The 50,908-nt window shown below is 66.6% G+C and carries 41 protein-coding genes and 1 tRNA gene; 37 read left to right on the top strand and 5 right to left on the bottom strand.

Annotated features, from left to right (window positions below; all coding sequences use genetic code 11):
* From BN423_RS11790 to BN423_RS06135, 8 genes are all read left to right on the top strand, one after another.
* Positions 1-188 (top strand): hypothetical protein (locus BN423_RS11790; RefSeq protein ID WP_222859240.1); only part of this gene is annotated, 188 nt, incomplete at its 5' end.
* A gap of 124 nt (positions 189-312) precedes the next feature.
* Positions 313-1,473, top strand: coding sequence for a linear amide C-N hydrolase (locus BN423_RS06165; protein ID WP_019239391.1), 1,161 nt, complete (start codon positions 313-315; stop codon positions 1,471-1,473).
* A 155-nt stretch (positions 1,474-1,628) separates the two neighbouring features.
* Positions 1,629-1,985 carry a ribbon-helix-helix domain-containing protein gene (locus tag BN423_RS06160; RefSeq protein WP_019239390.1) on the top strand — a complete coding sequence of 119 codons (357 nt, stop codon included), beginning with the start codon at positions 1,629-1,631 and terminating at the stop codon, positions 1,983-1,985.
* Positions 1,982-2,512 (top strand): type II toxin-antitoxin system VapC family toxin, encoded by a 531-nt coding sequence (locus BN423_RS06155; protein WP_019239389.1) that lies wholly within the window; start codon positions 1,982-1,984, stop codon positions 2,510-2,512. The genes BN423_RS06160 and BN423_RS06155 overlap by 4 nt, the downstream gene beginning before the upstream one ends.
* A 423-nt stretch (positions 2,513-2,935) precedes the next feature.
* Positions 2,936-4,012, top strand: a complete 1,077-nt coding sequence (gene pheS / locus BN423_RS06150; protein WP_019239388.1) for a phenylalanine--tRNA ligase subunit alpha — start codon at positions 2,936-2,938, stop codon at positions 4,010-4,012.
* A gap of 56 nt (positions 4,013-4,068) precedes the next feature.
* Positions 4,069-6,540 (top strand): phenylalanine--tRNA ligase subunit beta, encoded by a 2,472-nt coding sequence (gene pheT, locus BN423_RS06145; RefSeq protein ID WP_019239387.1) that lies wholly within the window; start codon positions 4,069-4,071, stop codon positions 6,538-6,540.
* A gap of 74 nt (positions 6,541-6,614) precedes the next feature.
* A complete protein-coding gene (locus tag BN423_RS06140; RefSeq protein WP_019239386.1) occupies positions 6,615-7,463 on the top strand; it encodes a hypothetical protein in 849 nt (282 codons plus the stop codon).
* 673 nt (positions 7,464-8,136) lie between these two features.
* Entirely contained in the window at positions 8,137-8,997 is an 861-nt protein-coding gene (locus BN423_RS06135; protein ID WP_232385521.1) for a DUF559 domain-containing protein, read from the top strand.
* A 294-nt stretch (positions 8,998-9,291) separates the two neighbouring features.
* On the opposite strand, the gene pyk is transcribed toward BN423_RS06135, so the two are convergent.
* Positions 9,292-10,764: a pyruvate kinase gene (gene pyk / locus BN423_RS06130; protein ID WP_019239384.1), complete on the bottom strand. Its 1,473-nt coding sequence runs from the start codon at positions 10,762-10,764 to the stop codon at positions 9,292-9,294.
* A gap of 404 nt (positions 10,765-11,168) precedes the next feature.
* Here pyk and BN423_RS06125 point away from each other — a divergent pair, with 404 nt between their 5' ends.
* From BN423_RS06125 to BN423_RS06055, 15 genes are all read left to right on the top strand, one after another.
* Positions 11,169-13,850 carry a cation-translocating P-type ATPase gene (locus tag BN423_RS06125; RefSeq protein WP_019239383.1) on the top strand — a complete coding sequence of 894 codons (2,682 nt, stop codon included), beginning with the start codon at positions 11,169-11,171 and terminating at the stop codon, positions 13,848-13,850.
* A gap of 374 nt (positions 13,851-14,224) precedes the next feature.
* Complete coding sequence (locus BN423_RS06120; RefSeq protein ID WP_026089023.1) at positions 14,225-14,806, top strand: zinc ribbon domain-containing protein; 582 nt, start codon at positions 14,225-14,227, stop codon at positions 14,804-14,806.
* Positions 14,807-14,836: 30 nt separating this feature from the next.
* Entirely contained in the window at positions 14,837-15,967 is a 1,131-nt protein-coding gene (rsgA, locus tag BN423_RS06115) for a ribosome small subunit-dependent GTPase A (RefSeq protein WP_019239382.1), read from the top strand.
* 340 nt (positions 15,968-16,307) lie between these two features.
* Entirely contained in the window at positions 16,308-17,081 is a 774-nt protein-coding gene (gene cpaB / locus BN423_RS06110; RefSeq protein WP_232385520.1) for a Flp pilus assembly protein CpaB, read from the top strand.
* Positions 17,078-18,502: an AAA family ATPase gene (locus BN423_RS06105; RefSeq protein ID WP_019239380.1), complete on the top strand. Its 1,425-nt coding sequence runs from the start codon at positions 17,078-17,080 to the stop codon at positions 18,500-18,502. Before cpaB ends, BN423_RS06105 begins: the two co-directional genes overlap by 4 nt.
* A complete protein-coding gene (locus tag BN423_RS06100; protein ID WP_019239379.1) occupies positions 18,499-19,830 on the top strand; it encodes a CpaF family protein in 1,332 nt (443 codons plus the stop codon). Before BN423_RS06105 ends, BN423_RS06100 begins: the two co-directional genes overlap by 4 nt.
* Positions 19,809-20,864: a type II secretion system F family protein gene (locus BN423_RS06095; RefSeq protein ID WP_019239378.1), complete on the top strand. Its 1,056-nt coding sequence runs from the start codon at positions 19,809-19,811 to the stop codon at positions 20,862-20,864. Before BN423_RS06100 ends, BN423_RS06095 begins: the two co-directional genes overlap by 22 nt.
* Positions 20,865-20,870: 6 nt before the next feature.
* Positions 20,871-21,503: a type II secretion system F family protein gene (locus BN423_RS06090; RefSeq protein WP_019239377.1), complete on the top strand. Its 633-nt coding sequence runs from the start codon at positions 20,871-20,873 to the stop codon at positions 21,501-21,503.
* A gap of 10 nt (positions 21,504-21,513) precedes the next feature.
* Positions 21,514-21,741, top strand: a complete 228-nt coding sequence (locus tag BN423_RS10775) for a Flp family type IVb pilin (protein WP_019239376.1) — start codon at positions 21,514-21,516, stop codon at positions 21,739-21,741.
* A complete protein-coding gene (locus tag BN423_RS06080) occupies positions 21,705-22,397 on the top strand; it encodes a hypothetical protein (protein WP_232385519.1) in 693 nt (230 codons plus the stop codon). The genes BN423_RS10775 and BN423_RS06080 overlap by 37 nt, the downstream gene beginning before the upstream one ends.
* A gap of 100 nt (positions 22,398-22,497) precedes the next feature.
* The gene (locus BN423_RS06075) at positions 22,498-22,704 is read left to right on the top strand and encodes a hypothetical protein (protein ID WP_232385518.1); all 207 of its coding nucleotides are present in this window, start codon (positions 22,498-22,500) and stop codon (positions 22,702-22,704) included.
* A 24-nt stretch (positions 22,705-22,728) separates the two neighbouring features.
* On the top strand, positions 22,729-23,226 hold the full coding sequence (locus BN423_RS06070; RefSeq protein ID WP_232385517.1) for a TadE/TadG family type IV pilus assembly protein: 498 nt from the start codon (positions 22,729-22,731) through the stop codon (positions 23,224-23,226).
* Positions 23,210-25,243: a hypothetical protein gene (locus tag BN423_RS06065; protein WP_019239372.1), complete on the top strand. Its 2,034-nt coding sequence runs from the start codon at positions 23,210-23,212 to the stop codon at positions 25,241-25,243. The genes BN423_RS06070 and BN423_RS06065 overlap by 17 nt, the downstream gene beginning before the upstream one ends.
* Positions 25,244-25,245: 2 nt before the next feature.
* Positions 25,246-25,755, top strand: a complete 510-nt coding sequence (locus tag BN423_RS06060) for a TadE/TadG family type IV pilus assembly protein (RefSeq protein WP_019239371.1) — start codon at positions 25,246-25,248, stop codon at positions 25,753-25,755.
* Between the two features lie 16 nt (positions 25,756-25,771).
* The gene (locus BN423_RS06055) at positions 25,772-26,119 is read left to right on the top strand and encodes a DUF192 domain-containing protein (protein ID WP_019239370.1); all 348 of its coding nucleotides are present in this window, start codon (positions 25,772-25,774) and stop codon (positions 26,117-26,119) included.
* Positions 26,120-26,187: 68 nt separating this feature from the next.
* Here the strand turns inward: BN423_RS06055 and BN423_RS06050 are convergent.
* Positions 26,188-26,263 (bottom strand) — tRNA-Phe (locus tag BN423_RS06050).
* A 163-nt stretch (positions 26,264-26,426) separates the two neighbouring features.
* Here BN423_RS06050 and BN423_RS06045 point away from each other — a divergent pair.
* The 6 genes from BN423_RS06045 (at position 26,427) to BN423_RS06020 (ending at position 33,506) form a co-directional block, all read left to right on the top strand.
* Complete coding sequence (locus tag BN423_RS06045; RefSeq protein WP_019239369.1) at positions 26,427-27,488, top strand: glycoside hydrolase family 5 protein; 1,062 nt, start codon at positions 26,427-26,429, stop codon at positions 27,486-27,488.
* 10 nt (positions 27,489-27,498) lie between these two features.
* Positions 27,499-28,407 carry a 16S rRNA (cytidine(1402)-2'-O)-methyltransferase gene (rsmI, locus tag BN423_RS06040; RefSeq protein ID WP_019239368.1) on the top strand — a complete coding sequence of 303 codons (909 nt, stop codon included), beginning with the start codon at positions 27,499-27,501 and terminating at the stop codon, positions 28,405-28,407.
* A gap of 162 nt (positions 28,408-28,569) precedes the next feature.
* A complete protein-coding gene (metG, locus tag BN423_RS06035) occupies positions 28,570-30,192 on the top strand; it encodes a methionine--tRNA ligase (protein WP_019239367.1) in 1,623 nt (540 codons plus the stop codon).
* A 95-nt stretch (positions 30,193-30,287) separates the two neighbouring features.
* On the top strand, positions 30,288-31,187 hold the full coding sequence (gene rsmA, locus BN423_RS06030; protein ID WP_019239366.1) for a 16S rRNA (adenine(1518)-N(6)/adenine(1519)-N(6))-dimethyltransferase RsmA: 900 nt from the start codon (positions 30,288-30,290) through the stop codon (positions 31,185-31,187).
* The gene (locus BN423_RS06025; RefSeq protein ID WP_019239365.1) at positions 31,184-32,167 is read left to right on the top strand and encodes a TatD family hydrolase; all 984 of its coding nucleotides are present in this window, start codon (positions 31,184-31,186) and stop codon (positions 32,165-32,167) included. Before rsmA ends, BN423_RS06025 begins: the two co-directional genes overlap by 4 nt.
* A gap of 97 nt (positions 32,168-32,264) precedes the next feature.
* Complete coding sequence (locus BN423_RS06020) at positions 32,265-33,506, top strand: PHP domain-containing protein (protein ID WP_019239364.1); 1,242 nt, start codon at positions 32,265-32,267, stop codon at positions 33,504-33,506.
* A gap of 78 nt (positions 33,507-33,584) precedes the next feature.
* Here the strand turns inward: BN423_RS06020 and BN423_RS06015 are convergent, their stop codons facing one another.
* Entirely contained in the window at positions 33,585-34,931 is a 1,347-nt protein-coding gene (locus BN423_RS06015) for a D-alanyl-D-alanine carboxypeptidase family protein (protein WP_019239363.1), read from the bottom strand.
* Between the two features lie 160 nt (positions 34,932-35,091).
* Between BN423_RS06015 and BN423_RS06010 the strand changes: the two genes are divergently transcribed.
* The 4 genes from BN423_RS06010 (at position 35,092) to BN423_RS05995 (ending at position 39,405) form a co-directional block, all read left to right on the top strand.
* Entirely contained in the window at positions 35,092-35,787 is a 696-nt protein-coding gene (locus BN423_RS06010) for a response regulator transcription factor (RefSeq protein WP_019239362.1), read from the top strand.
* Between the two features lie 9 nt (positions 35,788-35,796).
* On the top strand, positions 35,797-37,134 hold the full coding sequence (locus BN423_RS11950) for a sensor histidine kinase (RefSeq protein WP_456297512.1): 1,338 nt from the start codon (positions 35,797-35,799) through the stop codon (positions 37,132-37,134).
* A gap of 147 nt (positions 37,135-37,281) precedes the next feature.
* Positions 37,282-37,962, top strand: coding sequence for a response regulator transcription factor (locus BN423_RS06000; RefSeq protein ID WP_019239361.1), 681 nt, complete (start codon positions 37,282-37,284; stop codon positions 37,960-37,962).
* Positions 37,963-37,983: 21 nt separating this feature from the next.
* Positions 37,984-39,405, top strand: coding sequence for a sensor histidine kinase (locus BN423_RS05995; RefSeq protein WP_019239360.1), 1,422 nt, complete (start codon positions 37,984-37,986; stop codon positions 39,403-39,405).
* Between the two features lie 90 nt (positions 39,406-39,495).
* On the opposite strand, the gene BN423_RS05990 is transcribed toward BN423_RS05995, so the two are convergent.
* Positions 39,496-43,065 carry a leucine-rich repeat domain-containing protein gene (locus BN423_RS05990; protein ID WP_232385516.1) on the bottom strand — a complete coding sequence of 1,190 codons (3,570 nt, stop codon included), beginning with the start codon at positions 43,063-43,065 and terminating at the stop codon, positions 39,496-39,498.
* Between the two features lie 238 nt (positions 43,066-43,303).
* On the opposite strand from BN423_RS05990, the gene htpG reads away from it, so the two are divergent.
* Positions 43,304-45,355, top strand: a complete 2,052-nt coding sequence (htpG, locus tag BN423_RS05985) for a molecular chaperone HtpG (protein ID WP_019239358.1) — start codon at positions 43,304-43,306, stop codon at positions 45,353-45,355.
* A 675-nt stretch (positions 45,356-46,030) separates the two neighbouring features.
* Here htpG and vsr read toward each other — a convergent pair.
* The gene (gene vsr / locus BN423_RS05975; RefSeq protein ID WP_019239356.1) at positions 46,031-46,999 is read right to left on the bottom strand and encodes a DNA mismatch endonuclease Vsr; all 969 of its coding nucleotides are present in this window, start codon (positions 46,997-46,999) and stop codon (positions 46,031-46,033) included.
* Positions 47,000-47,127: 128 nt separating this feature from the next.
* Here vsr and BN423_RS05970 point away from each other — a divergent pair, with 128 nt between their 5' ends.
* The 3 genes from BN423_RS05970 to BN423_RS05960 all read left to right on the top strand — a co-directional run bounded on the left by BN423_RS05970 (position 47,128) and on the right by BN423_RS05960 (position 50,502).
* Positions 47,128-47,346 carry a hypothetical protein gene (locus tag BN423_RS05970; protein WP_019239355.1) on the top strand — a complete coding sequence of 73 codons (219 nt, stop codon included), beginning with the start codon at positions 47,128-47,130 and terminating at the stop codon, positions 47,344-47,346.
* 176 nt (positions 47,347-47,522) lie between these two features.
* Positions 47,523-48,311, top strand: coding sequence for an ABC transporter ATP-binding protein (locus BN423_RS05965; RefSeq protein ID WP_019239354.1), 789 nt, complete (start codon positions 47,523-47,525; stop codon positions 48,309-48,311).
* Positions 48,301-50,502: an FtsX-like permease family protein gene (locus BN423_RS05960; RefSeq protein WP_019239353.1), complete on the top strand. Its 2,202-nt coding sequence runs from the start codon at positions 48,301-48,303 to the stop codon at positions 50,500-50,502. The genes BN423_RS05965 and BN423_RS05960 overlap by 11 nt, the downstream gene beginning before the upstream one ends.
* Positions 50,503-50,908: the final 406 nt, after the last annotated feature.

The following is a 50,908-nucleotide window of genomic DNA, read 5'->3' as shown; positions in this document are numbered from 1 at the left end:
GAAACGAGCGTTTTATAGGCACCCCCGGAAGTATCAGGGCGGTGCGCGCCAACGAAAGTGCAGGTAACAGCGCCGCGACTTTGCCGGCTACTCTGCTACCCCCGCATAAACCGCTCGTTTCGCGCCATTTGGTATTCCGCTGGCGCGAGGAGGCCCATACCCCCTCCCTCAATTTGACGAAATTATAAATAACGTCAGCAAAATGACGAATCATGTTAGGATGATGCGCCGCTGCATCACGGCTGGCAGGCGCGCGGGCGCGTGTTCCGGCCACGAGCAGCGAAGGTGCACGTCGAATCTGAGGGGGAATCAATGTCCGAAGAGAATACGTCTGGAACGGGTGCCACTGGCGGCGCCAAGCGTCCCGGCCGCGCGCGGCGCATCGTCGTCCGCGTCATCATCGCGCTCGTGGCGCTCGTCGTGATCGCGGTTGCCGGCCTCGCGTTCATGTTCCGCAACGAGATCGCCACCGTCGCCTCGATCAAGAAGGTGAACGACTACCCGTTCTACACCATGACCTACCAGGGAGATTACGGCATCGATGAGTTCCTGGAGCAGGGCGGCGCCTCGAATGACGCCGAGCTCATCGACTTCGTGGTCCAGCACCTCATGAAGGGCCTGCCCGTCACCATCGAGTTGCCCGATCTCGCGTGCTCCACGTTCAACGCCGTGACGCCGGAGGGCGACGACATCTTCGGCCGCAACTTCGACCTCACGTATTCGCCGAGCATGCTCGTGCGCACCGATCCCGACAACGGCTACGCGAGCATCTCGATGGTGAACCTGGGCTTCCTCGGCTACGGCGAGGAGAAGCTGCCCGATTCGCCCACCTCGAGCATCACGGCGCTCGCCGCGCCCTACGCCCCGCTCGACGGAGTGAACGAGAAGGGGCTCGCCGTGGGCGTGCTGCTCATCGACACCGACCCCACGGATCAGCAGACCAACAAGGTTGACATCACCACCACGACGGCCATCCGCCTCATGCTCGACAAGTGCGCCACGGTGGACGAGGCGCTCGAGCTGCTCGGGCAGTATGACATGCACTCGAGTGCGAACAGCTGCTACCACTTCCAGATCGCCGACGCGAGCGGCCGTACCGTGGTGGTGGAGTACATCGACGACGAGCTCTCGGTGCTCGAGGCCGATGACGCTACGACCGCGGGCACCCCCGCCGAGGGCCAGACGTATATGGCGGCGACGAACTTCCTGCTCACGCCTGGCGACTACGACTTCGGCGGCGGCCAGGACCGCTACGAGATCGTGATGAGCGGCCTCACTGCGGCCGACGGCGTGCTCAGCGAGGAGGACGCCATGGGGCTGCTGGCCGCCTGCGCGCAGGAGCCGCACACCAACAGTCGCGGCGAGGAGAGCGCGACGCAGTGGTCCGTGGTGTATAACCTGGACGATTGCACGGCGACCATCGCCACCGGCATGGATTACGAGAACACGTATACGGTGAGCCTCGCCGAGTAGCGCGGCTGCCCGGTAGGTTTTTGGCATCGCATTGCTTGGAGGCGCCCGGCATTTGGTCGGGCGCCTTTTTACATCGCTGCGCCAGCCCACTGCTTGTTCCACGTTCGACGCACTGATATGATATATGCATGCAAAACGCATGCAAGGAGGAAGCTATGCCAGCGCTACAGGTGCGGGATTTCCCACCGGAGGTATACGAGGAGCTCAAGGCGTGTGCCGACGAGGAGCATCGCAGCATCTCGCAGCAGGCGCTCGTCGCGATCGAGGATTTCCTGGCGCGCCGCAAGCGCGAGAAGGAGGTGCAGGCGGTGGTCGATGCAGGGATTCCTCCCATCCCGCGCCCCTGGGAGCCGGGATATCGCGAGTGGTGTCGGAGCCGGGCGGCAGCCGAGGCGCGGCTCGAGCGTCGGCGCGAGGTGTTCGAGCGCATCGACGAGCGCGAGCCGTTTTCCGTCCCCGACGGCTTTCCGTCCGTGGTCGATATTGTGCGCGAGATGAGGGACGAGCGATGAAGATGGTGATCGATTGCAGCGCCGCCGTCGAGATGGCGCGTCATACCGAGAAGGGAGACGAGCTCAGGTCGCTTCTCGCAATGCACGGTTCTTCGCGCGTCGTCGCGCCCGATCTCATATTCGCCGAGGTGGGGAGCGCCATGACGAAATACGTTCGAGCTGAGCTTACCAATGAGGCTGAAGCTCGCGCGATCATTGCCGATGCGCTTGACCTCGTGGACGAGTTTACCGATGTGGAAGCCCTGTACGAGGAAGCGTTCTCGGAATCGCTGCGTCTCAACCACTCGATCTACGACATGTTTTATTTCGTGCTCGCCCGCCGGAACGGGGCGACGCTGCTCACGCTTGACAAGGGGCTGAACGCGCTCTGCGAGCGTGAGGGGGTCAGCTGCATCCATACGGTGCGCATACCCGATGGCTTGATCGAGGAAGTTGCCGAGGCCATGAGGGGCCAGACGGCATCTGCGGGCAAGGGCACCCGGGGCGACGAGTCCCAGAGCGAGGATGCCCGGGGCGGCAGCGTGTAGCGCGAGCACGGCGGAGCGGTGGCACCTGCGGCAAAGACATGCTGCGCGGAGGGGACGCCTGTGCTATCATTTCGACCAACGCGTTGACGGAGAGGGTTGCGCCCGCCGCGTCGCCGCACAGAGAGGGAGGGTCACCGGCTGAAAGCCTTCCTGCGGGGGCAAGGACGCAGCGTTCACTCCCGAGCAGCGACCTGAACGGCCGTGCACCAGCCGGTTTTCGGCAGCGCGCGCAAGCTGAGTAGGGAAGCCGCCAGCCCGAGCGAGAACGGGCAAAAGCGGGCATGCCGGGCAGACATCCGGCAGCCAATCAAGGTGGTACCGCGGTAACTATGCCGTCCTTGGGTTCGTCCCAGGGACGGTTTTTTGTTCTATCGGGAAACGCGCGTGCCCCTGGCGCGCGAAGCGATGAGGAAGAGGGAGTTCATGGGCTTGATAGAAGAGCTCGACGCGCTCGAGGCGCGTGCGAAAGACATGATCGCCGCGGCAAACGACGCGGCGGCGCTCGAGGCGGCGCGCGTGGCGCTGCTCGGCAAGAAGGGCGAGATCACGCAGGTCATGCACATGATGGGCAAGGTCGCGCCGGAGGAGCGCCCGGTGCTGGGCAAGCGCGCGAACGAGCTGCGCCGCATGGCGGAGTCGCTCATCGAGCACGCGCAGGGCGACCTCAAGCGCCAGGCCATGCAGCAGCTCATGGCCACCGAGGCCGTCGACGTGACGCTGCCCGGCGCGCACCCCACGATCGGCCACGCGCACCTCATCAACCAGATCAAGGAAGAGATCGAGGACGTGTTCTGCGGGATCGGCTACACCGTGGAGGCCGGCCCCGAGGTCGAGACCTCGTGGTACAACTTCACCGCGCTCAACGCCCCGATGGACCATCCGAGCCGCTCCGCGCGCGACACGTTCTACGTGGTGGACAACGCGCCCGGCAGCGTGCCGCACCCGGAGGAGCACGCGCACGGCGAGTCCGACGTGCTGCTGCGCACGCAGACCTCGGGCACGCAGATCCACATCATGGAGCACCAGAAGCCGCCCATCTACGCGATCGTCCCGGGCACGGTGTACCGCCCCGACACGGCCGACGCCTGCCACCTGCCGCAGTTCAACCAGGTCGAGGGCCTCGTGGTGGACGAGGGCATCACCTTCGGCGACCTCAAGGGCACGCTCGACTACTTCGCCAAGGCCATGTTCGGCCCGGAGCGCAAGACGCGTTACCGTCCGCACTTCTTCCCCTTCACCGAGCCGAGCTGCGAGCTCGACGTGTCGTGCCACGCGTGCGGCGGCAAGGGCTGCAGCTTCTGCAAGCACAGCGGCTGGATCGAGATCCTGGGCTGCGGCATGATCGACCCCAACGTCCTCGTGAACTGCGGCGTCGACCCGGAGCGCTACACCGGTTTCGCGTTCGGCATCGGCGTCGAGCGCGTCGCGGCGCTTCGCTACGACCTGCCCGACCTGCGCACGCTCATGACCGGCGACATGCGCTTCCTGAACCAGTTCTAATGTAGAAAAACCCCTGGGGTACTGTTGCATGCAGCATAGTTGAGAAGGACGATGAGATGAAAGTATCGTATAACTGGCTGAAGACGCTCATCGACGTGCCGGAGCCGCCGGAGGAGCTCTCCGCCGAGCTCATCCGCACCGGCACGGAGGTCGAGTCGATCGATACCGTGGGCGAGGCGTTCGACCACGTGGTCACGGCGCAGGTGGTCTCGAAGGAGCCGCACCCCGACTCCGACCACATGTGGGTGTGCAAGGTGGACGTGGGCCGCTGCAACCTGGGCGAGGACGGCGAGCCCGAGCCGCTCACCATCGTGTGCGGCGCGCAGAACTTCGAGCAGGGCGACCACATCGTCACGGCGCTCGTGGGCGCGGAGCTGCCCGGCGGCGTCAAGATCAAGAAGAGCAAGCTCCGCGGCGTCGTGAGCTGCGGCATGAACTGCTCGGCGCGCGAGCTGGGGCTCTCCGGCGACCACTCCGGCATCATGATCCTGCCCGAGGACGCTCCCGTGGGCGTGCCGTTCGCCGAGTACCACGGCAGCTCGGACACCGTGCTCGACTGCGAGATCACGCCGAACCGCCCGGATTGCCTGTCCATGGTGGGCATCGCGCGCGAGGTGGGCGCCATCTTCGACCGCGACACGCACATCGAGCTCCCGCAGATCCAGTGCGAGGACACCTCCGTACACGTGGACGACATCGTGGACGTGCGCATCGCCGACCCGGAGCTCTGCAGCCGCTACACCGCGCGCGTGGTGCGCGGCGTGAAGATCGGCCCCTCGCCCGCGTGGCTCGCCGAGCGCGTCACCGCGGCGGGCATGCGCCCCATCAACAACGTCGTGGACGTCACGAACTACGTCATGATGCTCACCGGCCAGCCGCTCCACGCCTTCGACCTCGGCAAGCTCACCGAGCGCGACGGCCGTCGGCACGTGGTGGTCCGCGCCGCGCGCGACGGCGAGCAGATCGTGACGCTCGACGGCCAGGAGCGCGAGCTCTCGTCCGACATGTGCGTCATCACGGACGACGGCAACCGCCCCGTGTGCCTCGCCGGCGTCATGGGCTCTCTCGACTCCGAGATCGACGAAACGACGCACGACGTGCTGCTCGAGGCCGCGTGCTTCGATTCGAGCCACATCTCGCGCACGAGCCGCGACCTCGCGCTCATCTCCGAGGCGTCCATCCGCTACGAGCGCCAGGTCGACCGCACGCGCTGCGACCAGGTCTCGGCCATCGCGGCGGCGCTCTTCGAGGAGTGCTGCGGCGCGACCGTCATCTCCGGCGCCATCGACGTGTACCCGTCGCCCATCGAGCCGCCCGAGCTCACGCTGCGCCAGAGCCGCGTCGAGCTCATCTGCGGCGCGCCGATCGAGCCGGAGTTCGTGGAGCGCTCGCTCACGCGCCTGGGCTGCGCGGTCGAGCGCGCGGAGGCGGACGGCGAGCCCGTGTTCCGCGTGGTGCCGCCCACGTTCCGCCCCGACCTCGAGCGCGAGATCGACCTCATCGAGGAGGTGCTGCGCCTGTGGGGCATGGGCCGCGTCGAGGCGACCATCCCCGCCGCGAAGAACCACATCGGCGGCCTCACGCACGACCAGCGGCTGCTTCGCCGCATCGGTTCGATCATGCGCTCCTGCGGCCTGAACGAGACCACGACGTACTCGTTCGCCGCCCCCGGCGACCTCGAGCGCACGCGCATGAGCGCCGAGGGCCGCGGCCTGCCCGTGGTGCTCATGAACCCGCTCGTGGCCGAGCAGACCGAGATGCGCCGCTCGCTGCTGCCCGGGCTTTTGCAGTCCGTGGCCTATAACGGCGCGCACGGCACGGCGAACGTGCACCTGTACGAGATGGGCACGCTGTTCTGCGGCCGCGAGCACGCGAGCCTGCCCAAGGAGCGCCATGCGCTCGCCGGCGTGCTGTCCGGCGCGTGGGGCGACGTGACGTGGAACCAGAAGTACAAGCCGCTGCGCTTCTTCGACGGCAAGGGCGTGGTGGAGGAGCTGCTCTCCCAGCTGCGCGTGGAGAAGGTGCGCTTCCGTCCCGCGGAGGGCGAGCGCTTCGCGTTCCTGCAGCCCGGGCGCGGCGCCGAGGTGCTCGCGGGCGGCGTCGAGCTCGGCTGGGTGGGCGAGATCCATCCCGCCGTGCGCGAGGCCTACGACATCGCGCTGCCCGTGGTCGCCTTCGAGCTGAGCCTCGAGGCGCTCATGAAGTGCGCGCGCGACCAGCAGGCCTACCAGGACTTCTCGATGTTCCCGTCGGTCGATGTCGACCTGGCGATCGTGGTCGACGAGGCCGTGACCTACGAGGACCTCGAGCGCCGGCTGCGCTCGGCGGGCGGCAAGCTCCTGCGCGACGTGCGCCTGTTCGACGTGTACCGCGACGAGGAGCGCGTGGGCGCGGGCAAGAAGTCCATGGCGTTCGCGCTCACGTACCGAGCGGACGACCACACGCTCACCTCGGAGGAGGTCGAGCGCGTGCATCAGAAGCTCGTGGCGAAGGTGACCAAGGCCGTCGGCGGCGAGGTGCGCGGCTAAGTTCGCGGCAGTAACGTGATGGGCGGCGACCCGATGCCAGGCGTTGGGTCGCCGCCCCTTTGAGGGGAGGGCACGTGCCCAGCTGGAATATCCATATCGCGCACGCGGAGCGCCTGCTCGCGCGCGAGGGCGCCGTGGCGCGCACGGTGCTCGACCGCAACGCGTTTCTGCTGGGCAGCCTCACGCCGGACATCCCGGTAGGGTACATGGTGCCGGGCGTGGAGCACCCCATCGCGTACCGTATCACGCATTTCGCGGAGCCGGCGTTCATCCCCAAGCCGCGTGAGCAGGAGTTTTGGGATGCGTACGTGGTGCCGGCCGCTGCTGCGCTCACGGCGGAGGGACTGGAGGGCGCGCGGGTGGCGGGGGAGTGCCGGCCGGTCATCGCCGCCTCCTCACTCAAGCGCGAGGCCGACCGCGTGAGCCGGACCCACTACCCGCAGCGCTACGAGGGTGCTCCCGAGCCGGCGCGTGAGGGCAGCCCGCTCGATGCGGCGATCGCCCCCGCCGACATCGCGCGCTCGCTGCTCGATTTCGAGCTGGGCGTTTGGGTGCACCTGCTTGCGGACTGCCTGTGGAACACGCGGGTGAACGAGTTCCTCGACCGCGAGGGCATCACCCCGAGCGAGCAGTTCCGCATCAAGAAGCAGGGGGATTTCGATGCGTTCGGCAAGACGCTCGCCATCGACTCCGTGCCGCGCCTCACCCCGCGTCTCGCCGCGACCGCAGCCGCGTTTCCGCAGTACGCGATCGACGAGCGGACGCTGCTCATGACCATCGGCGTGGCGCACGAGATTGTGCGCACGAACGTGCCGCCGTCCGTGCAGCAGCCGTATCGCCTGCTCACCGACGAGTTCTTCGATTCGGTGTTCGCCGAGGTGGTCGACCGTGCCGACGCGCTCCTGGCAGAGCGGCTGGGGTAGGGCCGTGGGCGTGTTGGCCGTGCTGGCCGCGCTGGCTGCGGCCGCGTTGGCCGTGCTGCGTGGCCCCCGAACACATTCGAGCCTCGATACTGTGTGGGATTTTCCATCGCGTGAGTAGAGGCTCGGTTCGGCTCGATGTGAGCTGGTCGTTTCCTGTGACGCGCGGGCGGCTACTCGGCATTTCCGGAATTCCACACAGTATCAAGGCTCGAACATCTTTTCTTCGGGTCGACGCACCGCCGCTGTGCATAATCTAAAAATCGAAGAACCACTGGTATTACAAAAACTGCCACAATAACAACGCATCTACCTGCGACGATGATAATCTGTCATCCCCGTGTCAGATACGTGCAAGGTCGCGCGTGAATACTTTTTCGTTCAGGAGCCAATCCGTTTGTCCGGTTGCTAAGCTCTGCTCATGTGCGCGGTCTTTTCACATACAACGGCTCTCAAGTACTTCAGGACTCCCCCTGAGGTACACGCTCTATATGAGCACTATCTCGACCTCGATTACGAGCAGGGAAAGCGTTGGGTTGCGCGGAGCGCAAACGCCGGCGAGAGCCCGTGCGGATCGATGGCTCCGCCGTTTCACTTGCTTATATCAGAGAAGCGCGTGGGTTACCCCTCGGATTCGTTCATATACCACGTATGGGCGAACGAGGTTCTTCCTGGGATGATCTGGGATACCGAGCATGGCTTCTCGGTAACATCACCGATGTTTACGCTCATGAGCCTGGGACGCTGGCTTTCCACGCATCAGCTCACCATGCTGCTATACGAGTTCATGGGCAACTTCACGGTGTATAGGCCTACGGAGGAGGTGCGGGAGGCTCTCCAAAGCAAGATAGATTCGAATACGCTGTCTACGGTAGACGGATGGGTTCCAGCTTTGGATGCCGACGGCGACCTCACGGATTTATGGAAGCGTCCTCCCCTTATCCAGTGGAACGATTTCAATCGCTTCGTTTCGAGCGTGGAGGGAGTGCCGGGAGTGGGCAGGCTCAAAGCAGCTGCTCGCGACGTGTATGGCATGGCGTCGTCGCCGTTCGAGGTGCGGGCGGCAATGCTCCTGGGTATGCCGAGGCGCCGGGGCGGGCAAGGCTTTGCTCCGCTCGAGCTTAACCATCCGATACCGCTATCTGCTCAGGCCAGAAGGATATGCACCGAGCGGACGTGCTTTGCGGATTTGTATTTCGAAGGTGACGAGCGGCGCCCTCCGCTTATCGTCGAGTGCCAGGGAAATGCCTATCACGGTGGAGAGCGGGCTGCAGAGGATGATAACCGAGCGATGGCGCTCCAGAGTATGGGGCACACTGTTTTGCGCCTGCGCTCGCGGCAGCTCAAAGACGAATACCATCTGGATGACACGGCGAAGTGCATTGCCGGGCTATTGCATGTCGACCTGAAGCCAAAAAGCAAAGGGCTCAAGCGCGCAGAGCGATCGTTGCTGGCGGATTTGTCGATAGATTGGTGGAATCTCGGGGAGATTCAGCGTGTGTCGAGGGAGCAAAGCAAGTTCGGGGCTCGAAACTGAGTGGGATTTGCCAGGGACCGAGTACACGGCCATCACGAGTGTCTGTAAGCTGCGGTTTTGCCAAGAGAATCGAGTCTCTACTCGGCATTTCCGAAATCCCACACAGTATCAAGGCTCGAACGTCCGCAGCAATGCTCCCATTTGAAAACAGAACCGCCCCGCATGGCGTAACCCGCTTCTCGGACATCGAAAAAACGGGTTCGACGCTCACGGCGTCTGCCATACGGGGCGTAAAAGGGTCAAGTGCTCGCGGGGCGCACGCATCTGCCATGCGCTACCCGGCGTCAGTCGCGCTTAGCGCACCTGAGCGACGTAGACCACGTTCGTTGAGCTGCGCTTGCCGTCGCCGAGGGTGGAGTCGACGGCGGTCTTGGGGTCGCCGACGGTCACGACGGTGACGTCGCCGGGCTCCACGTAGCCGCGCTCCTTGGCGGTCTCGATGGCCTTGGCCACCGTGTCGTCGACGCTGCTGCCCTGCGTGATGGCGGCGAGGTGCGGCTCGATGCCCCAGTACATGAGCATCTTCTGCACGGCCCACTGGTGGCGCGAGAACGCCACGACCGGGACGGCGGGGCGGAAATGCGAGATGAGGCGCGCCGTGCGGCCGGTGGTGGTGGGGCAGATGATGCACTTCGCGCCCACGGTGGTGGCCATGTTCACGGCTGAGAGGCCCACGACGTTGTTGATGACGCGCGTGCTCTGGCTGCCCTCGGGCACCTTGAGCTCGGCGTGCAGGCCCAGGTACTGCTCGGTTTCGTGCGCGATGCTCGCCTGCATGCGCACGGCCTCGACCGGGTACTTGCCGGCCGCGGACTCGCCGGAGAGCATCACGGCGTCGGTGCCGTCATAGATGGCGTTGGCGACGTCGGCGACCTCGGCGCGCGTGGGGCGCGGGTTGCGGATCATGGAGTCGAGCATCTGCGTGGCGGTAATGACCGGCTTGTACGCGGCGTTGCACTTCTTGATCATCTTCTTCTGCAGGTGCGGCACGAGCTCGGGCGCGATCTCGATGCCCAGGTCGCCGCGGGCGACCATGATGCCATCGGACGCCTTCAGGATCTCGTCGAAGTTCTGGACGCCCAGCGCGCACTCGATCTTGGGGAAGATGCCCACGTGCTCGCCGCCGTTCTCACGGCAGAGCTCGCGGATCTCGCGCACGGCGGCGCCGTTGCGGATGAAGGAGGCCGCGATGTAGTCGATGCCCTCCTTCAGGCCGAAGAGGATGTCGGCGCGGTCGCGCTCGGTAATGGCGGGCAGGCCGATCTCGACGTTGGGGAGGTTCACGCCCTTGCGCTCGCCGATCTCGCCGTCGTTCTTGACGACGCAGTGCATGTCCTGGCCGTCGACGCTCTCCACGACGAGCTCGACGATGCCGTCGTCGATGAGGATGCGCGAGCCGGCTTCGACCTCGCTGGGGAGGTCGAGATAGTCGAGGGAGATGTGGCCAGCGTTACCCAGGAAGTCCTCGGACGTGGGACGCGCGGTGACGATGATCTTGTCACCGGTCTTGACGGCGACCTTCTTGTGGCCCTCGAGCAGGCCGGTGCGGACCTCGGGACCCTTGGTGTCGAGCAGGATGCCGATCGTCATGTCGAGCTCGGCGGCGATGCGGCGGACGCGCTCGATGCGCTCGTGGTGCTCGGCGTAGTCACCGTGGGAAAAGTTGAAGCGAGCGATATTCATACCCGCCTTCATCATCTCGCGCAGCGTCTCGTCGTTGTCGCAGGCGGGTCCCATCGTGCAGACGATTTTCGTGCGTTTATACATGCAGACCTCCATTATCGGTGTCGTAAACGGCTCGATACGTCTTTCTGGTGTGTGCATTATAGGTGAAACGGGCTCGAAATACGCCGTTCATCGGAGAATTTCGACCGATTACCGATTTATTACCAAAATCGAGGCGCTTTCGTGGATTTGGGCGAAAGGTCGCGCCGGTCGGCCAACCGGCATCCCATGTAAAATTACCCCTGGGGTGTTTTTACATCGGTGCGACCCAGCGCCGCTTGTTCCGCAGCCCAAAAAGGCAGGATTTTACTGCTACCCCGATCTCAATTCAGCTAATATATAAGTTTACGTGGCGAGCCCTTGCCTTCCTGGAATTATGATCGGGAGCCATGGTCGTATCGGGGCGCATCTGCGCCCGTCGTTCCTATGTATCAGGAGGGATACATTTGAAGGAATACCTTGCTTCCACAGAGGACGTGCTCAAAGAGCAGTCCACGAATGCGGAAACGGGTCTCACCTCGGCCGAAGCGCAGAAGCGCGAAGCGAAGTACGGACCCAACAAGCTCAAGGAAGAAGAGAAGACGCCGCTGTGGATCCGCTTCTTCCAGCAGATGGCCGACCCCATGGTCATCATGCTCATCGTCGCCGCGGTCATCTCGGCCGTGACCGGCATGATCCAGGGCGAGTCCGAGTGGGCTGACGTCATCATCATCATGGCGGTCGTCATCATCAACTCCGCCCTCGGCGTCATCCAGGAAGCCAAGAGCGAGGAGGCGCTCGCCGCCCTGCAGGAGATGAGCGCCGCCCAGTCCAAGGTCATCCGCGACGGTAAGCTGATCACCCTGCATTCCTCCGATCTCGTGCCCGGCGACATCATCCTGCTCGAGGCCGGCGACGCCGTGCCCGCGGACTGCCGCGTGCTCGAGAGCGCGTCCATGAAGATCGAGGAGGCCGCCCTCACGGGCGAGTCCGTCCCGGTGGAGAAGAGCACCGAGGCCATCACCCTCGACAAGGATTCCGACGACGTGCCGCTCGGCGACCGCAAGAACATGTGCTACATGGGCTCCACCGTGGTGTACGGCCGCGGCAAGGCCGTGGTCTGCAGCACCGGCATGGACACCGAGATGGGCAAGATCGCCGGCGCCCTCAACGACGCCAAGGAAGAGCTCACGCCGCTCCAGATGAAGCTCGCCGAGCTCTCGAAGATCCTCACCGTCCTGGTCATCGTCATCTGCGTGGTCGTCTTCGCCGTCGACGTGCTCCGCGCCGGCTTCGGCACCGTCATGGCCGAGCCGCACATGCTGCTCGACACCTTCATGGTGGCCGTGTCGCTCGCCGTCGCCGCCATCCCCGAGGGCCTCGTCGCCGTCGTGACCATCGTACTTTCCATCGGCGTCACCAAGATGGCGAAGCGCCAGGCCATCATCCGCAACCTCAGCGCCGTCGAGACGCTCGGCTGCACGCAGGTCATTTGCTCGGATAAGACCGGCACCCTCACGCAGAACAAGATGACGGTCGTGAAGCACGAGCTCGCCTCCTCCGAGGAGAAGCTGCTCGCCGGCATGGCGCTGTGCTCCGACGCGAAGTGGGACGAGGAGGCCGGCGAGGCCGTGGGCGAGCCCACCGAGTGCGCGCTCGTGAACGACGCCGCCAAGGCCGGCATGACCGGGCTCGACGTCGAGCACCCGCGCGTGGGCGAGGCCCCGTTCGATTCCGGCCGCAAGATGATGTCCGTGGTGGTCGAGGAGGCCGACGGCAGCTTCGAGCAGTACACGAAGGGTGCGCCCGACGTCATCCTGAACCTCTGCACGCACATCTGGCAGGACGGCGAGGTCGTCCCCATGACCGACGAGCGCCGCGAGCAGCTGCTTGCCGCCAACAAGGCCATGGCCGACGAGGCGCTCCGCGTGCTCGCCCTCTCCAGCCGCACCTATATGGAGAAGCCGGTCGACTTCAGCGCCGAGGCGCTCGAGCACGACCTCGTGTTCTGCGGCCTCTCCGGCATGATCGACCCCGAGCGTCCCGAGGTGGCCCCGGCCATCGCCGAGGCGCACGGCGCGGGCATCCGCACCGTCATGATCACGGGCGACCACGTGGACACCGCCGTGGCCATCGCGAAGAACCTCGGCATCGTCGAGAGCCGCGACCAGGCCATCACCGGCGTCGAGCTCGACAAGATGTCCGACGAGGAGCTCGACGAGCGCATCGAGCAGTACGGCGTGTACGCGCGCGTCCAGCCCGAGCACAAGACGCGCATCGTCGAGGCGTGGAAGTCGCGCGACAAGATCGTCGCCATGACCGGCGACGGCGTGAACGACGCCCCGTCCATCAAGCACGCGAACATCGGCATCGGCATGGGCATCACCGGCACCGACGTCACCAAGAACGTCGCCGACATGGTGCTCGCGGACGACAACTTCGCCACGATCATCAACGCCTGCGAAGAGGGTCGCCGCATCTACGACAACATCCGCAAGGTCATCCAGTTCCTGCTCTCCGCGAACCTCGCCGAGGTGTTCTCGGTCTTCGCGGCCACGCTCATGGGCTTCACGCTGTTCCAGCCCATCCAGCTGCTCTGGGTGAACCTCGTGACCGACTGCTTCCCGGCGCTCGCGCTCGGCATGGAGGACGCCGAGGGCGACGTGATGAAGCGCAAGCCGCGTAATGCCTCCGACGGCGTGTTCGCCGGCCACATGGGCTTCGACACCGTGGTGCAGGGCCTCATGATCACCGTGCTCGTGCTCGTCAGCTTCTTCTGCGGCGTGTACTTCGACCTGGGCGAGATCGACCTCAGCCAGCTCGCGACCAGCATGGCCGACGAAGAGGGTGTCATGATGGCGTTCATCACGCTCAACATGGTCGAGATCTTCCACTGCTTCAACATGCGCAGCCGCCGCGCCAGCATCTTCCATATGAAGAAGCAGAACAAGTGGCTGTGGGGTGCCGCGTTCCTGGCGCTCGTGCTCACGCTCATCGTGGTCGAGGTCGACGCGCTCTCGATGATCTTCTTCGGCGTGGAGCACCTCGAGCCCAAGGGCATGATCACGGCGCTCGCGCTCGGCTTCCTGATCATCCCGCTCGTGGAGATCTACAAGGCCATCATGCGCGCGGTGGAGAAGGAGAAGTAAGCGCCGCCGCGTGACATAACCGTCCCACTCGGGGCTCCCCGGGTTTCCTCCTCGCTTGTCCTCGCCGCTTCGCGGCTGCGGAATCGCTCGGAGGAAGCCCCGGGGAGCCCCTTCGTTTTCGCTATCGGCGGCGGCGCGCGCATCGCTTCGCTCGCGCGCGGGATGGACGCGGTGGTAGGGCAGTGGAAGGCACGGAGTTGTGGCGGGCTCGGGCGCTTCGCGCCGGGGGGGGGCGGTACGGGACTCGCGGCCGTGTGTATCCAAACGGAGTTCAGGCGCGCGGGCGGGGCGCTTCGTGAGACAATAGGCGCAACGGTACGCTTGATGGGGCGCGAAGGCTGGCGGACGCGCCCGCGCATGGGAGGCGGTTGGCAATGGACGAGATTCAGGAGCTTGAGCAGCAGGTCGCCGAGCTCGAGCGCACGCTAGCGGCTGCGCACACCGATGTCGACGACGCGACGGCCGAGGTCGAGCGCGAGAAGCTGCTCATCGAGCAGACGCAGGCGTCGATCGCGCAGCTCGAGGCTGGTATCGAGGCGAAGCGGCAGCTCATCGCCGAGCTGGACGAGCAGCTTGCCGGGCTGCATGCCCGCATCGAGGAGGTCCGTGCGCGCGAGGCGGCAGAGGCCGCAGCGCTGGCGGCTGCCGCGCAGGCGGAGGCCGAGGCGCAGGCAGCGGGCGAGGTCGTGGTGGAAGCCGCGGGCGCGGCCGTCGTCGAGGAAGCCGCGCCGGCCGAGGAGCCCGCCCCGCAGCCTGCGGAGACCCTGATCTGCCCCGTGTGCGGTAGCGTCATCGAGCCGCACTTCAAGTTCTGCCCTGGGTGCGCGCATCCCGTCGAGGAGCTGTTCGCGCCCGAGCCGGTCGAGGTGCACAAGCGCTGCCCGCAGTGCGGCAAGATCTGGGACGACGACATGAACTTCTGCGCGGACTGCGGCGTCCCGCTGATCGTGGGCTAACGGCTGGGTATGGCGAAGCGGGCACGTAAAATGTCGGCGCGCGGCGGGAGGCGCCGGTCGTCTGCTGCGAGCGAGGCGCAGGTGGTCGCCGCGCTCCCGAAGATCGATGCGCTGCACGACGTGCCCGCCTTCGACGATCTGCGGCTCGACGATGCGCAGCGCGCCGCCTTCGACGCGTTCTGCGCGACCGCCGAGGACCCCGCGCAGATGCGGCTCGGCTGCGTCGTGCGCCTCGACCGCGGGTTTCCCTTGGTGGCAACCGAGCACGAGACGCTGCGCGCCGAGCACGCCGTGGGCTTCGCCAAGCGCCGCGGTGAGGAGGAGGTCCTGCTGCCCGCCGTGGGGGACTGGGTGGCGGTGCGCCTTGCCCCCGGCCACGATATGGGCGTGATCGAGCACGTCCTGCCCCGGCGCACGGTGTTCGAGCGCTGGCGCGGCAAGAACCGGGGCGAGCGCCAGGTGCTGTGCGCGAACGTCGATACCATTCTCATCGTGCAGCCGCTCGGTGCCGGCGAGGTGCTGCTGGGCCGCATCGCCCGGTCGCTCGTGCTCGCGGAGGATTGCGGCGCGACGCCGGTCATGGTGCTCACGAAGGCAGACCGTTGCGATGCCGATGGGCTCGCGCGCGAGCTCGGGCGCGTCCGGCGGCTCGTGGGCGAGGGGGTGCGCGTGGTCGTGACCTCGTCCGCGACGGGTGCGGGCCTCGACGAGGTACGCTCCTGCGTCCCGCCGAAGACCTGCGCGATGATTCTGGGGGAATCGGGCGCGGGCAAGTCGACGCTGCTCAACGCGCTGCTCGGGCACGAGGCGCTCGAGACGGGCGCGGTCCGCGCGCGCGACGATGCCGGTCGGCATACCACGGTGGCGCGCGTGATGGTGAAGCTGCCGGGCGAGAACGGAGTCATCGCCGATGCGCCCGGGTTGCGGAGCCTGCCGCTCGTGGGGCACGAGCGCGGCCTCGCGCGGACGTTTCCCGAGGTCGTCGTCGCATCGCGCGGCTGCCGCTTCAACGATTGCACGCACACCCATGAGCCGGGGTGCTCGGTGCGTGCGGCGGTCGAGGCGGGTGAGATCGACGAGCTGCGCCTCGAGGTGTTCCGCGGCCTCGCCGAGGAGATGCGCGTGAGCTCCCAGAGCCTCGACCCGGATATCCATCTGTAGGGGGCGGGCGGGGCCGCTCGGGCGCGCGTGGGGAAATGTGCGCAGCGTCGCGTGCATACATAGCAAGGAAAACTGCATTTTTTAATCGATTGCGCAGGTCAGCGCGGCGTGAAGCGCTTTAGAAAAGCTTGTCGCCCAACCGGCTGGTTCTGGCACGTTTCTGGCACGCCCTGCCAGATTGCGACAAGGCTTTTGCAAGGTCGTGACGGACTTTCTGAAGTTCTCTCCCGGCAGCTCCGCGTGGCTCCCGACAATGGGGCTACGGACAGGGCCGTACGGACGGGGGTGGACGATGAGGCGTGGGGTTCGGTTTGCGCTGAGCGCGGTATCGGGAGTCCTGGTGCTCGTGCTGGTCTCGTGGTACGGCTCGTCCATACGCGCCGAGGCGGAACGCGAGCGCCAAGACCTGCTCGCATCTTACGGCGGGGACGTCGTGAGCGTGTGCGTGGCGTCGCACGACATCGCGGCGGGCGAGACGCTCGACGAGGGCGATGTGCGCATGGAGGACTGGGTCGCGGGGCTGCTGCCCGCGGGCGCGGCGACGTCGATCGAGGATGTCGTGGGAAAGCGCGTGAGCTCCAGCGTGCCCGAGCGCGCGGTGCTCTGCCCGGTGTATTTCCAAGAGCGAACGGGTGGGCTCGAGGTTCCCGAGGGCGCGGTGGCGGTATCGGTTGCCGTCGACCCGGCGCATGCCGTCGGGGGTTCGGTCGCGTCGGGAGATGCCGTCGATGTCTACCTTTCGGGCGCGGGGCTCGCGGACCGGATATGCCGGGCGACCGTGATCGATACGAGCGCCGAGCAGGCGGGCGGAGCATCCGGCGACCTGAGCTGGGTGACGCTCGCCGTGGAGCCCGACCGCGTGTCTGAGCTGCTCGCGGCCGTGGCACAGGGGACGGTCAGCCTGGTCGCGCCCGGCTCCGGCGTCGATGAGTCATTGGGGACGGGTTCAAATGACTCATCGGAGTCATCGGGGACGGGTTCAAATGACTCATCAGCGGCCGAGGATGCAAAGGATTCGGAAGGGGCTGCAGCTCCCGAGGATACGGACGAGGCGCCCGATGCGGAAGCGGATGCGCAGGACACGAGCACAGAACTTGGAGGGGATGCGCGATGAAGCCGTTATGGTTCGCATACTGCACCTGCGAGGAGTACCCGGCCGTGCAGCGGGAGATCGAGCTGCGGGAGCGCGGGGCATGCGTGCTGCGCGTCGACGATCTCGAGCTGCTCGGGCGCATAGCGGGCGCGCTCGATGCCAAGGTCGCGGGGACGATGGTGCTCGCGCGGGGCCTTGGTATCGAAGCCCATGCGGCGCTTGTTGAGCGCATCGTGCGAACCGATGGCACGGGTCGCGTTGTGGCGCTCGTGGAAGCGATCGATCCGGCGCGCATCGCCCCGCTGTTCTATGCGGGCGCCGATGAGGTCGTGCCGCTTGAGGAGGCTCGCCGCGTGGGTGCGGCGGAGGCGCCTGCGGAGAAACAGGCTGGGGACAACGAAGGAGCCGCTTCGGAGAAGCAGGTTGAGGACGGCCGCGAGGCTGCTGCGGTGCCGAAGGAGGCGCAGCGTGCACAGGCGGTACCGGGGGTCGCCGCCTCAGAGGGCGTGAGTCGTCCGAACGGCGTGGACGACCTGGATGAGCCGGACAATCAGCCGCGCCCGCGTGCCAAGGCGCCGTGGGAACGCGACCGGCCGAAGCATCGCGCGCCCGTCGTGTGCGTCGCCTCCGGCCGCGGGGGCGTGGGCAAGACCACGATCGCGACGGCGATGGCGTGCGACGCGGCCCGCATGGGGCTGCGCGCCGCGCTCGTCGACCTCGACCTCATGTTCGGCGATGCCTACGGGATGCTGGGCGTGGAAGAGCCCCGCGACCTGGAGGGAATCGTCCAGGCAGCTTCATCGGGCTCGCTTTCGGAGGCCGATATCGTGCGCGCGTCGATGCGCGTCGCCCCCGGGTTGACGGTCTGGGGGCCGATCGGCGTACCAGAGCGGGCGGAGCTGCTCGGGAAACCGGTCGAGGTCTTGCTCGAGGTGCTTCGGGCCGAGGCGGACGTCGTGATCGTCGATACTTCGGCGACGTGGACGGATGCGGTCGCCGCAGCGGTGTCCCAGTGCGACCGGTGCCTCATGGTCGCCGACGGCGCGACGGGCACGGCTCCCGCGCTGCAGCGCGCCATCTCCCTGGCGGGGCGCTTCGGCCTCCCGCGCACGCGCATGACCTGCGTGGTCAATCGAGTCGGCGCGCGCTCATGTCCAGAGGATATGGCCATGCGCATCGAGATGGCGGCGGCGCTGAGCTCGAAGGCGCGCGTCATGGATGGCGGCGGCGACCTCGCGGGGCTCGCGGAGATCGGTCATATGGACGAGGCAGCGCGGGCGCAGACCCCGTTCGCCCAGAGCGTGCAGGTTCTTGCCGTGCGCGTCCTGCGCGAGCTGGGGTGCACGCTGCCGGAGGATGCGCTGCGCATCGAGGCGCGGGGCGTGGATGCGGGTCGCAAGCGGCTGCGCCTGCCATGGAAGAACGTGGGTGAGGCGGCATGAGCGTTTTGCAGCGCGCGCAGGTCGTTCGGGCAGCGGGACGGCCCCGGAAGCGCGATGGTGCGCGCTCCACAGCGCATCGCGCGGCGCTGCGGTCGGTGAAGCGCGAGACGCTGGAGCGCATCGGGTTCGATGAGGTCGCGCGCATCGTGGCGGATACGGACGCGGACCAGGCGCGCGGCGAGCTGCGCCCCGCGATCGAGGCCGTGCTCAACGCCCAGGTGCGCGAAGACCTGGACGACGGGGAGCGCGAGCTCATCGTGAACGAGGCGCTCGACGACGTGGTGGGCTTAGGGCCGCTCCAAGCGCTGCTCGAGGATGAATCGGTGAGCGAGATCATGGTGAATGGGTGCGGCTCGGCCTTTTTCGAGCGCAAGGGCACCCTGCACCCCTTGGGCGCCCTGTTCGAGGATGACGAGCAGATCCGCATCCTCATCGATCGGATTCTCTCGCCGCTCGGGCGCCGCGTCGACGAGCGGAGCCCCATCGTGAACGCGCGCCTGCGGAGCGGGTATCGCGTCAACGCGGTGGTTCCACCCGTGGCCATCGACGGCCCCGTGCTCACTATCAGGAAGTTCTCCGATCGCATCAGCTCGCTCGCGGAGCTCGTCAGGCTCGGCTCGCTTCCCGATTGGTACGCGCGCCTGCTGTCGTGCGCCGTCGCGCTGCGGCAGGATCTTGCCGTCGCGGGCGGCACGGGTTCGGGCAAGACGACCCTGCTCAACGCGCTCTCGTGCGAGATACCCACCGGCGAGCGCATCGTGACCATCGAGGATTCCGCAGAGCTCAAGTTCTCCCGGCACCCGCACGTGGTGCGGCTCGAGGCGCGCGCCGCGTCCATCGAGGGCGAGGGCGCGGTGAGTATCCGCGACTTGGTGACGAACGCGCTCCGCATGCGGCCCGATCGCATCGTGGTGGGCGAGGTGCGCGGCGCGGAGTGCATCGACATGCTCCAGGCCATGAACACCGGCCACGACGGGTCACTCACGACGCTGCATGCGGGGACGGAGGATGAGGCGATCGTGCGTCTCGTCCTGCTCGCGCGCTACGGCATCAACCTGCCCTCGGAACTCATCGAAGAGCAGGTGGCGATGGCGCTGGACGGGATCGTCATGTCGGAACGGCACCCGGATGGCAGGCGATTCGTGTCGTCGTATTCCGGGGTGAGCAGAGCGGAACACGGCGGCGTGAAGCTGGAACGGTACGTTTCGTTCGATCGCGCGACGGGGACGTGGGAGCTCGTGCGCGAACCCCCGTTCATCGAGGAAGGGCTTCGTTCCGGCGCACTCACGAGCGAGGAGGTGCAGGCATGGCGGACTATGTGCCCATGATGACGGCCGCGCTCGCGGCGGCGGGCGTGTATGGCGCCTTGGGCGGAACGGGCGTGCGACGGGGCGTTGGCAGCGGCATCGGGTCCGCGGCGTGTTCGCGCGGGGCGGGCGATGCCGTGCGATCCGCGCTTCGCCGCCTGGGTGCGGCGGTTCCCGCGTGCGTGTGCGACACCGCTGTGATGCGCGCGTGCTGCGCCGAGCTCGCGCGGACGAAGGCGTATGCGCGGGCGATGCGCGTGCTCGGGGCGGAAGCGCCGCGCGGCACGGCGAAGGCGTGCCCGGCGGACGACGCGGTGGAAGCGGCGGATGCTCCGCCGTTGTCCCTGCATACCCGGGCTGAGACGGAACTGCAGCGGGGCATGCTCGTCGCCGCGCTCTGTCTGGGCGGCATGGCGGGCGTGCTCGCGCTGGGCGGCGTCATCGGGTTTGCCGCGGGCGCTGCTGCTATCGCCATCGTCCTGGTGGTGCGCGCGGCGCGGCGGGCGCGCGAGGAGCGCCAGCGCATCGCGTCGGCGATGCCCGAGGCGTTCGCAGCCCTCGCGATCGCGCTCGGCTCGGGCCATACGCTCGCGCAGGGCATGCGCTTCGTGGGGAGCCATGCCGAGGAGCCGGTTCGCGGCGAGTTTCTCCGCGTGGCATGCGCCGTTGACTGCGGCATCTCCGCATCCGATGCCCTGGACGACCTGCTTGCTCGCCTTCCCGCCCCGGGTCTCGGGCTCGTATCGCTCGCCCTCAAGGTCTCGCAGCGCACCGGGGCACCGCTCCGGGAACTTTTGGCGGAGGCGGCGGAGATGGCGGGTGAGCGCATCGCCCTCATGCGCCAGCTGGACGTGAAGACATCCCAGGCGCGCATGTCGGCCCGACTCGTCGCTTTGATGCCCATCGCCATGGTCGGCGCGCTCGCAGCGGTTTCGGTTGACTTTCGAAACGGTCTCGCCACGCCGGTCGGCGCGGGCTGCGTGGCCGTGGCGCTGGTGCTCGATGCCTGCGCATGGGTCATCATCCGGCGCATCATGCGCATCGATGTGGGGTGATGCGGAATGGGTGTGGTGGTTGCCGGGGTGCTCTCGGCATGGCTCTGCTGGCTGCTGACGGGTTTCGGCGCGGCCGATCGCGCGTGGGCGGCCTCGATGCTGCGCCGCGGCCTCGTGGGCGCGGAACGCACGTTTGCGCATATACGGCGCTCGATGCGCGCTCGCATGAGGCCGCGCCGCGCGAGGGCGGCGCAGGAGGCAACGCTTGGCCAGATCGCGGAGATGATCGATGTCGTGCGCCTCGGGCTCTCCGCCGGGCTGTCGTTCGATGCCGCCCTGGAGCTCTTCTGCGCCCATCGCTCCAGCGCGCTTGCCAAGCGCATGGAGCGGGCTCGCCTGTCGTGGCAGATGGGCATCGCGACGCGCGGGGAGGAGCTGGAACGCGTGGCGCGCGACCTCGGCGAGCGGTCGCTGGAGTCGTTCGGCATCGCGGTCGACCAGGCACTCAGCCTGGGCTCGCCACTGTCCGAGACGCTTGCCGCGCAGGGGCGCGAGATACGGGCGGCGCACCGGGCGCACGTCGAGCGCGAGATCGAGCGCGCACCCGTCAAGCTGCTCATCCCGACCGGGACGCTCATCCTGCCGGCGCTGTTGCTTTCCATCGTGGGTCCGCTGCTCGCGGCGAGCGGCATGGTGTAAGGAGGTTCGTATGGAGAAACGGGTACTGCACGGGTTCGGTAGCAAGGTGGCCTGCGGGGCGTCTCGCGGATTGCGCAGGATGCGTTCGCTTGCTCAGGAGGAAAGCGGCCAGGGGACGACCGAGTATGCGATCCTCGTGGGCGTGCTCGTGGTCATCGCGATCCTGGCGATCATCGCCTTCCGCGACAAGGTGAGCGAGCTATGGAACGCCATCTCAAGCGGCATCAACAGCCTGTGACGGATGGCGCCGCGCGCGGGGCGGGCGAGCCGGCCGCCTCAAAGGCGGCTCGGGGGCGGGATCGCCTGCGCGGGCGCTGGCTCGCCCCCATGTTCTGCGTGCTCGCGGCGTTGTGCGCACTCGTGCTGGGCGCGGGGTATATTACCGGGGCGACCGGCGGGCTTGCCTCCGATCAGGCTGAGCCGACCCCGCAGGCGAAGGCGGGCTCGTCCCGTGCTGCGGAGGGCTCCGACGCGTCGGGTGATGCGGCCGAGCCAAAGGGTGATCGGGAAGCGGGAAGCGATGCCGCGGCGGGCGATGAGCTCGCAGATGAATCGGATGCCGCCCCGGTCGATGCGAGTACGTTCTTGAGCGTGCTCGAGCGCTCCGCGGCGGCGGATGCGCAGGGAGAGGCATCGTGTATGTGGACGGCCGATGAGCCCATCGACGAGCTCGCCGCCGACGTGCTCCGCACGTACCGCGACACGGCTGGGTGCCAGCTCATGACAAGCGGCTACCTGGATTTGAAGGGCAACGCATGGGGCGGCATCGTTCTCAACGCGGAGGGGTGGGTCGACGTCATCGTCGTGGCAGCCGAGGAAGGAGATGCCTCGTCGACGGCGCGGATCGCGCGCATGAGCGCATCGTCTGCCCCGGAGGACACGGGCTCGCGATGAGGTGCAAGCAAGGAGGTTGATGCGTATGCGTGCATGTGCGCAACGCGTGCTGGGGGGCATGGCCGCGCGGCGTGTCCACGGGGGAGCGTCGGCACGAACCGTGAGCGCTCTGCGACACCTCGCGCGGGAGGAACGCGCCCAGGCGACGCTCGAATATGCCCTGACCCTGTTCGCGCTCATGGCGCTCATCTCCGGGGTCGCCCTGCTCTGGCGCGCGGGGGAGCAGGGCGTGCTCGCGCGGCTGGTGGAGGACGCCTGCTCGCATGCGCTCGACGGGTTGGGCGTGCTCGATATCGCATTGTTTTGAGCATGCGCGAGGGGGGTGCGGGATATGACGCGAATGATGGGTGCGCTCGCGCGCGAGGACCGGGCGCAGGCGACGGTCGAGGCCGCCCTGCTGCTCCCGGCGTTCCTCACGGTGCTCCTGCTCGCCTTGCAGCCGCTGTGCATGCTGCACACGCGCTCGGTGATGGAGGCGGCGGCGAGCGAGACGGCGCGGCTCATGATCACCGCGGGCGACGAGACGCAGGATGGCTGCGAAGCGTTCGCGCTGCGGCGCCTCGCGGCCGTCCCCGACCTCTCGATCTTCCACGCGGGAGGTTCGCAGGCGTGGGACATCGAGCTGAGCGCATCCGATGCGGGCGAGGGGCGGGTGAGCGTGGCGATTTCGGGCGCGGTCACCCCGCTGCCCGTCCTCGGGGCGTTCGCGGGCGCGCTGGGGGAGACGAACGGATGGGGGGATGTCGAGATGCGCGTGGAGGTGAGCTATGCAGGCAGACCGGAATGGCTCGAGGGGGACTACGAGGCATGGATTGCGCGGTGGGATTGACCTGTTCATCGAGGAGGGGGCGTACACGAGCCTGGCGGCCGCCGTGTCGATCCTCGTGACGCTGTCGCTGCTGTTCGCGGTCGCGAGCGGCATCTGGAGCATGTCGCGTTCAGGAGATGTCCAGGTGAGCGCCGACGCGACGGCGCTCGCGGGCGCGAACGTGGTCTCGTCGTACCATACGACGGCAACGGTGCTCGACGCCGCGGTGCTCAGCATGGGGCTGGCGGGGATCTGCGTGACGGGCGTCGGCCTCGTTGGCCTCCTCATCCCCGGGGCCAACGCGCTCGCGCCGCAGACGATCGACGCGGGGATTCGCATGCTCGATGCGCGGAACGACTTCGCGGCATCCGCCTCGCGCGGCCTGCAGACGCTCGAATCGTCCCTGCCGTTTCTCGTGGCGGCGAACGGAACGCGCACGTGCTCCGCGCAGTCGGGTGAGGCGACCACATACACAGGGACGGCGCTCGCTGTCCCCACCGCTTCCGCCTCGGAGTTCCCTGCGCTCGAGGGCAACGAGGTCGCGACCGATGAACTCGAGGCGACCTCGGGCGAGCTCGAGGTGGCGGCAGACGAGCTCACCGAGGCGCAGGAGGAGACCGCGCGCGCGAAGGAGGCGGCCTGGCTCGCCGACTGCGGAAGGGATGGTCGCAACATGCAGGAGCGCGCGGGCAGCCTGTCCGGCATCTCGGCGGCCGAAAACCCCGATTACGCCTCGAGCTTGACCTGGGATCCGAACGTCGCGCTCGACCGCACGCGCGCGTACTACGCGTGGCGCTACGCGCATGAGGCTCCCGAGGGGAGCGGCGTCGAGGCGGCGGCGGATTCCGCTGCCCGCAAGGCGTTCTACGCATATGCGTCCGAGCAGTTCGCCACGGCGGCGGTGATCGAGACAGAAACCGGCGTGACCATCTCGGTCCCGCTGCTTCCGAAGAACACCGATGAGGCGCGGAACACGACGCTCTATACCGATGCCGAGTGGCCGACGACCCAGGAATCGAGGGGAAGGACGCTTCACTACTCCCTGGAATGCCCGGGCGCGACCGGGGCGTCTGCCGGCATGGGGTCGCTCGCGGACGCAGAGGCAGGGCGCATCAAGGAGTGCCCGACCTGCGCGTTCGGCATCGGCGACGTGGGCAGGGTTCCCGCTGCCTCCACATCCATCGACAACGGATACGAATGCCACCTCCGGGAGTTCACGCTCGCGCTCGAGGACTACGCCGCGTGCCGCGGGCGGGAGATCGAACTCGAGCGCGAAGCACGCGGCGCGAGCGAAGACGCGGCCGATGCCTTCGATGCGGCGCTCGAGACGCTTGCCGCCCACCGGCCGCATATCGCGCCGCCGGGGAGATGCGGCGTGGTCGCGGTGGTGGTCTCAAACGCGACGGAAGCGCCCGAGGAACTCTCGACCTCCTTCGCCGCCCAGCCGGAGGGCGAGATGCGCGGCGCCATCTCCGCGGCGGTGCTCGCGCCCGACGAGGCGACCGATGAGAGCAACGTCCTCGCCTCGTTCTTCTCGTCGCTCTCATCGCGGACGGGCGGGGGCGGTGCCGTGGGGCTCATCGACGACGTGATGGGGCTGTGGGGAAAGCTGCTCATCGCGTACGGCGATGTGGCCGAGGGGCTCTCGCAACTCATGGACGACCTGCTCGGAGGGCTTTCGATGCTCGGCCTGGGCCCGCTCGCGACCTGGATGGGGAATCGCATCGACGGCGCGGTGAGCGCCCTGGGGTTCGAGCCCGTCGACCTGAGCTCGATGAAGCCCGTGCTAACCGATAGTGCCAACGTGCTCGCCCATGCCGATGTTCCCGGGCTCTCCGATGCACAGGAGCTGCTGCGGTCGCTGCCCGTGGGCAGCACGGATCCGGCGGCGCTCCTCGAGGCGCTCGAATACGACGTGGGCGAGCGCCTGCTCGATACGACCATCACCATCGCGGAGATTCCCTTGCCGGGAGGGGTCACGATCCCGCTCACGGTGCGCGTGGGGGATGTGGTGGGCATCGTCGGGGGAGGTGGATGAGCATGGCGGGCGAGGGTTCAGGCAGATGGTCGCGCCGCGCGCGTGCGCTCGGCAGCCGCCTGCTCGAGGAGCGGGCGCAGGCGACGGTCGAGATGGCGGTCGTGGTGCCGGTGCTTATCGTGCTCGCGCTCATCACCTACAACGTCATGGTCTTCCTTGCGGCGTCCGCGCGCTTCGACCGCGTCGCCCCCGACATCGTGCTCGCCCACGCCGTCGCCCCCAGTGGGTTCGGCGATGCAGCGTCGGCGGTCTCGGATGATGTGGCAGGCGCACTTGCCGACGCGATGGGGTCGTACGACGTCGATATCGAGGTGACGTGCCTCGAGGACGGGGACGGCGGCGGCTCGGTCTTCTCGCTCGTCGGCGGCCAGCGGACGTATCGCTGCGTCATGCGGTTTGAGCCATGGCCGAGCAGGCTTTCCATCGCCGGCGTCGACATGGGCGCGCCGGTCGCGCTCGAGCACGTCCGCGAGGTCGTCGTCGATCCATGGCGGCCGGGGGTCGTGATGTGAGATGAGGGGGTTCGGCATGGATGAGGGAAAGGTGGCGCGGTGCGCGCTCGACCCGTATGGGTTCAGGCGCGCCCTGCGGATGCTGGGCTGGGAGCCTGCGTGCCTCGTGGTTGCCGAGGCGCCGCTTGCCCGGCTCGCCGGGATGATCCCCCGCTCGTATGGGGCGGCCGGCGCCCCTGGGGAGGTGGTGATGGGATTTCCCCGCTGCCATGCGGTGCACACGTGCTTCATGCACCGCGCGCTCGACATCGCATTCCTCTCCAAGACGGGGGAGGTGCTCGCGGTGTGCCGGGCCGTGGAGCCATGGCGCATGCTCGCATGCCGCGGCGCGGCATCGGTGCTTGAGCGGTTCTCGATACCTTAGGGCGGCGGCTCCGCCCGGGACAGTCAAAAAAATAGGCGACCACGAAGGCCGCCTATCTGCGAATGCGATGGTGGTCAGAGAGGGAGTCGAACCCCCGACACGAGGATTTTCAGTCCTCTGCTCTACCAACTGAGCTATCTGACCGGGGCTGCGTTTAACAGCTTGATAACTATACCAAATTGAACGTGCCCGTCAAGGCAAAAAGCTCGAATATCCGATAAAGTGGGAACGAGACGGTATACTCAAAGGTCAACGCGAACGACGAAGCCATGCGGGAGCGCGTCTCCAGGGCGGAAAAGAGGACATGATGGAAAGGATCCGCGGAGTCAACCTGGCGGGCTGGTTCATCCCCGAGCCATGGGTAACGCCCTCGTTGTTCGCTGCAACCGGCGCGACGAACGAGGTGGAGCTCCAGACCGCCATGGGTTCCGTCGCGTACAACGAGCGCATCCGCCAGCACTACGAGACGTTCATCACCGAGAACGATTTCCGGCGCATGGCGGCTATCGGGCTCAACGCCGTCCGCCTGCCGGTGCCGTGGTACACCTTCGGTTCCCAAGGCGAGTCCGAGGTGTACATCCCCGCCGTCGACTACATCGACCGTGCGTTCGAGTGGGCGCGGAAATACGATATGCGCGTCCTGCTCGATCTCGCGACGGTCCCCGGCGGCCAGGGCGATTCGAACAACTCGCGCAGCACGCCGGAGTCCACCGCCGACTGGCACTCCTCGACGAACGGCCGGCACATCGCGCTTTCCGTCCTCGACCAGCTGGCGACCCGCTACGGCATGCGCGCCGAGCTCATCGGCATCGAGCTGCTCGATACGCCCATCATGAGCGTGCGCACCGGGCTCTTCCGCACCTCGAACGGCATCCCGAGCCACTACCTGCGCAATTTCTACCGCGACGCCTACGAGATCGTGCGCCTGCACATGCCCGAGACCAAGATGGTCGTGTTTTCCGCCTCCGGCCACCCCAAGGCGTGGAAGCGCTTCATGAGCGGCGGCAAGTACCGCAATGTCTGCATGGACATCCATCTCTACCACTATCGCGACGATATGGCGCTCGACATCACCACGCCGAGCGGCCTCTCCCATGCCATCGCGCGCAACCGCCGGCTCATCGACGAGGCGCATGCCTCCGGCTTCCCGGCGATCGTGGGCGAATGGTCGGGTGCCGCGGTCTTCACCAACACGTCTATCACGCCGGAGGGGCGCGCCGCGTTCGAGCGCGTGTTCATCGCGAGCCAGATGGCCTCGTTCGCGAAGGCGCGCGGCTGGTTCTTCCAAACGTGGAAGACCGAGAAGCGCATTGCGGCATGGGACGCGCGCGTCGCGCTCGGCACGCTCGAGCGCGGCATGCTCGACTAACGGGGAAGCCGTGGCGAGCGCTGTGGAGCAGGGCGGGCTCATCGTGGTGGGCACGCCCATCGGGAACCTGGGAGATCTGAGTCCGCGCGCGGCGGAGGCGTTTCGTCGCGCCGATGCCGTGTGCTGCGAGGACACGCGCGTCACCGGAAAGCTGCTCGCGCACATCAGCGTCGAGAAGCCGCTCGTGCGCTGCGATGAGAACGTGATCGCCGCGCGTGCGGAGGGACTTGTCGAGCGCATGCAGGCGGGTGAGGTGCTCGCGTACGCGTCGGATGCCGGCATGCCGGGCATCTCCGACCCCGGGCAGGTGCTCGTGGAGGCTGCGCGCGCGGTGGGGGTCGCCGTCGAGGTCGTGCCCGGCCCCGTTGCCTGCGCGACCGCGCTCGTGGCATCGGGTATCCCCTGCGACCACTTCTTCTTCGAGGGCTTCCTGCCGCGCCGGGCGGGCGAGCGCGAGCGGCGGCTGCGGCAGCTCGCTGCGGTGCCCGGGGCGCTCATCTTCTACGAATCCCCGTATCGCATCGCCGCGACGCTCGAGACCGTCGCCGCCGTGTTCCCGACGCGCGAGGCCGCGCTCTGCCGTGAGCTCACGAAGCTCCACGAGGAGGTGCTCCGCCTGCCCGCACCCGAGCTCTTCGCCGATGTCGCTGCGCGCGACCAGGTGAAGGGCGAGATCGTGCTCGTGGTGGCGCCGCCCGCCGCGGACGAGCTCGTGGCGCTTGCGGCCGGCGCGCCCGCTGCGGCAGCCGTGGGGACACCAGGTGAGGCTGCGGATGCCGATGCCGCCCTGCGCCGCGACATCGCGGATGCCCTTGCTGCTGGCGAGCCCGCCTCCGCCATCGCGAAGCGCCTCTCCCAGCGCTATTCCCGCCGTCGCCGCGAGGTCTACGCCCTCGTCCTCGAGGTGCAGGGCTCTTGAGGTGAGCATGATAAAAACCCGGCTTGCTAAATGATAAAAACCAGCCTGTCTGCTTTTTATCATTTTGGGTTGCGACGCGCTGCGCCCCGCGCGCGACGAACCCACTCGCCATGCGGTAAACTATCACCCTAGATGCCACGACCACGCAAGGAGATTCCCAGCATGGAGCACACGAAGCCCTCGTATTACATCACCACCCCCATCTACTACGTGAACGCCAAGCCGCACCTGGGCACGGCGTACTGCACGATCCTCGCCGACGTCCAGGCGCGCTTCCGCCGTGCCTGCGGGTATGACGTCAAGTTCCTCACCGGTATGGACGAGCACGGCGAGAAGGTGGCCGAGGCGGCCGAGAAGAACGGCTTCGATACCCCGCAGGCGTGGTGCGACTCCATGGAGCCCGCCTTCCGCGACCTGTGGGAGACGCTCGAGATCTCCAACGACGACTTCATCCGCACCACGCAGCCGCGCCACATCGCGGCTGTCCAGAAGTTCCTGAAGGCGCTCCTCGACCGTGGCTACATCTACAAGGATGCCTACGACGGCTGGTACTGCCGCCCGGACGAGACGTACTTCACCGAGACGCAGGTGCGCCACCACGAGGAGGAGCGCGTCGCCGCCGGCGAGGCTCCGGCCGACCCGGAGCACCCGCTCTGCCCGGATTGCGACCGCCCGCTCGAGCGCATCCAGGAGGAGAGCTGGTTCTTCAAGCTCTCCGCCTTCGAGCAGCCGCTCCTCGATTTCTACGAGGCGCACCCGGACTTCATCCAGCCCGAGACGCGTCGCAACGAGGTGATCTCCTTCGTGAAGGGCGGCCTCAAGGACCTCTCCATTAGCCGCTCCACGTTCGACTGGGGCGTGCCGTTCCCGTTCGACGAGAAGCACGTCGCCTACGTGTGGGTCGACGCGCTCATCAACTACCTCTCCGCCGTCGGGTACGGCGCGGAGGGCGAGGAGGCGGCCGAGACCCTCGCGTACCGCTGGCCGGCGCAGTGCCACGTCGTGGGCAAGGACATCATCCGCTTCCACTGCGTCATCTGGCCGGCGCTTCTCATGGCCGCGGGCCTGCCCCTGCCGGAGAAGGTCTTCGTCCACGGCTTCCTCACCGTGCGCAACGAGGAGACCGGCAAGGTCGAGAAGATGAGCAAGAGCCGCGGCAACGCCATCGCGCCGGAGGAGGTCATCGACCTTCTGGGCGTGGAGGCGTACCGCTACTACTTCATGAGCGACGTGACGCATGGCGCGGACTCGCCCATCAGCTGGGGCCGCATGCGCCAGGTCTACAACGCCGACCTGGCCAATAGCTGGGGTAACCTCGTCTCCCGCACGCTCAACATGAGCATGAAGTACTTCGATGGGTGCGCGCCCGCGCGCCCCGCGAGCTTCGATGAGCCGAGCCCGCTGCGCGACGCCTGCGACGGCATCTTCGAGCGCTACGCCGCGTGCATAGAGACCATGGATTACAGCGGCGCGACGGCCGAGGTGCTCAAAATCGTCTCCGCCGCGAATCACTACATCGAGGACATGGCGCCGTGGGCGCTCGCGAAGGATCCCGAGAAGGTGGACGAGCTCGCGAGCGTGATCTGGAACCTGCTCGAGGTCATCCGCATCGCGAGCGAGCTCTACGACCCGTTCATGCCGCGCATCTCCGCCGAGGTGCGCCGTCGCCTCTCGCTTGATCCCGCGCCGACGGCCGACCTTGCCGCCGCCTGCGCTTGGGGCGGCCTCGCGGGCGGCGCGCCGGTCGAGAAGGGCGAGCCGCTCTTCCCGCGCCTGGTGGACTAGGCGCTCGCTGCAAGGTTTCCTGAAGCGTTCATATGTTGTGATCTGACGGCTCCATCGCAGCGCGGCGGGGCCGTCCCTACCATCGGGAGAAGACCGTGACCACGTCCCCGCTTGCCAACCTCACCGCCACGCGCGAGCTGCTCGACGAGTTCGGCCTGGCCACCAAGCACCGCTTCGGCCAGAACTTCCTCATCGACAACCACGTGATCGAGCGCATCTGCGAGCTCGCTGAGCTCACGGGCGCGGAGCGCGTGCTCGAGGTGGGGCCGGGCATCGGCACGCTCACGCTCGCGCTCGTGCAGGAGGCGGCGGGCGTCGTGTCCATCGAGATGGACTCCGCGCTCGAACCCGTGCTTTTCGCGCACGCCGCGGACCACGCGAACTTCACCTATATCATGGGCGACGCCCTGCGCGTGCCGGTCGAGCGCATCGAGGAGGCGGCGGGAGGTGCGCCCACGCACCTCATCGCGAACCTGCCCTACAACGTGGCAGCGACCATCATTCTCGACTTCTTCGAGCGCATGCCCGCCCTCGAGTGCGCCGTCGTGATGGTGCAGAAGGAGGTCGCCGACCGCATCGCCGCACACCCGGGCTCGAAGGATTACGGCGCCTGCACCGTGAAGCTCGCCCTGCAAGCACGGGTGACGGGCCGCTTCGAGGTGCCGCCGCGCTGCTTCATGCCCGCCCCGCACGTGGACTCCGCCGTGGTGCGGCTCGACCGCTATGCGCCGGGCGAGACGCCCTGCGTGGCCGCGAGCGTCGCCGGGGACGGCATCGATCCCGCGGAGGTGGCGCGCGTCGTGGACGCCGCGTTCGCCCAGCGCCGCAAGACCATCCGCAATTCCATGAGCGCGAACGGCTTCGCCAAGCAGGCGCTCGATGCCGCTTTCGATGAGACGGGCATCGCGCCCACCGCGCGCGCCGAGACGCTCTCGGTCGAGGACTTCGTGCGCCTTGCGGCCGCGCTTGCCGAGGCGGGGGAGGGTGCCCGATGAGCCCGGAGCAGCAGGAGCCGCTGGGGGCGCAGGAACCGCTCGCGTTCGTCAAGCACACGAAGCGCGGTGACAAGGCATACGCGGTGCCCGACGTGCCCGCGCCGCTCTTCGACACGCACGCCCACCTCACGTGCTTTTGGTCGAAAGACCCGGCCGAGGTGCTCGTGCGCGCCGGTCGCGCGGGCGTCCGCCGCCTCGTGACGCTCTTCGATCCTATCGCGGACGAGATGTCGCTCGAGGAGTTCCGCCATAGGCTTACAGAATGGCAGGCGCGCGCCACGGTGCAGACGGCCGATGCCGGCATGCCGGCGCGCGAGCTGCCCGACGTCTCGTATCTTGCGGGCGTCCACCCTTATGGCGCCCCCGCCTTCTCGGACGAGACGCTCACCGCGGTCGAGCAGGCGCTCGCCGACCCCCGTTGCGCGGGCGTGGGCGAGATCGGCCTCGACTACCATTTCGACGCGGACGACAACATCGAGGCTGCCCCGCACGACGTGCAGATCGCCTGCTTCGAGCAGCAGCTCGCGCTCGCCTGCGCGCGCAACGTGCCCGTCGAGCTGCACGTGCGCAACGACGGCGCCGACGAGGCGCGCGCGGCGCACGCGGATGCGTACCGCGTCCTGAGCGAGGTGGGCATCCCCGCGGCGGGCTGCGTGCTCCATTGCTTCACCGAGGATCGCGCCACCATGGAGCGCTTCGTGGAGCTCGGTTGCCGCATCGCGTTTGGCGGAGCCGCGACGTTCAAGCGCAACACCGACATCCGCGAGGCCTTCGCGGCGTGCCCGCTCGACCGCATCCTCTTCGAGACCGACTGCCCCTACATGGCGCCCGAGCCCCTGCGCGGCATCGAGTGCGAGCCGGCGCTCATCGTCTTCACCGCTACCGCCCTCGCGCAGGACCGCAGCGAGCGCACGGGCGAGGAGCCCGCTGCTATCATGCGCGCTGCCTGGGAGAACGCCACCGCCCTGTTCTCCGGGTGAGGTGCGCCGGGCGCTTGCCGGCCGCCTCGGGGCGCGATGTCGCCCGGAGCGGGTATAAGCACCTCACGAAGCAGAAAGCCGTCGGCGAGGGGGCAGCATGGCGAAATCGGATGAGAAGAAGCGCGCGGCGTTGAGCGGCAAGGCGGATCGGGCGGCGAAGGCCGCGAAGGCGGACAAGGCAGCCAAGCCGAGCAAGGCAGCCAAGGCGGATAAGGCCGGCAAGGCGAAGGCCAAGGCCGCGCGGAAGGCCGAGAAGCGCGCCTTGAAGAAGGAGGCCGCCGAGCAGGCGAAGGCCGGGCGCGCCATCCGCAAGGCGACCGACCGGGCGCTCCGCGACCTGGTGCGGCAGACTACGGTCGAGGCGACGGATACCGCCGCGCGCAGCGCCGTGCGCACCGCGCAGCAGGCGGTCAAGCGCTTGTCGCCGCGCTACGAGGCGCCGCATCCCGTGAGCGGCCGCTCGGTGGTCGGCTCGTGGGACCTGCACATGCACTCCGTCTTCTCGGACGGCTCGCGCACGGTCGACGAGCTCATCGCCGAGGCGCGCGCCGTCGGCGTCACGCGCATCGCCATAACCGACCACGATTCGCTCGCGCGCCTCTCGTACGTGCGCGAACGGGCGCGAGAGCTGAGCTTCCCCGTGCTCGCGGGCGTCGAGGTGTCCGCGCGCGACATGGCGACGGGGCGCAAGGTGCACATCCTGGCCTTCGGCCTGAGCGCGACCAAGGATGGCTCGGACCCGGTGGAGCGGCTCGTCGCGCCCACGCTCACGGCGCGCACGGCGAACACGCTCTGGCAGGCGTGGGTGCTCCAGCGCCAGGGCATCGAGTTCTCGGGCAAGCACCTCTCGCTCGATGAGGTCGTGGCCACGGCGGGGGAGAGCACCGGCGTCTACAAGCAGCACGTCATGGAGACGCTCACGCACCGTCCCTACACCGACCCGGACTACCAGTTCTGCTATGCCTGCTGGTTCAAGGGGGCGAGCCCGGCGAACCGCGACATCCCCTATCCGTCCGCCATCGACGCGGTGCGCGCCATCCGCGAGCAGGGCGGCGTGCCCGTGCTCGCGCACCCGGGGCAGACCGATTCCTGGGCGCTCGTCTCGGATCTTGTGGGCGCGGGCCTTCTGGGCATCGAGGCGTACCACCCCGACCACACGGAGCGCGACCGGGAGCTCGCCTTCGAGCTCGCCGGGCGCTACGGCCTCTTCGTGACGGGCGGCAGCGACTACCACGGAAAATACGGCGCGGCACCGGGCGTGGGCACGTGCTTCGTGTGCCCCGAGGAAGCGGGAGCGCCGGTGGAGGGCTTGTTCGCCACGGAGGCTTCGCTTAGCTAGCGCTCGGGGCGGCCGGGGCACATCCAGGCGGGCTGGATTTTGCGGGCTGGCTGGTTCGCGCGCCAGCGTGCCGCTTCCCTAGGACAGGCTCGGCACCTCGGCGAGCACCTCGGCGGGCGCGCTGCCCGGCTTGCCGGTGACCCAGCGCGTGAAGCGGTCGAACTGCACGAGCAGCCATTCGAGCGGGCTCGGCTCGGCGATGTCCTCGGCCGCGACCAAATCGACGGTGGCCAGGGCTTCGTCCCCTTGGGAGAGCGTGAGCGTCCCCGCGGCATCGCCTGCGCGCACCGCGCCGGAGAACTCCTCGAGGTCGACATCGAGCGAGAGCTCGCCGGCCAGGTCGAACACGCGCACGGTGGCGTCCGGGTCGGCGGCGACCACGTCGGCGGTCTTGTCGGTCCAGGCCGCATCCGTCGCGCGTGCCACGAGCACCGCGCCGTCCATGGTGGTGTAGTCGCTTTGCACCACCTCGACGGTCTTCATGTGGTCGTAGTACCAGTTCGCGAGGGTGAGCGTGTCGGCGAAGCGGTCGGCGTCCTCCGCGCAGCCGAGCACCACGACGTAGATCTCCTCGCCGTCGCGCACGAACGTTCCCGCGAAGCACTTGCCTGAGATGTACGTCGTCCCCGTCTTGCCGCCGATGTTGCCGTCCTGCCCGAGGATCTTGTTCCACACCTCGAACGTCACGGTGCGCTCGGCGCCGTCCGCGCCGGTCACCGTGATGGAGTTCTCGCCCGAGCCGTCCGCCGCGCGGAACGTCTCGCTCTGCATGGCGTAGGCGAGCATCGTAGCCACGTCGCGCGCCGAGGCGTGCATGTCCGCCTCCCACGCGCCGAAGTCGAGGCCGTGGGGGTTGGCGAACACGGCGCCGAGTCCCAGCTCGGCGGCCTTTGCGTTCATGGCATCGACGAACACGCCGTAGGGGTCGTCGCTCGCGGGATCCATGAGCGCGCCCACACTCGAGGCGATGGCCATGGCGGCGTCGTTGCCCGAGGGGACGAGCAGCGCCTTGAGCGCCGCCTCGAGCGACATCGTGTCGCCCTCGCGCAGGTTCGCGCTCGATTCTCCCACGGTGGCGGCCGCGTGGTCGACCGTGATCGTGTCGGTGGGCTCGGCGTTCTCGATCGCGACGATGGCGGTCATGAGCTTCGTGAGCGAGGCGATCTTTACCTGGTCGTCCGCCGCGCGCTCGAAGTAGACGGTGCCGTCAGCGCCGACCACGATGGCGTGCGGGGCGGTGATGTCGGGAAGGTCGCTCGCGGCAAGGCCGCGCTCCTCGGCGGTTTCCCCCAGGATGACGTCGGTCTCGAGGGTCTCGGCGTGCGCGGCGACGGGAAGGGCGAGGCAGGCGCCGGCGCATATGAGCAGCGCGCACAGGGTGCATGCGATGCGCCGCGCGAGCGGCAGGGCTTGGGCTCGATTCACGATTATGCTCCGATTGCGATGTGCGTTTTGGCAACAGGGGTTCTTCATCCGCCGCATTCTACCATAGAGGAACTTATGGCTTGCTTAACGAGCGCGAGGGAACGCTTCACCGGTGCGTGCACGGGCATAATACTTCAAATGGGGGAAGGGAGAAACGCTGGTGAAGCTGCGCATCCTTGTCGTCGACGACGAGAAGACCATCACAGACCTCGTGGGAATCTACCTCAGGAACGAGGGGTATGACGTGACGCTCGCCTACACCGGGGCGGATGCCGCGAACCTCATCCTCACCCGGGAGTTCGACCTCGCGATCCTCGACGTCATGCTGCCTGACATCGATGGGTTCGAGCTGCTGCGCACCATCCGCGCGGACCACACCTACCCCGTCATCATGCTCACCGCGCGCAGCGCGCCGGCCGATAAGATCGAGGGCCTCTCGCTCGGCGCGGACGATTACGTGGTGAAGCCGTTCCGCCCGCTCGTGCTCGTCGCACGCGTGAAGGCGCAGCTGCGCAGGTACACGAGCTACGGGAGCCGCGACGAGCAGACGTCGCGCATCATCTCCATCAACGGCCTCGAGATCAACCCCGACGCGCACAGCGTCACAGTCGACGGCAAGCCGGTGCGCTGCACGCCCATCGAGTACTCGATCCTGCTGTACCTTGCCGAGAACCGCGGCCGCATCGTGCCCGTGGAGGACCTGTTCCGCGCGGTGTGGAACGAGGAGTTCATGCAGGGATCGAATAACACGATCATGGTGCATATCCGGCACCTGCGTGAGAAAAGCGGTGATGACGCACAGAACCCGCGCTTCATCAAGAACATCTGGGGCGTGGGGTACACGATCGAAGGGTAGGGGATGCGCATGGACGCACGGCCGAACCAGCCTGCCGAGAGCGCGCCGCAGGATCCCGATTCACTTGCCCCCGAGGCGTTCGGGGGCAACGTCTTCATCTCGCAGCTCCTCAAGCTCACCTCAAGCAAGCTACTCGCCACGATCACGATGCTCGTCTTGCTCGTCATGCTCTTGGGAGCTGACGAGCCGATTGCCATCTTGGTGATCTTGTTCGCGAGCTACCTCGTGGTGGATCGCTATATCGAGGCGCGCCGTTGCATCGTGCTCGGCGGGGCGGCGTGGATCGTCGTGCTGTTTTTGGGCGGCCTCATCATGGGGAACAGCCAGTTCCCCATCCTCTTCAGCGCGGGGTACCTCTTCTCGCTCTGCGGCTTTTTGCTCGCGCTCGCCGTGTGCCTCGCGTTCTTCGTGGGTCGCGCGCTGTATTATTACGGGCTCGAACGGGGACACCAGCAGGCGGACGAAGCCATCGCGCGCCACATCACGGACCGGCTCATCGACCATCCGGACGATTGGGGTCAGCTCGACGGCGATTACCTGGAGGCGGAGAGCGCGATCAACCTCGTGCGCCAGCGGCGGCGCGCGGGCGAGCAGGCGCTGCGCAACGAGGCGCGCCGCAAGGACGACCTCGTGACCTACCTCGCGCACGACCTCAAGACGCCGCTCGCGAGCATCGTGGGCTACCTGTCGCTTCTCGACGAGGCGCCCGACCTGCCCGTGGAGCAGCGGTCGCGCTTCACGTCGGTGGCGCTCGAGAAGGCGCACCGGCTCGACGCGCTCATTGAGGAGTTCTTCGACATCACGCGCTTCGATTTCCACGGCATGGTGCTCACGCGCGGCTACGTGGATCTGAGCCTCATGCTCGGGCAGGTGGCGGACGAGTTCTATCCCATCCTTACCGAGCAGGGCAAGCGCGTGGAGATCGAGTGCGAGCCGGGGCTCAAGGCGCTCATCGACGGCGACAAGATGGCGCGCGTGTTCAACAACGTGATGCGCAACGCCATCGCGTACAGCTACGAGGGCACGACGATTCGCATCGTGGCGGAGCGTCGGGACGGCACGGGGGGTCGTCATCCGCTTCGAGAACCACGGCGACCCCATCCCGGAGCCCAAGCTCAAGGTCATCTTCGAGAAGTTCTACCGGCTCGACGCTGCACGCGCCACGAACCGCGGCGGTGCGGGCTTGGGGCTCGCCATCGCGAAGGAGATCGTCACCGCGCACGGCGGCACGATCGAGTGCACCTCCACCCCGGAGAAGACGGTCTTCACCATCACCCTGTGAGTCATTGGAGTCATTGGGGACGGGTTCAATTGACTCACCGAGACATTGGGGACGGGTTCGTTTGACTCACTGAGTCAAACGAACCCGTCCCCAATGACTCAAGGCGGCTTACGCTATCTTTACAATGTGCTTTCTGCCTCATGAAGCGCGATACATAACGTGTACTATGAAGAAAACTCACGGTCACAGCTGTTCTTGGGGTGACGTTTCCGATGATCTATTACGTGGAGGATGACGACAACATCCGCGGGCTCACGCTCTACGCCCTGCACCAGCAGGGCATCGAGGCCGAGGGGTTCTCGAACGATAGCGAGTTCAAGGCCGCCGTGGCGCGCCGCGTGCCCGACGCGGTGCTCCTCGACATCATGCTGCCCGACACCGACGGCCTCGAGATCCTCCGCCGCCTCCGCGCGGACCAGGAGACCGCGACCGTGCCCATCATGATGCTCACCGCGAAGGATACCGAGCTCGACAAGGTGGTCGCGCTCGACGGCGGCGCGGACGACTACCTCACCAAGCCCTTCAGCCTCATGGAGCTCACGAGCCGGTGCCGCGCGCTCCTGCGCCGCGGCGGCATGACGAAGAAGACCTCCGACGTGCTCTCCAATTCCGGCATCGTGCTCTCGCCGAGTCACCGCGAGGTCACGGTCGACGGCAATCCCGTCAAGCTCACGCTCCGCGAGTTCGACCTCCTGGAGTACCTCATGCGCAAGCCCGGCGTGGTGTTCAGCCGCGAGGCGCTGCTGCAGAGCGTGTGGGGTTGGGACTTCGACGGCGGCTCGCGCACGGTCGACGTGCACGTGCAGACGCTCCGTCAGAAGCTCGGCGACCGGTCGGGCTGCATCGAGACGGTGCGCGGCGTGGGCTATCGCTTCGCCGACCATGCGGCCTAACGAGGCGAGGGGAGCGCGCGTGTGAGTCCGCTCGGAAGCAAGAAATCGCTCTTCCGCCGCGTGTTCGGCACGATCTTCGTGACCGTGCTGCTCGTGGTGATCGTGCTCACCATGGTGGGCGCCGTCTACCTGCAGAACCAGGTGAGCGACATCTCGCGGCGCGAGCTGTACGACGAGGCGCACATCGTCGCGTCCATGCTCAACGAGACCGAGGATGACGTGAGCCTACTCGAGCGCCTCGAGGCGGACCGCGTGCGCGTGACGCTCGTCGCGCCCGACGGCACGGTAATCTTCGACAACGAGGAGCCGGCCGCGGAGATGGAGAACCACAGCAGCCGCCCCGAGGTCGCGCAGGCGCTCGAATCGGGCTCCGGGTACTCGGAGCGCTCGAGCTCCACGCTCGGGGAGATCATGTTCTACCAGGCCGTTCGGCTCGAGAACGGCACGGTCATCCGCCTCGCGCAGGAGCAGGACGGCGTGCTCGCGATCCTCATGTCGTTCGCGGTGCCGCTCGTGATCCTCGCTGTGGTGCTCCTCGTGATCTCGTTCTTCTCTGCGCGCCGCTCCGCCCACGCGATCATCGCGCCGCTGCTCGAGGTGGACCTCGACCACCCCAAGCGCAACGACGACAAGATGTACTCCGAGATGGCGCCCATGCTCGACCGCATCGAGAGCCAGCGCCAGGCGCTCAAGCAGCAGATGCGCGTGCTCGCCGACAACGACCGCATGCGCCGCGAGTTCACCGCGAACATCACGCACGAGCTCAAGACCCCGCTCACCACCATCTCGGGCTATGCCGAGCTCATCGCCGGTGGCATGGTCGCCGACGAAGCAGACCTGCGCGACTTCGGTCACCGCATCCACCGGGAGGCGGGGCGCCTCACCGCGCTCGTGAACGACATCCTCACCCTCTCCAACCTCGACGAGGCCGAGCGTTCCGATTCCGAGACGTCGGCCGCGGTGCTCGGCACCACCGAGCCGGTCGACATCCCGCGCATGCTCGAGTCGATCCGCCAGCGCCTCGAGCAGCTCGCGGAGCGCAACGAGGTGAGCTTCATCATGGACACGAAGCCCGCCATGGTGATGGGCGTGGCGCGGCTGCTCGACGAGCTCGCGTACAACCTGGCGAGCAACGCGATCCGCTACAACCTGCCCGGCGGCACGGTGACGCTCGGCTGCGGCATGGACGAGGCGGGGCGGCCGTATATCCAGGTCATCGACACGGGCATCGGCATCGCGCCCGAGGAGCAGCAGAAGGTGTTCGAGCGCTTCTACCGCGTGGACAAGAGCCGGTCGAAGGCGCGCGGCGGCACGGGCCTGGGGCTCGCCATCGTGAAGCACGCCGCGGTGTTCCACGGCGCCAGCATCGACCTAGCGAGCGAGCTGGGCATGGGCACCTGCATCACCGTGACCTTCCCCGTCCAACAGCTCCCCGCCATGTAAATTTACCCCAGGGGTTATTTTACATGGAAGCGGCCTGTGCTCCGGATGGGGCAGAGGCCGCTGCTCGTTCTCGCGTATGCTGCCGTAGGGTTACATCTCGCCTTGGCCGCCGTTCTGGAACCACTCCTCGAGTGCCGAGGTGTCCTCAATGGGGTTGTTCTTGCAATGCAGGAATCTCAGGTTCGGGCAGACGCTGATGTCGAGCTCCGTGAGCTGGTTATTCTCGCAGTCCAACGTTTCCAGGAGCGGGCAACCGGAGAGGTCGAGCTCCGTGAGCTGGTTGTCTGAGCAGCCAAGTGACGTCAGGTTGTTGAGCGCGCTCACATCGAGTTCGGTGAGGTCGCAGCCATGGCAGTCAAGGCTTTCAAGCTTTGGTACAGCGGAGAGGTCGAGCTCATCGATGGGGCTGTTGACACAGGTCAACGTAGTGAGATTCGGGCAGCTTGAGAGATCGAGCTCACTTAAGTTAGTGTCACTGATGAGCAAATCTTCGAGCATGGGATTGTCGAGCATGAGCGTCGTGAGAGCTGGGCTGTCAAAGCTGAGGAGTGTGAGCTTGGGGCAGTGGGAGACGTCCAGAGCAGTGAGCGAGCACTGATCGCCCCAGAGTTCCTGGAGTTTTGAACAACCTGAAAGATCAAGCGTTTCGATGGGCGTCCTACCGATATCCAATACCGTCAGATTCGGGCACCCGGAAAGGTCGAGTTCGCTGATATCCGTTCCGGAGACATATAGTTTGGTGAGGTTTGGATGGTCACCTAGCTTGAGCTCACTTATGAGGTTGTCCCAGCTTGTGTATGTGCTGCTGACCTCCACGGTCTCTAAGTACCGATATTGTCGCAGGTCGAGGTTGTTCGTCGGCAGCGCGCTGACTTCGCGCAGGTCGGGTGAATTACCTAGCAGAAGTTCTACGGGACGATCGTCGCCCAGGAAGATGACCTCAAGCTTTTCGGCATTGCCGGTGTCGAGGCTGTCAAGTTTGTATTCCCAATTGCCCACGCCGCTGCCCTGGCTCTCGTTCCAGATGCGGAACTCAACGAGCTGCGAGCCTTCCTCTAGGGAGACGCGCTCAACATTGTTCGCCGTGGGGTACATGCCGGACAGGCTGCTCTCGACGCCCAGGCATGCGTACACGACCGGCTTGCCCTCGATGTTCGCGGGAATGATGACCTCGGTATCGTCGCCGATGTAGCGCTCGATGTGCACGCCGTCGTTCTCGATGGTGTACTCGAAGTCCTCGGCGGGCGTTGCGCTGCTTCCCGGGACGTCCTTCTGCGTGCATTCGTCCACAAGTTCGAGCGCGCCATCCTTACCAGTGCTTTCGAAATGCCAAGATCCCTCGAAGGGCGTGGAGCCCTGTTTCCAAACGTCTTTGGTGTAGGTGAGGTGTGCCCACTTCATCCAGCTGGTGTTTGTGCCCACAGACAGGCTGCCGTACACATAGGCGTTCGCGTCGATGCAGGTGATGCCTGTTGTGCGGGTGATGGCCTCGCCGTCGCCGGCTCCGCCCAGCTCGGCGGAGATGTCGAAGAGACCGATCTTGGTGAAGCGCAGCTGCACGATGGGAACAGCCCCCAGCGCGAACTCGGCGCGCACGGCGCAATGCGTGTTTTCCTCGTCGACCGTGGTCTTCGAGATCTTTTGGAAGGCGTCGTTGCGGTAGCGTGCGCCGATTTTCTGGTCGAACTCGACGTTCACCTCAGCGGAGCCGTCGGCTTTGATGTGGAGCTTGAGGTCGAAGGCGATGTTGGCGCCCGAGGCGATAGGCACGGTGATGGGGTGCTTGAGCAGATCGACCGTTTCGTCCACGCCATCAAAGTCTGCTGTGACGTTCACCGTGGTGTCGAGATTCACCACGGCGCGAGCGCGCTTGATGGTGGCGGGGAACTCCCAATCGAAATCAACGTCTATGGAGGGGATGATGTTCACCGAGCCCGAGACGGAGCCGGCATCCTTGATCTTGAGGTCATCGAAGGAGATGGTAAAGCCGTCTTCGCCGCTGATGTCGATGGCGCGCCCGCTTTGCTGGGCACTCGCGCCATCAGCGGGAAGAATGGTGGCGCCATCGACGGGCTCGACGTTGGCCAGGCGGTCGCCCTGATCGGTGGCGGTGACCTCGATGCTCTGGTAGATCTCACTGGGGTCTGTGGCCTGTGCGTAATCGAAGAGCGTTCGGTTGCCGTCCTCGTAGGCGTGCAGCGAGAGTACCGTGCCCGCGAAGCCCTCATCGCCCTCGCCATCGCCCAGGTAAGCGACCTTGCTGCCCACGCTGGGAAACTTAAAGGGCGCGCGGGCGGCGCGGTACGTGGTGGTGCTGTCGTCCTGCTGGGTTTCAACACCCGCCACCTCGTCATAGGGGACATCGAGCACGAAGCTGTCGTCATCAATTTGCTCGCAGGAGTCGAGCAGGATGACGTCATCCTGCAGCGCGTAGTTCACGACGGGGTCGCCGCCGGCGGGCGCATCCGTGTCGAAGTCGAGTGCGGCGATGCGCCCTGCGACCGTATCCGCCTCGGATACCGTGGCAGCATCCTGCGGGCGCAGCGCACCGTTCTCGTCGAGCTCGGCGATGCCCTGCTCCACCGCGATCTGCAGGAGGCTCGGATGGGTTGCGGCATCCGCGTCGCTGGCGTCCAGGCCGGCACCGGTGTCATAGAAGCCGGCGTGCAGCATGGCGGTCGAGAACATGAAGTCGCGCGTAGCGGGCTCGTCGGGGGAGAACGTGTCCGCGTTAGCGATGTCATCGGGTAGCGAACCCAGCGCATACGCGGTCTTGATCTGCTCTGCATACGGACTGTCCGCGATGTCGGTGAAGGGGCATGCAGCATCGGCGGCGGGATCGGCTTCGAAATCGCCGGTATTCGTCGCGTTGAGGAGTTTCGCGAGCCATTCGCCGCGCGTGATGGGTGTCGTGTCGCCTGGATCGGGCTCTTCCGGCTCGTCGGCAACCATGTAGGTGATGGTGGCCTGGACGGTGAGGTCTTGGCCATCGACCGTGACGGTTTTGCTGCAGGTGAGCGTTTGAGTGGCTTCGGCGGCGTATGCCGTGCTTGTCATCGCGCCGCAAGCGAGCGTAGCCGCGAGTGCGACGGTACCGATGATGACGAGTGAGGCGTTCGAGTTATGCAAGCGCTTGCCCGCGAAGAGCGCGACGCAGCCGCCTGCGGCGAGCGCGAGCGCCACGATGGCGAGGGTGTTGCCCGTACCCGGGAGGCCGGTGTCCGCAGCACCCGTATCCGTTGCGGGCTGGCTCTCATTACCTGTCTGCCCGTCCTCGCTGGAGGGAGGCGTTTGCTCGCCGTCATCCTCGGTATCGCCGGGCTCCCCACCCTGCTCGCGATCCGGCAGCACGACCTGGATGGCAGCTTCGGCGCTGTTGCCGGCGTCGATGGCGCTGATAGAGCCATTGAGCTGAGAACCCTCTGCGAGCGTCACGCCTTCGGGGAGCTCGAAGCGATACGCGACGTCGGTGATCGGCGCGGTGCCGTCGTTGATGAGCTCGAGCGTGAACGTTGCGGTGTCTCCTGCTGCGTAGCTATCGCGATCGCTCGAAAGGGTCGCTGCCAGCGAGCCTTCCGCCGCAGCGAATGCGATGGCGGGTGCTAGCAGTGCGACCACGCAGAGCATGATTGCTGCGAGCAGTTTTCTCGTCCTTCTCATAGTCCCCCCAAGTTCCCAGCTAGGTATGCGCATTGTGGTGCAGTCGCTACCAGTGTAGTGAGCGCGCGAGGGGGGGGGTCAAGGCCAAATAACCGAATGTAAATTTACCCCAGGGGTTATTTTACATTGCATTCGCTCGTGAAGATAATCTAAGTCTTAGACACTTAGGTTTTATGCGCGTGCTGAGCGGGTACCATGATGCTCGGTATCTACGCAAGCTTGAAAGGAACGGCAGCACATGCGCAAGTTCAAAACCGAGAGCAAAAAGCTCCTCGACCTCATGATCAACTCGATCTACACCAACAAGGAGATCTTCCTGCGCGAGCTCATCTCCAACGCCTCCGACGCGGTGGACAAGCTCAACTTCAAGAGCCTCACCGACGGTTCGGTGCACGTGGACCAGGGCGATCTGGCCATCCGCGTCTCCTTCGATCGCGATGCGCGAACCATCACCGTCTCCGATAACGGCATCGGCATGACGGCCGAGGAGCTCGAGAAGAACCTCGGCACCATCGCCCACAGCGGTAGCCAGGAGTTCAAGGCGGAGAACGCCGAGCACCAGGGCGACGCGGTGGACATCATCGGCCAGTTCGGCGTCGGCTTCTACTCCGCCTTCATGGTGGCCAAGCGCGTGCGCGTGGTGAGCCGCGCCTACGGCCAGGACGAGGCGCACGTGTGGGAGTCCGACGGCCTCGAGGGCTACACCATCGAGCCCGGCGAGCGCGCGGAGCACGGCACCGACGTCATCCTCACCCTGCGCGACAACGAGCCCGCGAAGCCCACGCAGCCCGGCGAGCCCGCGGAGCCCGGCGAGAACTACGATCGCTTCCTCTCCGAGTGGACGCTCAAGGACCTCATCAAGCGCTACAGCAACTACGTGCGCTACCCCATCCAGATGATGGTCACCAAGACGCGCGAGAAGCCCAAGCCCGAGGACGCGGGCGACGACTACAAGCCCGAGTACGAGGAGTACCAGGAGCTCGAGACCATCAACTCCATGACGCCCATCTGGAAGAAGCGCGCGGAGGACGTGAGCCAGGAGGACTACAACGAGTTCTATAAGATCACGTTCCACGATTTCGAGGACCCGGCGCGCACCATCAGCTTCCACGCCGAGGGCACCCTCGAGTACGACGCGCTGCTCTTCATCCCCGGTCGCGCGCCGTTCGACCTCTACAGCAAGGATTACGAGAAGGGCCTCGCGCTCTACAGCTCCAACGTCATGATCATGGAGAAGTGCGCCGACCTGCTGCCGGATTACTACAACTTCGTGCGCGGCGTCGTGGATTCCGAGGACGTCTCGCTCAACATCAGCCGCGAGACGCTGCAGCACGACCGCCAGCTCCACGCCATCGCGCGCCGCATCGAGAAGAAGATCACCTCCGAGCTCGAGGCCATGCGCGACGACGACCGCGCGGCGTACGAGACGTTCTTCGAGAACTTCGGTCGCGGGCTCAAGTTCGGCATCTACAACAGCTACGGCGCCAAGGCGGCGGAGCTCGGCGACCTGCTGCTCTTCTGGAGCGCCAAGGAGCAGAAGCTGGTCACGCTCGCCGAGTACGCCGCGGCCATGCCCGAGGGCCAGAAGGCCATCTACTACGCCGCCGGCGACGACCGCGAGCGCCTGGCCAAGATGCCCGTGGTGACGGGCGTGCTCGCACGCGGCTACGACGTGCTGCTGTGCACGCAGGACGTGGACGAGTTCACGTTCCAGGCCATGCGCGAGTACGTGGCGCGCGACATGCCGAAGGTCTACGAGGACGAGGCGGCGCGCGAGGCGGCGGCGAAGGCCGTGGCCGATGGCGCCGAGCCGGAGCTCGAGGATCGGCATCTGGAGCTCAAGAACGTCGCGACGGGCGACCTCGACCTGGCGACCGAGGACGAGAAGAAGCAGGCTGAGGAGGCCACGAAGGAGCACGGCGACCTGTTCGCCGCGATGAAGGAGGCCCTCGGCGACCGCGTGGAGAAGGTCACCGTGTCGTCGCGCCTGGTGGGCGAGGACGAGGCGCCCGCGTGCACCACGACCGAGGGGCCGCTCTCGCTCGAGATGGAGAAGGTGCTGAAGCGCGGGCCGGAAGCGGAGGTCGCGGGGCTGCCCAAGACGCAGCGCGTGCTGGAGCTCAACGCGCAGCACCCGGTGTTCCAGAAGCTCGTGGCCGCGCAGGAGGCGGGCGAGACCGAGAAGCTCGGCCGCTACGCGGGGCTGCTCTACGACCAGGCGCTGCTCGTGGAGGGCATCCTGCCCGAGGACCCCGTGGCGTTCGCGACGAACGTGTGCGCGCTCATGTAGGGCGCGCGGGTCTCGGGGCGGGCGCGGTGCCGCGCCGGTGTGCCGCGCCCGTACCGGCCGCATCGCGCTGGCCGCAGTGCTCATATGAAAAGGCTCCCGACGAGGGAGCCTTTTTGTTTGGATGATGATGCTGGGCGCCGGGCGCGCCGGACGCGGTGCCGCGGGCTACTGCAACGCGATGAAGTCGATCGGATCCACGGCGAGCGCATCGCGGGCGACGTCCCACGAATGCATAAGGTGTAAGCGCTGCTTGCGCAAGCGCGCAGAATCAACGGCGGTGGAGCCGGGGAGGCTGAATCTCTGTGTCGGGGGGAAGGAGATCCGGGTAGCACGGGGAGAGGTTTGCTGCTGCACGCCCGTGCTTGCTGCGTTTTCTGAGGAATGCACGATGCGCCTCCCCGCTCACCGCCTAAACGCGCACCCGAGTGCTGCTCTCGAATGCGTTGCTGTCATTATCTCCGGCGGGGTGCGCAGCATAACATAACAAACGCTTATGCTGTTCTGTGCGTAGCATGGTATGGCCATTTACCTGCGGAAACGATGGATGCGGGGCGCGTGTCTACCGTAGTTCTTAAGTGATTCGGCAGAGGTCGTCCATGGGTGCGAGGGCTGGGGAAGGCTGCTGGGGCGTTGCCGTGGCCGCATCCGGTTATCCATCGCGTCTGCGCCCCGTGCCTATACCTTGCCCGTCCGCCGCGGTTGCTCCGCCGCGCGCACCTGCTCGATGACGCGCGCCATGGTCTCGTCGATGCGGTCGCGCTTGAGTTCGCACTCCCAGATGGTGATGGGCGTCCACCCCATGGCCTCGAGCTCCGCGATGGCGCGTTGGTCGCGCTCCACGTTGCGGCGGAACTTCGCCTCCCAGAACTCGGTGTTGCGGCGCGGCATGGACGGGTTGCAGTGCGGGCAGCGGTGCCAGAAGCAGCCGTTCACGAAGATGGCGACCTTGCGCCCCGGGAAGGCGATGTCCGGGCGACCGGGTGCCTTCTTCCACTGCAGGCGGTAGCCGGTGAGCCCTGCTGCGCGCAGGCGTTGGCGCACGAGCAGCTCGGGCTTGGTGTTCTGCCGCTTGTTGCCCTGCATGGAATGGCGGCTGTCATGGCGGCGCTTCGCGAGCGCGCGCAGGTCCTCGCGGCTCTCGGCGTCGGCGAGGGCGTGGACGAGCTCGACGTCGGCGGGCATCCACGTGAGCGTGGCGAGCGAGCGCCGCTCGACCCAGCGGATCTGGAGCTGGCGGTCGCTCTTCTGGGGCTCGCCCTCCTCGATGCGGCAGAGGAAGCACTCCATGGAGAGGTGGAAATCGGGGTAGTCGTACTCCACGGTGTAGATATCCTGCAGGTCGGTGATGCGCACTTTGAGCTCCTCGGCGAGCTCGCGCCGGCAGGCGTCCGCGGCGGTCTCGCCGCGCTCCAGCTTGCCGCCTGGGAACTCCCAGAGCCCCTTCATGTCGCCGTAGCCGCGCTGCACGGCGAGCACGCGATCGGCAGCGGGCTCGGACGCGGCCGCGGGTGCGCCCGCCGCCGTGCCTGCGTTGGCCGCCGTGTTTGCGTTGACCGTCGTGCCCGCGCCTTCCGCGCCGCCCGCGCGGTCTTCGCCGCGCCCGTCATCGCAGATGATCCCCGCTGCCACGCGGATCGTTTTCATGGGGCTCCTCTCGCGTTCGCCTGCGTGCCCTATGGTAGCAAACCTTACAAAAACGCAATCCAAGCGTAAGGCAAATCGATGGCACCGCCGACCCCCTCCTGCGAGGATATGCTTAGGAGGTGGTTCGGATGAAGACCACGAACAAGCAGCAGCGTGAACTCCGCCCGACCGCGGCGCGCACCACGGGGCTTGCCTATGCGAGCCCGTACGACCGGCCGACGCAACCCGCGCCGAAGAACCCGGTGGTGCGCGCGGGCATGTCGCTCGTCGAGATGCTCATCTGGATCGTCGTGATGGCGGTGCTGTCCCTCGGCATGATTGTTATGCTGTGGAACGTATCGCGCTGACCCGCCCCGCGTGCAAAAAGGGACGGGTCCAACGTGATGTAAAAGGTAACGTTTTGAACCCGTCCCTTTATGACGCATCGGGCGGCGCCCCGCGCGGCAGGACCAAAGCCTGTCCCCAAATGTAGCAAAAAGTAACGTTTTGAACCCGTCCCTTTATGACGCAAGGAAGGAAGATCATGGAGTATTCCACGCAGGCGCAGCATCCCGTGCTCGAGGTGCGCCACATCGAGAAGGTCTACGGAAGCCGCAACAACGTCACGCACGCCCTGCGCGACGTCTCGTTCTCCGTCACCCAGGGCGATTTCGTGGGCATCATGGGCGCCTCGGGCTCCGGCAAGTCGACGCTGCTCAACTGCGTCTCGACCATCGACAAGGTCACGGGCGGCAGCGTGCTCATCAACGGCGAGGACGTCACGCGCCTGAAGTCGCAGAAGCTCACGAAGTTCCGCCGCGAGCAGCTGGGCTTCATCTTCCAGGACTCGAACCTGCTCGACACCCTCACCGCGCGCGAGAACATCGCCCTGCCGCTCACCATCAGCCGCACGCCCGCGAAGGAGACGCTTGCCCGCGTGGGCGAGGTCGCGCTGCGCCTCGGCATCCAGGAGACGCTCGACAAGTACCCCTACCAGCTCTCTGGCGGCCAGCAGCAGCGCGTGGCGGCGGCGCGCGCCCTCGTGACCGACCCCGCCATCATCATGGCCGACGAGCCCACCGGCGCGCTCGACTCCAAGAACGCGCGCCTGCTGCTCGAGAGCTTCGAGACCATGAACCGCAGCTACCAGGCGACCGTCCTCATGGTCACGCACGACAGCTTCGCCGCGAGCTACACCAAGCGCGTGCTCTTCATCCGCGACGGCCGCATCTTCACCGAGCTCCGCCGCGGCGACACGAGCCGCCAGGAGTTCTTCGATCGCATCATGGGCGTCGTGGCCATGATGGGCGGGGAGGGTTCCGATGCTCTGTAAGATCGCGCTGGGCAACGTGCGCCGCGCAGGCAAGGACTACCTCATCTACCTGCTCACGCTCACGCTTGCCGTCACGGTGTTCTATGCGTTCAACACCATCTCCGTCCAGGTGGACGTCGCGGGCGTCACCGAGCAGAACGCAGGCATGGGCGAGACCCTCGGCGGCATCATCAGCGGGCTCACGATCTTTTTGGGCTTCGTGATGGGCTTCCTCATGGTGTACGCGAATAACTTCATCATGAAGCGCCGCAAGAAGGAATTCGGCCTGTACCAGGTGCTCGGCATGAGCCGCGGCCAGGTGGCGCTCATCATGGCCATGGAGACGCTCTTCGTGTCCGCTGCTGCCCTCGTGCTGGGCATCCTGTGCGGACTTGGCCTCTCGTGGCTCATGGTGTTCTTCACCGCGGGCATCTTCAAGACGCAGATCGCCGATTTCCACTTCTTCTTCTCGCTCGGCGCCTTCATGATCACGGTGGGCTGCCTCGTGGCGATCTTCATCGTGACGCTCATCTTCAACCTGCGCGTGGTGGCGCGGGCGAAGATCATCGACCTCATGAGCGCGGCTCGCAAGAACGAGGTCGTGCGCATGCGCAACCCCTGGGTCTCGGCCGTGGTGTGTCTCGTGGGCGCGGCGGCCATCGGTGTGGCGTACGCGCGGCTGCTCCACGACGGCCTGCCCTACGACGGCGAGCCCGAGGCCATGACGGGCTTCCTCATCACCACCATCACGGTCGTAGCGGGCACAATACTCTTCTTCTTCGGCCTCTCGGGCTTTTTGCTCAAGGTGCTCCAGGCGGCGCGCGGCCTGTATTGGCGCGGCCTCAACATGGTCACCATGCGTCAGCTCGCGGCCAAAGTGAACACCGTGAGCTTCTCGATGGCCATGATCGCGATGATCCTCTTTCTGGCGATCACCTCGGTCACGGCGGGCATGTCGCTCGCGAGCGTGATGAACGAGACCGTGGAACGCGGCACGCCGGTGGACTACTCGCGAACGCTTGTGTATTTCTCGCAGGACACCGCGGATGAGATGAACAGCTTCTCCGCGAGCGAGGACGGCGAGGGCAAGCGGTACGCGCCGGCGACCGACCCGGTGGACATCATCGAGGCGAGCGCGAACGATACGGTGGCGTTTGATACCTCGGAGGAGCACGCGTTCGACCTTGCCTCCATCGCGGGCAGGCACGTGCAGATCGACGCCTACGATTCGACGCCGCGCGGCGAGCACATGCCCCTCGTGACGCTGAACGAGCTGTGCGACGCGGTGCACATGGATCTGCCGGCGGGCACCGAGAACTCCGAAGCCTCCACGCAGGGGCTCATGGTGGTGAAGGAGAGCAATTACAATGACTACCTGCGCTTCCGCGGGCTGGAGCCCATCGATTTGGGCGAGGACGGCTACACCATCACCTCGGACATGGGCGCGACGGTGAACGACGTGTACAACGCGGTGCTGCGGGAGGGCGTCGAGCTCGAGATCGGCGGGCGTGTGCTCAAGCCGGTGCAGGACAAGGTGAACGAGGACGCGAGTACGTTCATCAACGCGATGTTCGGCATGAACGCGGGCACGATCATCCTGCCGGATGACCTGGTGGACAGCCTCGACCTGCCGCCGTACAACAGCTACCTGCTGCTCAACTACGCCGACGGCATCTCGACCGAGGAGGGCGACGCCTTCATCAACGAGTACCGCTATTATGGCGACGTGACGGACGACCAGGGGCAGCTCATCGGCAGCTGGGGCACGGAGGCGACGCGCACCGAGAGCTACGAGAGCGTGAACTCCATGAACGGCCTCATCAGCTACCTGGCCATCTACATCGGTTTCGTGCTCGTAGTGGCGTGCGCGGCGATCGTGACCATCCAGCAGCTCTCGGGCGTGGCGGATGCGAGCGAGAACTACCGCATCCTCTCCGAGCTCGGTACCGAGCGGCGTGACATCGCGCATTCCGTGCTCGCGCAGCAGACGGTGTTCTTCGTGTTCCCGCTCGCGCTGGGGGTGGCGCATTCCTGCGTGGCGCTCTCGGTGATCGTCAAGCTCGTCGAGCTGTTCGGCGGGTTCTCGATCGGCGGTGCGGCGGCCTTCACCGCGGCCATCTTCGTGGTGGCCTACGGCGGTTACTTCTTCGTGACGTACCTCATGAGCAAGGGCATCATCCGCGATGCCACGCGCATCCGCCGCAGCCTGTGATGCATATGGGTGCGAGCTGGGACGGCATGGTGCAGGGGCTCTTTGATACCTGGTTGCCGCTTTTGGGATGGGTCGCTGCGGCCGTGGCGCTGTGGCTGGCGTTTCGGAGCCTGTGGCATCGCGACTAGCGGTTTTGCGCGGCTCGGGACGGGCGGGTTCTTCGGGATCCGCCCGTTTTTCGTGCGACGCGGGGCGTGCGCGGGCGGCTGCGAAGGTGTTCGAGCTCCGAATCTGAGTGGGATTTGGGAAGCTGCGAGTAGACAGCACGTCCTGATCAGAAAAAGCGCTGGTAGCGAGGATGGGCATAGCGAGGCTACTGAGCGATTCCCAAATCCCACTCAGATTCGGAGCTCGAACTTGCGCGCGAGTCATTGGGGACGGGTTCAATTGACTCATTGAGTCAATG

Origin of the sequence: Enorma timonensis (genome assembly GCF_000321165.1) — a bacterium.
In the GTDB taxonomy this organism is placed as follows: Bacteria; Actinomycetota; Coriobacteriia; order Coriobacteriales; family Coriobacteriaceae; genus Enorma.
This window is presented reverse-complemented; position numbering and strand designations above follow the sequence as displayed.

What these genes read in the sequence shown, in the direction of transcription:
- BN423_RS06160 (WP_019239390.1), top strand. Translation starts at nt 1,629, where the DNA reads ATGCCAGCGCTACAGGTGCGGGATTTCCCACCGGAGGTATACGAGGAG.
- BN423_RS06000 (WP_019239361.1), top strand. Translation starts at nt 37,282, where the DNA reads ATGATCTATTACGTGGAGGATGACGACAACATCCGCGGGCTCACGCTC.
- BN423_RS06020 (WP_019239364.1), top strand. Translation starts at nt 32,265, where the DNA reads ATGGCGAAATCGGATGAGAAGAAGCGCGCGGCGTTGAGCGGCAAGGCG.
- rsgA (WP_019239382.1), top strand. Translation starts at nt 14,837, where the DNA reads ATGTCGGCGCGCGGCGGGAGGCGCCGGTCGTCTGCTGCGAGCGAGGCG.
- BN423_RS06155 (WP_019239389.1), top strand. Translation starts at nt 1,982, where the DNA reads ATGAAGATGGTGATCGATTGCAGCGCCGCCGTCGAGATGGCGCGTCAT.
- BN423_RS06025 (WP_019239365.1), top strand. Translation starts at nt 31,184, where the DNA reads ATGAGCCCGGAGCAGCAGGAGCCGCTGGGGGCGCAGGAACCGCTCGCG.
- pyk (WP_019239384.1), bottom strand. Translation starts at nt 10,764, where the DNA reads ATGTATAAACGCACGAAAATCGTCTGCACGATGGGACCCGCCTGCGAC.
- BN423_RS06165 (WP_019239391.1), top strand. Translation starts at nt 313, where the DNA reads ATGTCCGAAGAGAATACGTCTGGAACGGGTGCCACTGGCGGCGCCAAG.
- BN423_RS06135 (WP_232385521.1), top strand. Translation starts at nt 8,137, where the DNA reads ATGATCTGGGATACCGAGCATGGCTTCTCGGTAACATCACCGATGTTT.
- BN423_RS05960 (WP_019239353.1), top strand. Translation starts at nt 48,301, where the DNA reads ATGCTCTGTAAGATCGCGCTGGGCAACGTGCGCCGCGCAGGCAAGGAC.
- BN423_RS05990 (WP_232385516.1), bottom strand. Translation starts at nt 43,065, where the DNA reads ATGAGAAGGACGAGAAAACTGCTCGCAGCAATCATGCTCTGCGTGGTC.
- BN423_RS06105 (WP_019239380.1), top strand. Translation starts at nt 17,078, where the DNA reads ATGAAGCCGTTATGGTTCGCATACTGCACCTGCGAGGAGTACCCGGCC.
- BN423_RS06055 (WP_019239370.1), top strand. Translation starts at nt 25,772, where the DNA reads ATGGATGAGGGAAAGGTGGCGCGGTGCGCGCTCGACCCGTATGGGTTC.
- BN423_RS06045 (WP_019239369.1), top strand. Translation starts at nt 26,427, where the DNA reads ATGGAAAGGATCCGCGGAGTCAACCTGGCGGGCTGGTTCATCCCCGAG.
- BN423_RS05970 (WP_019239355.1), top strand. Translation starts at nt 47,128, where the DNA reads ATGAAGACCACGAACAAGCAGCAGCGTGAACTCCGCCCGACCGCGGCG.
- BN423_RS05965 (WP_019239354.1), top strand. Translation starts at nt 47,523, where the DNA reads ATGGAGTATTCCACGCAGGCGCAGCATCCCGTGCTCGAGGTGCGCCAC.
- pheS (WP_019239388.1), top strand. Translation starts at nt 2,936, where the DNA reads ATGGGCTTGATAGAAGAGCTCGACGCGCTCGAGGCGCGTGCGAAAGAC.
- BN423_RS06120 (WP_026089023.1), top strand. Translation starts at nt 14,225, where the DNA reads ATGGACGAGATTCAGGAGCTTGAGCAGCAGGTCGCCGAGCTCGAGCGC.
- BN423_RS06060 (WP_019239371.1), top strand. Translation starts at nt 25,246, where the DNA reads ATGGCGGGCGAGGGTTCAGGCAGATGGTCGCGCCGCGCGCGTGCGCTC.
- BN423_RS06100 (WP_019239379.1), top strand. Translation starts at nt 18,499, where the DNA reads ATGAGCGTTTTGCAGCGCGCGCAGGTCGTTCGGGCAGCGGGACGGCCC.
- BN423_RS06090 (WP_019239377.1), top strand. Translation starts at nt 20,871, where the DNA reads ATGGGTGTGGTGGTTGCCGGGGTGCTCTCGGCATGGCTCTGCTGGCTG.
- htpG (WP_019239358.1), top strand. Translation starts at nt 43,304, where the DNA reads ATGCGCAAGTTCAAAACCGAGAGCAAAAAGCTCCTCGACCTCATGATC.
- BN423_RS06080 (WP_232385519.1), top strand. Translation starts at nt 21,705, where the DNA reads ATGGAACGCCATCTCAAGCGGCATCAACAGCCTGTGACGGATGGCGCC.
- BN423_RS06095 (WP_019239378.1), top strand. Translation starts at nt 19,809, where the DNA reads ATGGCGGACTATGTGCCCATGATGACGGCCGCGCTCGCGGCGGCGGGC.
- BN423_RS10775 (WP_019239376.1), top strand. Translation starts at nt 21,514, where the DNA reads ATGGAGAAACGGGTACTGCACGGGTTCGGTAGCAAGGTGGCCTGCGGG.
- BN423_RS06070 (WP_232385517.1), top strand. Translation starts at nt 22,729, where the DNA reads ATGACGCGAATGATGGGTGCGCTCGCGCGCGAGGACCGGGCGCAGGCG.
- BN423_RS11950 (WP_456297512.1), top strand. Translation starts at nt 35,797, where the DNA reads ATGGACGCACGGCCGAACCAGCCTGCCGAGAGCGCGCCGCAGGATCCC.
- pheT (WP_019239387.1), top strand. Translation starts at nt 4,069, where the DNA reads ATGAAAGTATCGTATAACTGGCTGAAGACGCTCATCGACGTGCCGGAG.
- metG (WP_019239367.1), top strand. Translation starts at nt 28,570, where the DNA reads ATGGAGCACACGAAGCCCTCGTATTACATCACCACCCCCATCTACTAC.
- vsr (WP_019239356.1), bottom strand. Translation starts at nt 46,999, where the DNA reads ATGAAAACGATCCGCGTGGCAGCGGGGATCATCTGCGATGACGGGCGC.